Below are 56800 nucleotides of genomic sequence, written 5' to 3' on the forward strand. Positions count from 1 at the left end.
CCCCTCACTAACAAACCCAACACCCGCGGCGTTATTTACCTGTTCGTTCTGTTTCACCCCCTTTGTTTTTGGGGGGGGGGGGGGGGGGGGGCCGCCCGCCCGCCCCCCCCGCGCGCGGTCATGGGCATGGACCTGAAGGTCCAGCCCGGGGAGGATCAGTTCGTGCCCTTGCCGCCGCACTTGCCGGTGGCAACATTGAAGTTGCCGCAGGACAGAGGCGCGCGCCAATCGGAGATCAGGTCCTTGGAATCAGGCAGATAGTCGGACCACTCGTCACCCATCACCAGGCCCGGCGTGCGCGACACGGTTTCGAACTGGCCGTCGGCCTGGATTTCGCCGATCAGCACCGGCTTGGTGATGTGGTGGTTCGGCATCATCGTCGAATAGCCGCCGGTCAGGTTCGGCACCGACACGCCGATCATGGCGTCGATGACCTTGTCCGGATCGGTGGTGCCGGCCTTCTCGACCGCCTTCACCCACATGTTGAAGCCGATATAATGGGCTTCCATCGGATCGTTGGTGGTGCGCTTGTCGTTCTTGATGAACTTGTGCCAGTCGGCGATGAACTTCTTGTTCTCGGGCGTGTCGACGCTCTCGAAATAATTCCAGGCGGCGAGATGGCCGACCAGCGGCGCGGTGTCGAGACCGGCTAGCTCTTCCTCGCCGACCGAGAAGGCCATGACCGGGATGTCCTCGGCCTTGATGCCCTGGTTGCCGAGTTCCTTGTAGAACGGCACGTTGGCGTCGCCGTTGACGGTCGAGACGACGGCGGTCTTCTTGCCGGCCGAACCGAACTTCTTGATCGCCGAAACTTCGGTCTGCCAGTCGGAGAAGCCGAACGGCGTGTAATTGACCATGATGTCTTCAGCCGCCACGCCCTTGGCCTTCAGATAGGCCTCGAGGATCTTGTTGGTGGTGCGCGGATAGACGTAGTCGGTGCCTTCCAGCACCCAGCGCTTCACCGAACCACCGTCCTCGCTCATCAGATAGTCGACAGCCGGGATGGCCTGCTGGTTCGGCGCCGCACCGGTGTAGAACACGTTGCGCTCGCTTTCCTCGCCCTCATACTGGACGGGGTAGAACAGGATATTGTCGAGTTCCGAGAACACCGGCAGCACCGATTTGCGCGACACCGAGGTCCAGCAGCCGAACACCGCCGCGACCTTGTCCTTGGAGATCAGTTCGCGCGCTTTTTCGGCAAACAGCGGCCAGTTGGAAGCCGGATCGACGACGACCGCCTCGAGCTTCTTGCCGAGCAGACCACCCTTGGCGTTCTGCTCGTCGATGAGCATCAGCATGGCGTCCTTCAGCGTCGTCTCCGAAATCGCCATGGTCCCCGACAGCGAATGGAGAATGCCGACCTTGATCGTGTCGTCGGCGGCCTTGACCGGAGCGGACGTCAACAGGCCGGCGGCGACCACACCAGCCGAAAACATTTTTGTTATTGTCGAGAAATTACCCCTCATATTACAGACTCCCAAGCTAGTTGATTGCACCGCAACACTACAAAGCAACCCCCATGCCAACCGCTCTGGCAATCCCGAAAGGGCACAAATAAATTATAGATATCAGCACCTTGGAATATAGGGCTTACAAAACAAAGAGAGGTGGCCAGAAATCGATTGAGGGAATTTTGCGCAGCTTGCGCAGCCTCTGCCTATTTTTCGATCATTTACCAAATCTGCCTAGATTTTGAACTCACCCGTGCCTCAGGCGACCGATGTTGCGGCGCGGTGCAAAAATAGGGCAAGCTCGCTCTTAAGCGAGCGACGTCATGGTTTCAGGTATTTCACGTATTTTGATCGGCATACTGCTTCTGGCTGCAGCAACCGTGGCCGCGCGAGCCGATTTCAGCGACGGCAAGATGCCTGACGGCGCCTATCATTGCGAAGTGTACCTGCTTGGCATGTTCCTCAGCCTCGGCGACATCACCATCAAGGGGAACGTCTACAGCGGCCCCGTCTACGCCAGCCTCGGCGTCTTCGGCACCGCGCGGCAGGGCTACAACTACCAAATGGACGCAAACGGCGTGATCTCGTGGCTGGGGCCGCTGGGCGGATATACCGCCGGCGGCAATTCACTGTCGCTGACCCAGGCGACGCTGGACGGCGAAACCGTGCCCTCCTTCGACATCATCATGAAGCAGCCCGACGGCGCCTTCACCGCCTCGACCTGCACCAAGCAGTGAGGCGGCAAGAAAAAGGCGCGGAACCTTGCGGGTCCGCGCCAGCAGTCCGTCGGGAGGATGTGACTAGATCGTCTTGGCCGACATCTGCGCCGCGATGTAGTCGGCCTGGCGGATCGCGAGCGACACGATCGTCAGGGTCGGGTTTTCGGCGGCACCGGTGGTGAACTGGCTGCCATCGGACACGAACAGGTTCTTGATGTCGTGCGCCTGGCCGTGCTTGTTGACGACGCCGTCTTCCGCTTTCTTGCTCATCCGGTTGGTGCCGAGATTGTGGGTCGACGGATAGGGTGGCGTCGGGAAGATGCGGGTGGCGCCGACCGCATCGTAGAGTGCCGTAGCCTGCTTGTAGGCGTGGTTGCGCATCGCGGTGTCGTTCGGATGGTCGTCGAAATGCACGTCGGCGATCGGCATGCCGTGCGCGTCCTTCTCGTCGGCATGCAGCGTGATGCGGTTCTCCGCGCGCGGCATGTCCTCACCGACGATCCAAAGGCCGGCCATGTGGTCGTAGTGATCGAGTGCTGTGGTGAACGAGCGCCCCCATGCGCCCGGATCAAGAAACGCTGCCATGAACGGCAGGCCGAGCGACAGCGTCTCGAACTCGTAGCCACCAACGAAACCGCGCGATGGATCATGCCGCGCCTCGTCGCGGATGATGCCGGCCATGGTCGTGCCGCGATGCATGTGCACCGGTCTGTCGAAGATGGCATAGACCGAGCCGGTGGTGTGACGCATGTAGTTCTTGCCGACCTGGCCCGACGAGTTGGCAAGCCCATCGGGGAATTTCCCCGACGCCGAATTGAGCAGCAGCCGCGGGCTCTCGATCGAATTGCCGGCAACCGCGACGATGCGCGCCTTCTGCTCCTGCAGCTTGCCGTCTTTGTCGGCGTAGACAACGCCGGTCACCTTTCCGCTGGCGTCATGGTTGATCTTGATCGCCATGGCATTCGGCCTGACTTCGAGATGGCCTGTCGCCTCTCCCTTGGGTATCTCGGTGTAGAGCGTCGACCATTTGGCGCCCCATTTACAGCCCTGGAAGCAGAAGCCGGTCTGCTGGCAGGACATGCGGTCGTCGCGATCGACCGAGTTGATCGCCATGTTGCCGGTGTGGCATTCCTTGTAGCCGAGCTTGTCGGCGCCGGCCTTCAACACCTTGAAATTGTTGTTGCCCGGCAGCCGCGGCCAGTCATTGGTGCCGGTGACGCCCATCTTGGCTTCAGCCTTGGCATAGTAGGGCTCCATCTCGGCTAGCGTGATCGGCCAATCGAGCAGGTTGGCGCCTTCCAGTTTGCCGTAGGTCGACAGCCCCTTGAACTCATGCTCCTGGAAGCGCAGCGAAGCTCCGGCCCAATGCGTGGTCGAACCGCCGACCGACTTGACGATCCAGGCCGGCAGGTTGGGAAAGTCCTTGGCCACACGCCAGTCGCCCGACGTGGTGCGCTTGTCCGTCCAGGCGAGCTGGCTGAACGAACCCCACTCGTCATTGATGAAGTCTTCGTATTCGTGGCGCGCGCCGGCTTCCAGGATGACGACGTCGACACCCTTCTGGGCGAGTTCGTTGCCGAGCGTGCCGCCGCCGGCGCCCGAGCCGATGATGACGACCACGCCATCGTTGTTCAGATCAAATGAAGCTGCCATGGTTTCCTCCCATGATTTCTGTTTGCGGGTTCAAGAACGACGGGGCTCAGAGCCACTCGATGTCGTCGAAACCGCGCGCGATGTAGCCGCCCTTGGAATAGGACTCGCCCTCGTAACCGAAGATCGGCCACACCTCTTTCTGGTTGTAGAGGCTGACCACGAGGCCACCCCGGATGGCCTGGAAGAACGGCGTCGCCTCGATTTGCTTCAGCACGGCGACGCGCTGGTCCTCCCAGCCAAGGCCGCGGTAGCCGCCGTCACCGGACTTCTTGTCGAGGTCGGCGATGCCATCTTCGAGCATAGTCTTGTAGGCGGCGTCCTTGCCGGCCTGTTCGTCGTGGCCTTTCACGGCAATGGCGTAATATTTGTCCGGAACCTGATCGTGCGGATAGATGTCACGCGCCATCTGGATCAGCGTCGCCATGGTTTCGGGCTTGAGTGCCGATGTCTCCAGTCCCCAGGCATGCTCGGGGCTGATGACGGCGCTGCCTGAAATGACGAGCAGCGCGCCAATGCCGCCGCGTTTAAGAAGCTCTCGACGGGACAGCCCAGGCTTCGCGTCATAGATCGTGACCATTTTATTCCTCCCTGCTTGCTATGTGCGCTCTCTTCAGAACGCCGTTGCTGGCGCGCTGCCCCCGTCAGGGGACGGCTGCGATGTCTCCTATTGGAAGCGACCTCCGCGTTGCAGAACCTCGATCTTGTAGCCGTCGGGATCCTCGATGAAGAAAAAGCGGGCGATCAGCGATCCGTCGCGGTTGAACTCGACGATTTTCTTCGGGTTGAGCCCTAGCGCGCCGAGACGATCATGTTCGCCGTCGAGATCGACGACCGAGACCGCCAGATGGCCGTAGCCGTCGCCGAGCCCGTAAGGCTCCTGCCGATCCTTGTTCACGGTCAGTTCGAGCTCGAACCCTGCCTCGGCATTGCTGAGGTAAATGAGCGTGAATGTCTCGAAATCCAGCCTGTCGGCGACATCGAGCCCGAAGGCGTTTCTGTAGAAATCGACCGATCGGGCTTCGTCGAGAACCCGGATCATACTGTGGATCGCCTTGGCCAAATCAGTCTCCGTTCTGGTGTGGAGGCGATTATGCGCGGCACGGACAAAAGGTGGTGGCAGCCGGTTACCACGCCCGCAGCCGCGAACGGGACGAAAGTCCGATTGCCGGACCGGCAATTTTGCCCGAGAATGCATGTGGGGACAGGTCAAGCAGTATCAAACTGCACGCCCGTCCACCCAAGACCAACAATCATGGGAGGTTTGTCGGATGTGCAGGGTGTTTGCGGGCCAGGATCCCGAAGGCTATCGCCAGATCAACCGGTCGATTCGCATCGACGGCCACTCGACCAGCATCCAGCTCGAAGCGACATTCTGGGCTTTGCTGGACGAAATCGCCGAAAACCAGGATTTGACGACGCCGAAATTCATCTCCAAGCTCTATGACGAAGCCATCGAGATCAACGGCGCCATCCCGAACTTTGCGTCGATGCTGCGCACCACCTGCGCGCTCTATCTGCGGGGCCATCGGCCGGGAATGGATGAGCAGATGGTGCCGAAGCGGGAGGCTGCTTAGCGCATTGCGCTCAGCTGAGTTCTTGCGCGAGCCCGATGAGAAGCCCTCCAGGCCCTCGAATGTAACATAGCCGATACACGTCTTTATACTGGACGACTTCGCCTTCGAGCCGAGCACCGCGATTGCGGAGCCTTTCAAGCGTCCCGTCAATGTCGTCCACGGTGAACATGACGCGGAGGTAGCCCAGGGCGTTAACCGGGGCGTTGCGGTGATCGGCGACGACAGGCGGCGTGAGGAAACGGGACAGTTCGAGCCGGCTGTGGCCGTCCGGCGTCCGCATCATGGCAATCTCGACGCGCTGATCGCCCAGTCCAGTGACACGTCCGGCCCATTCCCCTTCGATCATGGCCCGCCCTTCGAGCTCAAGGCCGAGCTCGCCAAAAAAACCAATCGTCTCTTCGAGGTCATCGACGACGATTCCTATGTTGTCCATCCGTTTGAGCGCCATGTGTTCAGTCTATAAGGCGTCGTCCAGGCCGTAAACTCCTTAGGCTGCTTGCCAGCTGAGCAAGGGCGATAAGGTCCTGATTCATGGCTGATGGCACGATGCTGTTTCTATCGGTCCAGCATCCGGGCAGGTAGGCCGGATGCTTGGCGGGATCGTGGCCCGGCAATTCTATCGTTGCGCAGGGCAGTTCCGAAACAATGGCCCGGCTCGTCCTTGCCGGCAGTCAGGCCGTGCATACGGCTGATGCGCCGACAACGCCCGCCATGCCGTCCCTGGCCTGGCGCCTGAAGGACCAGGAGGTCGCCGACGTCCTGACCTATGTGCGCGCCAGTTGGGGCAACACCGCCCCAGCGGTCGCCTCCGACGATGTGGCAGCCGTGCGCAAGCAATTGCTCCCGTAACTCGGCTAGCTCTCGGCTGCGACAGCGAGCGCCAGACGGCTCATGTCGGTGAAAAGCGCCTGGCGCTCGGAATAGTCGGTCTGTTCGCCGGTCTCGATGTTGTCGACCACGACACACATCGACAGCGCGCGCGCTCCGAAATGCTCCGATATGCGATATAGCGCGCTGGTTTCCATATCCACGGCCAGGGCTCCTTGCGCCCGCGCAACGGCAAAACGGGCGCGCCCCTCCGGGTGATAGAAGATGTCGCTGCACACCGTCAGGCCGGCATGATGGTCGATGCCGAATTCTACCGCCTTGGCCAGTGACGATGCGAGGAGCGCCGGGTCGGGGCCAGCGGGTCCATAAAGGCCGAAAACCTGGCCGCTCTGGGCGCTTTCCGCCTGTGCCGATTGCGAGATGACAAGGCTGCGCAGTTTTGCCTTTGCGGTCAGGCTGCCGCAGGTGCCGGTGCGGATCAACGTCCGGGCGCCATAATGGTCCAGCAATTCATGCGCATAGATCAGAAACGATGAAACGCCGATGCCCGTCGCCTGGATGCTGACGGGTTTGCCGCCAAACAGCCCGGTGAAGCCAAGCGCGCCGCGGCGGCGATTGATGCAGCGCGGCGCTTCCAGGAACGTTTGCGCCATCCACTCGGCGCGCTGCGGGTCACCCGGCAACAAAACCGTGTCGGCGTAGTCGTCCTTGTCCGCTTCGTTGTGCGGCGTCACCAGTTGCTCCCCCTAAGCCTTCCTGCCGTTTCACCCGCAATCATGGCGTTGTCACGGCGTTGTGCAAGGTGGAACATGGGAAGGCTCTAAGACTCCAGCACGTCCTTGACGATCGTCGCCAGTTGCTTGAGCGAAAACGGCTTGGGCAGAAAGCCGAAATGCGCATCTGCCGGGAGGTTTCTGGCGAATGCGTCCTCGGCGTAGCCGGACACGAAGACGAACTTGATGTCCGGCTGGCGCTTGCGCAATTCACCAAGCAGTGTCGGTCCGTCCATTTCCGGCATGACCACGTCGGAAACGACGATATCGACCTTGCCGCCCAGCGCCTCGAACACTTCCAGCGCCTCGACGCCCGACGATGCCTCGTGCACGGTGTAGCCACGCGAGGTCAGCGCCCGCATGCCGCCCATGCGCACGGCATCCTCGTCCTCGACGAGCAGCACCGTGGCCGAGCCCGACAGATCCTTGGCCGGATCGGCGACCTTTGCCGGCGCCGCCGGCGCATCGCCGGGCTCGCCTGCTTTTTTCGCTTCGGCGATGTGACGCGGCAGGAAAATGCGGAAGGTCGAGCCTTTGCCGACTTCGGAATCGCAAAAGATGAAGCCGCCGGTCTGCTTGATGATGCCGTAGACCATCGACAGGCCAAGGCCGGTGCCCTTGCCGACTTCCTTGGTGGTGAAGAAAGGCTCGAAAATCTTCTTCAGCACGTCGGGCGCGATGCCGCTGCCGGTGTCCTCGACTTCGACCACGACATAGTCCGCCGGGGCGAGTTCGCGGTAGGAAAAGGCCTTGCACTCCTCGGCGGTCACATTGCGGGTGCGCACGGTGAGATCGCCGCCCGCCGGCATTGCGTCGCGCGCGTTGACCGCAAGGTTGACGACCACCTGCTCGAACTGCCCGATATCGACCTTGACCGGCCACAGGTCGCGGCCATGATCAACCTTCAGCTTGATGTCGTTGCCGACAAGGCGGGCGAGCAGCATCCTGAGATCGGCGAGCACGTCGGTCAGGTTGAGCACTTCCGGCCGCAATGTCTGCTTGCGCGAGAAGGCCAGAAGCTGCCGCACCAGCGAAGCCGCCCGGTTGGCGTTCTGCTTGATGTTCATGATGTCGGGGAAGGAGGGGTCCGACGGACGGTGATTGGTCAACAAAAGGTCGGACGCCATGATGATGGCGGTCAGCACATTGTTGAAATCATGCGCGATGCCGCCGGCAAGCTGGCCGACCGCCTGCATCTTCTGGCTCTGCGCCATCTGCCCTTCGAGCGCCTTCTGCTCCGTCGTCTCGACGGCGTAGACGATGGCCGACTCCTCGGCGCCCTCGCCACCCGTGCCGTCGGCGACGGCGTTGACGTAGAAGCGGATGTGCCGTTCGTCGTTGCCCGGCAAAAGCGTGTCGATCGGCTCGATATCGGCCTGCCGCTGCTGCGCTTTCTCGAAGGCAGCCGCGAAGGCCGGTCGGTCGCGTTCGTGGATCACCGTGTCAAGCCTTACGCGACGGTCAACGGCGTCGCGATCGACGACAGACGAAAACAGCGACAGAAACGGCGCATTGGTGCGCAGGATGCGCCCATTGTGGTCGACGCCGGCGATCGCCATCGGTGTCGAGTTGAAGAAGCGGGTGAAGCGCACTTCCGAAGCCCGCAAATCGGCAGAGGCATCCTCGCCTTGCGTGCGGTTGAGCACGATCGTGCGTGTCGGCCCGTTCAATCCTTCGCGGCTGGCCGAAACACGGTGCATGAAGCGCACGGGCAGCGCTTCGCCCGTCGTGGTCGTCAGGTCGAGATCTATCACCGCGTTGCGTGTGGTGCCGGGATCGGCTTTGACCGAGCGGACCAGCGCCATGCCGTCGCCGGCCACGATCTCCGACAGAGACACGGCGCCGGGCGTGAAGCTGGTGAGGTCGATGCCCAGCCATTCGGCGAGCGTGGCGTTGATATAGGTGACGCGGCCCTCCTGGTCGGCCGAAAAGAAGCCGGCCGGCGCGTGGTCGAGGTGATCGATCGCCTTCTGCAGGTCGAGGAAGAAGCGCTCCTGCTCGGCCCGCTCCTGCGAGATGTCGGCAAGCTGCCAGGCCAGCATCGGCAGCCGCTGGCCTGGAACGCTGAAGGCGCGGGCGCGGGCCCGGTACCAGCGGGCGCCAGGCTCGGCACCGGGCCGAATGGACTGTGCGAGCCTAAACTCGCCGTCGCCCGACTGGCCGTCGCGCAGGCCGGACGCCAGGCGATAGATCGTCACCGAGGCTTCGGGGACATCCGAGAGCAATCCCTCGACGGTCTTCAGGTCGGCAGCGGACGATGCTCCGGTCATATCCGCATAGGCGCGATTGGCGTAGACGACGCGGCCCTTGGTGTCGGTGACGAGAAGCCCCTGCGACATCGAATCGACGAAGGATTTCGACAGTTCGTCGCCTGTCGAGCGTGGCGTGACCTGCACGAAGCCGATCGCCGTCGCGAACAGGAAGCCGACGCCGATCATCGCCAGCACGCCGAGCATGCCGAGCAGGAAAGGATCGCCGAGGCGCTCGCGGAAAAGCCCGAAGACGATCGCCGCCCCCGTCAGAACGACGATGAAAATGATAAGCCGGGTGACCGCGCCGGGTCGCGTATTCTGGTCGACGATCGGTACCGGATAGAAATCGCCGCGCGCTTCCTTGGCCATGTGCCCCCTGCTCGTGAATTCCGGTGTTCCGACACCCGCCCCTAGCGGGTTGAATCACATTCTCCTAGTCCGGAAAAGGCCTGGGCGGCAAATGTCGGATAAAAATGATGTCTTCCGGGCTTCGGAGTTTTTCTAGCTGTTCACCGGCGTGAAACGCAACTTGCGGTGGCCCGCTGCAACGGTCTAGTGTCTCGTCACTTCCAAGGGCGATCAGGGGAACCCAATGCAATGGCTCGATAGCGTGGCAGGTCCCGGTTATGCCGCAGCATTGCTGTGGACGTTTGCAGCGCTTGTCCTGCTGGTCATCGTTCTCGTCATCATCAAGCTGGTGCGCAACCTGACATTCGGAACCTTCGTCGCCGGTGGCCGGAACCGCAAGACGCGACTGGCCGTCATGGATGCCACCGCCGTCGACAGCCATCGCAGGTTGGTGCTGATACGCCGTGACGATATCGAGCACCTGCTTCTGATCGGCGGCCCGACTGACGTCGTCGTCGAGCGCGATATCCGACTTTCGGCGCTACGCCGGCCGGCATTGACTGGAGACGGTGGCTTGCAGCCGGTCCCGGCCACCGCGGCCCCGGCAGCAACAAGGCCACGTCCGCTGCAACCCGCTCCGCCGCCGGCGAGACAGGCACCCGCTCCACAGCCGGTGAACACGACGCCCGCCCGCCCGCGTCCAACAGCGCCGCCGGCACCTGCACCGAAGCCGGCAACGCAAAGCTATCAGCCGACCAATGTCACGCCGTTGCCGGCCTACGGCTCCGCCAATGCCAACACCGCCCGGCACGCCCCGCCACCACCGCAGCCGGTGCAAGACAGCATCGACGACACGCTGATGAGGGAGCTCGAAGTGTCGCTGGACCAGCCCCGTTCGGGCGGCCCCGTGGGCAAGCCGGCGGCGCCGCAGTCGCTCGACGACGAGATGACCAAGCTTCTCGGCGAACTCTCCAGTCAGAAGAGATGAGCGACCGCCGGGTCGCTATCCCGCGAAACATCGCCGCCGGTCCGCTGCCGAACCACCTCGTCCAAGCGCAAAATATCAAGGGTTTGCGGCCTTCGCGCGCCTCAGAGCGGTGGAGCCGCACCAATAGAAATGGCCGGAAAACCGGCCATTTTCAGGATCGAGTTCGTTCGGGACAGCCGGCCGTGCGCCGCCGGCCTTGACCTTCAGTCGTCGCGATAGACTTTTTCGCGGCGCTCATGCCGCTCCTGCGCTTCGATCGACAATGTCGCGATCGGACGCGCATCGAGCCGCTTCAGCGCGATCGGCTCGCCGGTCTCTTCGCAATAGCCGTAAGTGCCTTCGTCGATGCGCTGCAGGGCGGAGTCGATCTTTGCAATGAGCTTGCGCTGACGGTCACGGGCCCTGAGTTCGATGGCACGGTCGGTTTCCGAAGAGGCGCGATCGGCCAGATCGGGGTGGTTGGCGTTTTCTTGCTGCAGGATTTCCAGTGTTTCGCGCGCTTCGCGCAATATGTCATTCTTCCAGGTGACGAGCTTTGAGCGGAAGTAGGATTTCTGCCGCTCGTTCATGAACGGCTCGTCTTCGGAGGGTACGTAATCGGCGGTAACGATGTCGTTCATTCGACTCACCCAAACTGCCCCAAATTTGGCGCCTATATATTCGTCGTCCGACGCCTGCACAAGCGCAATCGGCCGCTGTTTCACGCAATTGTTAAAGTACCCCGCCACGGGTCTTTGCAGCCGCGTACGGTCGCTTCGGTACAAACTCCGCCGAGACACTTTGGATCCGGTGGCACATGCTTTCCGAGATCGGCCGTGATCCCGGGGCGATACGCAAGCGCCTTTGCAGCAAGCAGCATTGGGTGATTCGCTGTGTTTGAAGAGCACGGGCATTGTGCGCAACGCCGTTCTCGTGGCTAATCCCGGGAGGCTTCGGCATTCGGAGGTTGGGTGAGCAGGCTTTATCTGTTGCGACATGCAAAGGCTGGCTGGGCACTGCCCGGCATGCGGGATTTCGATCGCCCGCTCGACGCGTCCGGCCGTTCCGATGCCGAAATGATGGGCGCCGCCATGCGCTCCCGCCTCTATGTTCCGGACCGCACACTCTGCTCCAATGCCAAACGCGCCAAGGAGACGCTGGAAGGCCTGGCCGGCCAGACCGACACTGGCCGGGTCCTGTTCTTCGACGCGCTCTACAGCGCGGACGCGGCCGGTTACCTCCACCTTATCCGCGACAATGGCGGATCGGGCTCATTGCTGGTCATTGGCCACAACCCGATGATGGAAGACCTCACCATGGCAGTTTCGGGCGACGGCGACGAAACCGCGCGGGCCACGCTGAACCACGGGTTTCCGACCGCGGGCCTGGCGGTCGTCCGCTTCGACGGCGATCTTGCCAGCGCCGCCCAAGGCGCCGGCTATCTCGAAGCGTTCCTGACGCCGGCCGATCTCTGAAGCCATTTCAAAGCCTGGTTGTAGAGCCTATATCGGGCGGACCGAAGTCCGAGAGAGCATATTTTGGCATCATCGCTGACCACCTTCACCGACGAGGCGAGGATTGCCCTCGACACGCTGTCAGGCCGCGCCACCGGGCTTTTTTCCCCATCGCTGCGCCTCGGCGTGACCGGATTGTCCCGCGCCGGCAAGACGGTGTTCATATCGGCCCTTGTCCACAATTTGATCCATGGCGGGCGCCTGCCGCTGTTCGAGGCGCAGAAATCGGGGCGCATCGCCCGCGCCTTCCTCGAGCAGCAGCCCGACGACGCGGTGCCGCGTTTCCAGTACGAGGACCACATCGCCGCCCTGGTCAACGATCGTGCCTGGCCCGATTCGACGCGCGCCATTTCGGAACTGCGGCTGACCATCGAATATGAATCGGCTTCCGGCTGGAGCCGCATGTTTTCTTCAGGCAGACTGTCGGTCGATATCGTCGATTATCCCGGCGAATGGCTGCTCGATCTACCCCTGCTCGGCAAATCCTTCGCCGATTTTTCGCACGAAGCCTTTGAAATGGCCGTTCTGCCGGTGCGCGAGGACCTGTCGCAGGCCTGGCGGGCGCTGTCGGCTGGGATCGATCCGGACGCCGATGCCGACGAGATGACGGCGCGCCGCCTGGCCGAAAGCTTCGCCGCCTATCTGAAGGCCTGCAAGCTCGACGAGCGGGCGCTTTCGACCTTGCCGCCCGGCCGTTTCCTGATGCCGGGCGATCTCGAAGGCTCGCCGGCACTGACTTTCGCGCCTCTGGCCGGGATCGGCGACAGGCGTCCGCGCGCAGGGTCGCTGCACGCCATGATGGACCGGCGCTACGAGGCCTACAAGACCCATGTCGTCAAACCCTTCTTCCGCGAACACATCACCCGCCTCGATCGCCAGATCGTGCTGATCGACGCCATGCAGGCACTGAACGCCGGCCCCGGCGCCATGGCCGACCTGGAACGCGCGGTAACCGAGATCCTCAGCTGTTTCCGACCCGGCCGGGGCAGCTTCCTCACCGACCTGTTCTCGCGGCGCATCGACCGCATCCTGGTTGCCGCGACCAAAGCCGACCATCTGCATCACGAAAGCCATGACGGCCTGCAGTCGATCGTGCGGCGGCTTGCCGACCGCGCCGTGGCACGGGCGAATTTCACCGGCGCCGACGTCGATGTGGTCGCCATGGCGGCGGTGCGCGCGACGCGCGAAGGCACCGTCAAGCAAGGCCGAGAGACGTTGCCAGTCATTATCGGCACGCCGATCGCCGGCGAGAAGATCAACGGCGAAACCTTCAATGGAAAAACTGAAACAGCCATATTTCCTGGTGATTTACCGGAGAAAATTGATGCGGTTTTTGATCTTTCGGGAGCCGATCACAAGCAGGATGCCGCGGACCCTGCAATCCGCTTCGTCCGTTTCCGTCCCCCAAAGCTAGAACGCACGGCCGAAGGTATCACCCTGTCGCTGCCGCATATCAGGCTCGACCGTGCCTTGCAGTTCCTGATTGGAGATCATTTGGCATGATCGCGCCCCGCAAGCCGGCGGCATTCCGCATCGAGCCGGAAGCCACATCAAGACAAACGCACCCAGAACCGCGCCCCCAGGCCGATGCCCAGCGCAAACCGCGCGCGATGAAGACCGATGTCGCGATGGTCCTCCCGGCGGAAATCGATGTCTTCGACGATCCCGACATCATTGCCGCGGAGCCGCCACCGGCCATCGCGCCCAGGAAACGCTCGCTGCTCGGCAGCATCTTCTTCGGCGCCTTTGGCGTGCTGGTTTCGCTGGCTGTCGGCTTGTGGACCGACCAGCTCATACGCGACCTCTTTGCGCGCGCCGAATCGCTGGGCTGGCTGGCCGCCGGCATGGCTGCCATCGCCGTGCTGGCGCTTATGGTGATCCTGATTCGCGAATTCCTGGCGATCGGCCGCCTCGCCGAGGTCGAAAAGCTGCAGAAACGGGCGCTCGACGCAATCGAGCGTGACGATCCCAAGGCGGCACGATCGGTCGTCGACGAGCTGTCGGCCTTTGTCGCGGCCAAACCCGAGACCGCGGCCGGCCGGCGCGCGCTGGCCGAACTGCGCGGCGAAATCATCGACGGCGGCAATCTCGTGCGCCTGGCCGAGGCAGAAATTCTGGGCCCCCTCGATGCCAGGGCGAAGGTGATGATCCTCGAGGCCGCCAAACGCGTTTCGCTGGTGACGGCGGTCAGTCCACGCGCACTGGTCGATGTCGCCTATGTCGTATTCGAGGCCGGGCGGCTCATTCGCCGCCTGTCGGAGCTCTATGGCGGACGGCCCGGAACGCTGGGTTTCTTTCGCCTGGTGCGCAGCGTGCTGGCGCATCTGGCGGTTACCGGCTCGATCGCGGTCGGTGACAGTTTCGTCCAGCAGATCGTCGGCCACGGCCTGGCCGCGCGCCTTTCGGCCAAGCTTGGCGAGGGCGTCGTCAACGGCATGATGACGGCGCGCATCGGCATCGCCGCGATGGAGACGGCGCGACCCCTGCCCTTCAGCGCCGCCAAGCGTCCCGGATTGGGCGACTTCCTCTCGGCACTGACATCGTTCGCAACCAGGAAAGATGGTGAAACGACCCCATCCGGCAAGTGAGACGGGCTGGAGTGTCCGGACATTCGGAATCGTTACCGGACTGCTCTGCGGCGGCCCCTCGGTGACGAAGCATTAACCAATCTTGTTCATGGTCAGACGGGTTCCAAACAGCATCTTTGTTGCCGGGTGTCGTCGATGAAAAGCGTAATTCTATCCAGCGTCCTGCCCTTGGCAACGGTGATTGCGGCAGTCGTCGGCATTGCCGGAGTGACCTCTGCGGCGGAGCCGGACAAGCAGTTCTTCCAGTCCGCTGAAGGCAAGTGGATCGGTCCCGGCGAAATCGTCGCCGGCAAGTACAAAGGCACCAAGTTCAACTGCAGCTTTACCGGCTCGACGCCCGACGGCAAGGTCGGCATGTCGCTCGACGGCGGCTGCCGGGTTGGCATGTTTACCCAGCAGATGTCGGCCAAGATCGAGCGCAAGGGCCGTGAGGGCTACAAGGGCAGCTTCATGGGTGGCGCGACCGGTTCCGGCCTCGACATCATCGGCGGCAACGTGGTCGATCCCCGCAAAGTGGTCTTCACCATCAACCGCAACCAACTGCGCGGCGTCATGCAGGCTCGCATCCCTGACGACAATTCGATGACAGTGACCATTGCCGTGCGCGTCGACGACCAGTTGGTGCCGGTGATCGGCATGAGCTTGAAGCGCGTCGATGCGGTCGAAGTCGGCTCCATCGCGCCGAACTGAAATCGCGCCGAACTGAAAAATCCGAAAAAAAGGCGGCGACCCAACGGTCACCGCCCTCTCCCTTGACCCATCGAATCAGGCGCTTAGGCCTTGATCTCAAATCAGGGCGTTAGCCTTTGATTGTGGCCGTCAGTTCGTCATAGGCCTTGCAGGCGTCGGCCAATGTCGTAGCGCCCTGATACTTGGTTGTCACCGCCTGGACCTTGGCCGTCAGATCAGCCGCTTTGGACGGGTCCTTGGTAATCGCTTCCTGCAGCGCGGTAGCCATGTCCTGCGCCTTCTTGGTCGCGATTTCCGCCGTGCACTCGGGCGCCTTCGAGCAAGCCGAACCGGCAAGCACCGCCAGGCCGACGGCAACAAACAAAAACTTCTTCATGTCAGTCATCTCCTCAAAAAGGGCGCGACTTGATCGTCGATCACCCTCCAATGGCCGAAGCCGAGCGTCCTTAGCCTTCGATTGCGGCAAGATGCAACGTGTTCCCGGCCTCAACTTGTGTATCGCGCCTGCAACATCGGCGGCGGCCCGGATTCAGGCTATTTTATCAGCGGCAGCAAAGTTCAGCTGCGTGGCTGCAGCAGCGCCAAGACGGCGGTCGATGCGGCAAGGACAGCGGTCAGAGTCAAAGGCCCGGTCGCGCCATAGGTGTCCACGACATAGCCGCCGACAACCGCGCCGATGGTGATGGCAATTTGGAAAGAGGTGACCATCAGGCTGCCCGCTGCCTCCAGCGCATCAGGCGCCGCGCGCGACATATTGGTCGGCAGCACCACCGGCGCCATGCCAAAGGCGAAACCCCACAGCGTAACGAAGCCGAAGGCAACGCCCATATGCGAGCCCCAAAGCACCAAAGTAAGTGCCGCAACCGCCATCAACGCCGCGGTGACTGCGAGGGCCATGTGGATGTTGGTGTCGGCCATGCGGCCGCCGGCAACATTACCGATCACGGCAGCGATGCCAAACCCGAGCAGAGCCAGGGCAATCGGTCCGGTTGTAAGGAGTGTCACCTGTTCGAGGAAGGGACGCACATAGACCGAGCCGGCAAAATGCCCCGTCATCAGCAAAACAATGGCCAGCATGCCGAGTTGGATGCCGCGCCGCCGGGTCAGCCGAAATACATCTGCAAGGCTGTTGCTTGCCGTTGCAGGCAAGGTCGGCAGGCTGAGAAACTGCAGCAGCATGGCAAGCGCGGCCAGCCCCGCCGTCATGGCCATGGCACTGCGCCACCCTATCCAGTCACTGATCAACGCGCCCATAGACGGTGCGGCAATGGTGGCAAGCGAGACGCCGAGGGTGACGATCGCCATGCCCCGACCTGTCGCATTGGCGCCAACCAGCCTCGCCACGACGGCGACCGAAAGTGCCCAGAAAGCGCTGAGAGCGATGCCCAGCCCGGCCCGGCCCAACAGCAACAGCCAGAAATCGGTCGCCAGCGCCGCCAGGATATTGGAACCGACCGCAAGAGCGCTGAGACCAACCAGCACCGCCTTGCGGTTCAAGCGGCCGATGAGAACATTGCTCAACATGGCCGTCACGGCGCCGACGGAAGCGGTGGCGGTGACGACCTGGCCGGCCGTCCCCTCGCTGATGCCGAGATCGCGTGCCATTGGCGTCAGCAGACCTGCGGGCAGGAATTCGGCCGACACCAGGGCAAAGCTGGTGGCCGCCAATGAAATGACCGCGAACCAGGTGGCTGAACTCCACGCGGCTGGTGCATCGGCATCAAGGCCAATCGCGGCGTCTTCAAGCTGTAATGTTGTGTCAGTCACGGAAAGATCTCCAAAGTTTGGAGGTCTTAAATAGGCGAGTCCGCTCGGATGATATGTATCTTAGAATCCGAAATTCATATCCATTCGTCCGGGAATTGTGCGGCGCACAACGCCCGGCGAGACATTGGTGATGCGCTTGAACGCGCGCGCGAAGGATGCCTCGGAATCATAGCCCAAACGGGTAGCGACTTCGGCAACCGACAAGCCGTTTTGGCCCAGCAATTCGCGGGCAAGCTGCATACGCAGGCGGGCGAGATAGTGTGCGGCACCCTCCCCCAATACCGCACTGAAACGCTCGGCGAAAATCGAACGCGATTGGCCTGCCACGCCGGCCAGGCTTCCCAGCGTCCAGTTGTGGCCGGGGCTGCGGTGCATGGCCGCCAAAGCGCGGCCTATATGGGGGTCGCGGATGGCTGCGAGCCAACCGGTGGTCGAGGCTCCGTTGCAATTGACCCAGCAGCGTATGAGCCGGGCCGTCAGCAAGTCGGCCATACGCGACAGAATCGTGGCGCTGCCCATCTGCGGTTGCGAGGCCTCCACCGTCATGGCCGCCAGCAAAGGACCGACGACCGGGTCATTGCCGGCCACGTCGCAACCCTTGATGACAGGCGGCATCAACGTGATCAATGGGTTGAGCGCATAGGAGTCCAAGGCCATGGAGCCGCAGAAAAGGGTGCTCGTCGCGCCCGTTCCTTGCCGTACCACTTCGCAGACGTTGCCCCCCAACTTGATCACCTGGCAACCTTCGAGCGAGTCCCCTGCAACGTCCGGTGCGCTCGCCAGCCGATGGGCGATGCCTTGCGGCAGCAGCACCAGATCGCCATCGCGCAACTCCTGCCAGCCTTGCGATTCAGTATGAATCCAGCACGGGCCCTGGCCGACAAAGTGAAACCGAAGCAGCTGTTGTTGCGGAAAGTCTATGCTCCATGGGTGCCGGAGCTCGCAGCGGCCATAGTTGACACCACTCAAGCGAAAGTCTTGTAAAACTTCGCTGAGCGCATCCATCGGGATATGTGGCGTCGAAGACGGCCGGGACGAATAGTCAGGCATATACGTGATATAGATGCCGAACGTCCGGCAGGCAAGCGGGGACCGTTGTTCCACCAGGGGAATCGCTGCAACTGCACCCTACCCTTCCCGGCAGATTTCTCGCCTTGCCTCCCACTCCAACTGCATGCAAGGAGTTTCTGCTAGACACAGGGACAAGAGGCATGGCGGCGGAAGCATCGGGCAGCGATCTGATTCAGGTGGTGGCACTGCTTGCTGCCGGCGTCGTTGCCGTTCCGATCTTCAAGCGCATGGGCCTTGGCTCGATCCTCGGCTATCTGGCCGCCGGCGTGGTGATCGGTCCGTTCGGCCTCGGCGTCTTTTCCGAATCGGAAGCCATTCTTCATGTCGCCGAGCTCGGTGTGGTGATGTTCCTGTTCATCATCGGGCTGGAAATGCAGCCGTCGCGGCTGTGGGGCCTGCGCCGTGAGATCTTCGGCCTCGGTGCGCTGCAGGTCGGCGTCTGCGCGCTTCTGCTGACCGGTGTCGGCATGGCTGGAGGGTTTCCGATCGCGCAATCCTTCGTCGCCGGCGCCGGCTTCGTGCTGACCTCGACGGCGATCGTCATGCAACTCCTGGAGGAACGCGGTGAAATCGCCGCACCGAAAGGCCAGCGCATCGTATCGGTGCTGCTGCTTGAGGATCTGGCCATCGTGCCGTTGCTGGCGCTGATCGCGTTCCTGGCGCCCGGTGGAGCCGACACCAGCCTGTCGGAGCGGCTGACCGAGGTCGGCATCGGCCTCGCCGCGATCGTCGGCCTGGTGGTGGCCGGCCGCTATCTGCTCAACCCGTTCTTCCGCATCCTGGCGGATGCCCGTGCCCGCGAGGTGATGACGGCCGCGGCACTTCTGGTCGTCCTTGGGTCAGCCCTCGCCATGCAACTCAGCGGCCTGTCGATGGCGATGGGTGCCTTCCTGGCCGGCGTGCTTTTGTCCGAATCGACCTTCCGCCACCAACTCGAAGCCGACATCGAACCCTTCCGCGGCATCCTGCTCGGTCTGTTCTTTCTCGCGGTGGGCATGTCGCTCGACCTGCATGTGGTCGCGGCGAACTGGCGGCTGATCGCCGTCTATGTCGTCGCTTACATGGTGATGAAGGCGTTCGGCATCTACATCGTCGCCCGTATCCTGAAGTCAGGCCACCGCGAAGCCCTGGAGCGCGCGGTCTTCATGGCACAAGGCGGCGAATTCGCCTTTGTCCTTTACTCGGCGGCCGCGGCGGTCGGCATCATCGATGGCCAGGCCAACGCGACGCTGACGGCGATCGTCATCATCTCCATGGTGCTGACGCCGCTGGCCATCATCGCCTTGCGCTATCTGACGCCGCGTGACGAGCAGTCGCTCGACGGGGTCGATGTCGCCGATGGCCTGACCGGCAGCGTGCTGGTCATTGGTTTCGGCCGCTTCGGCCAGATCGCGAGCCAGCCGCTGCTGTTGCGCGGCATCGACGTCTCGATCATCGACAATGACGTCGAAATGATCCAGGCGGCGGCCGATTTCGGCTTCAAGGTCTATTATGGCGACGGCACGCGACTGGACATCCTGCATGCCGCCGGCGCCGGCCGTGCGCGTGCCGTGCTGATCTGCGTCGACAAGGCCGATGTGGCTGTTCGCATCGCGGAGCTCATCAAGGCTGAGTTTCCTTTGCTCACCGTGCTGGCCCGCGCTTTCGATCGTGGTACCGCGCTGCAGCTCATTCGCGCCGGCGTCGACTACCAGCTGCGCGAAACCTTCGAATCCGCACTTGTTTTCGGCGGCTCGGCCCTGGAATCGCTGGGCGTCGATCCCGAAGACGTGGCTGAAACGATCGAAGACGTCAGGCGCCGCGACACCGATCGCTTCGAAACCCAGCTTGCCGAAGGCATTCGCGCCGGACAGCGCTTCCTGAGAGGCAATATCGGTACGCCGATTCCGACACCGCTCTCCACGCCGCGCCGGCCTGGTCAGGCACTCAATGAAGAAACCGCGGGTGTGCTGCACAAGTCCGAACCCGCCGATTGAGCAAGGAATTAGGCATGGAATTGGACAGCAGGGCCCTGTCGGTCACCAAATTCTGGCGCGATGCCGGCGAGGATGCCTGGTTCGAGAAGAACGAGGCATTCGATGCCGAGTTCCGCGACCGCTTTCTCGGCCTGCACTACGCCGCCGCGCGGCGTGAATGCGACGACTGGCTGGAACATGCCGAAGGCGCGCTGGCGCTGATGATCCTGCTCGACCAGTTTCCGCGGAACTGTTTTCGCGGCACCGGCCATATGTACGCGACCGATCCGCTCGCCAGATATTTCGCGGAGAGGGCGGTCGCGGCTGGCCATGACCTGGCACTCGAGGAAAGACTCCGTGTTTTCCTTTATCTGCCGTACGAGCATTCGGAACTGCTGGCCGACCAGGACATTTCGGTCGAGCTGACGCAGGCCAGGGCCGAGCCCTACCTGAAATACGCTGTCGAACACCGCGATATCATTCAGAATTTCGGCCGTTTTCCGCACCGAAACAAGATGCTTGGTCGCGAAACCACGGTGCAGGAGCAGGCGTTCCTGGATGGTGGCGGCTTCTCCGGTTAAAGACCCCGCTCCAAGGTGTGTTGAGATTCAGGTCAGGCCGAGTCGAAAACGGTGGGTTCCGAGAACCGGAGCGGAGCGTACATTTGGGTACGTGAGCACCGGAAGCGCAGGAACTCGCCGTTTGCAGGCCGGCATCACCTGAATATCAACGCACCTAGGCCAACCACCAATCCCGGCCGGAGGACAATCGCTCGATGCCTGAAGTATCGACGGCGACCAGCCGGTCGGTGATGCTGCGACCGCTGACAACCAGGCCGGGCGCGATCTCGGCCAGCGGCGCCAGCACGAAGGCACGCTCCAGCATGCGCGGATGCGGCACCTCCAGCCCGGTCTCGTGGATGACGCGGTCGCCGAACACCAGAATGTCGATGTCGATCAGCCGCGGCCCCCAGCGCTCCTCCCGCACCCGCTTCAGCTTGCGCTCCGCATCGAGGCAGAGGTCGAGCAAGGCACGCGGTGCAAGCACGGTGGAAATCTCGGCGGCCGCATTGAGAAAATCCGGCTGATCGAGCTTGCCCCATGGCGGCGTGCGATAAAGCGAGGAGACGCCGGTGACGCGCGTATCCGCGTCGGCATCCAGCATGCGCAGCGCCGCGCCCATGGATTTCGCCGGATCGCCAAGATTGCCGCCAAGGCTGAGATAAACGGTACTATTCGGGCCAGACAACGGTCACCTCGACATAATCGAGCACGCCGGGCACCGGTGCGTTCGGCTTGCGCACCGTGATCTCGGCTTTCTTAATCTGCGGAAAACGCGCCGTCAGCGCACGGGCCACTTCGAGCGCCAGCGACTCGATCAGAAAACGGCGCTGCCCGGTGATGATCTTCTCAATGACGGTGAATGCAATGCCGTAGTGGACTGTATCCTCGATCGAATCCTCGGCAAGCGCGCGGCCTGGATCGACGGTGAGAACAGCATCGACATAGAAGCGCTGGCCGAGCCTTTCCTCCTCGTCCAGCACGCCGTGCCGGGCAAAGAAAGCGCAGTTCTTCATGCGGATGACATACATCGATCAGTTTCTCGCCTGGTCCGTCCGACGCGCCAGCATAGCATCCGCGAGCGCCAAAGCGTCCACGTTGAATGCGACATCGTGGACGCGAAACAGATCGGCGCCCTGGAGCCTCAATATAACGCTGGTCGCCGCTGTTCCGACCCCTCTGTCGGCGGCATCACGGCCGGTGACCGTGCCGATGAAGCGTTTTCGCGACGTACCGGCCATCAGCGGCAGGCCGAGGGCATGCAATTCCGAAAAGCGTGCCATCAGCTCGAGATTTTCCTCCGCCGTCTCCTTGGCGAATCCGAAACCGGGATCGAGCACGATACGATCGTCGGCGATGCCGTTCTGGCGGGCGATTTCCAGCGACCTTCGCAGGAACGTCAGTTGATCGGCAATCACATCCGGCAGCTTCTGGCGATCCCGCCCGGTATGCATGATGACAAGCCCCGCGCCGGTGTCGGCGGCGACACGCGCAATATCGGGCTCGCGCTGCAAACCCCAGACATCGTTGACGATATGCGCGCCGGCGGCGACCGCCAGCCGCGCCGTGTCGGCACGATAGGTGTCGACCGAAATCAGCACCTCGCTCACGCCCGCCAGCGCTTCGATCACAGGCAGGATGCGGTCCTGTTCCTGGCTGGCCGATACCGCGGCAGCACCTGGGCGCGTCGATTCTCCGCCGACATCGACAACCAGTGCCCCTTCCCCGATCATGCGGCGCGCCTGGGCCAGCGCCTTTTCAGGGGCGTCGAACTGGCCGCCGTCGGAAAAGCTATCGGGCGTGACATTGAGGATGCCGACGACCACGGCCTTGCCGCCAAGGTCGAGATGGCGTCCATGCGCCAAGTGCCATCGCCTGGCCGTCATTGCTCATCGACCATGGAGTTCATCAATCATGTGTGATCCCTGGCGGATCAATTTCATTGCGCCGGCAACGGCCGTAAAGCAAGGTGGTCGAAGAGGCAACATGATGAAACGATCCATGCTTGGCATGAAAAGACGGTCCCTGGGCGTGAAACGATCCTTGGCTTGCGCGCTGCTGCTCGCCATGACCCCGCTTCCGGCGGCGACGGCCAATCTCGTCAAGACGTACAGCTATTTCGCCATCGGCGGCAGCACCCTCGACGACATCGAGGCACAACTCTCCAAACGCGGGCCGGAGGTGAAAAGTACCGGCAACCGGCACCCGGGCGCCACGCAAATGGCCTTCACCACCCGTGTCAGCTATGCGCAGACGCCGAGTTCCTGCCGGATCGCCGACGCGGCGGTGACCGTCAAGGTGAAGGTGATCCTTCCCGAGTGGCGCCGCCCGCGCAAGGCCGACGCCGATGTCAGGCTGTTCTGGGATACGCTGTCCGCCGACATCAAGCGCCATGAGGAGCGCCATGTCGAAATCGCCAAGAACCATGGCGGCGAACTCGAAGAGGCCTTGAAGGCCACCTACCCGCAAAAGAACTGCGACGCCGCCAAGGCCAAGGCGGCAGCCATCACCGCGGCTGTTCTGGCCAGGCACGACCGCGCCCAGCTTCAGTTCGACCGCGTCGAAAGCGTCAATTTCGAAAGCCGCATCTTGCGGCTGCTGCGCTACCGCATGGAGCGCATCGGGAATGGCCGACTGCCGCCGGCCTGAACGCACCCGAACTGAAAGCCAAAATCCCCGAAGGTAGTGCCAGATTCGAAAAACTTTCGAGCCCCTGTCGAAACCGGCCTATATGGGACGACATATGTCAGGCTCGCCAGACGCGAGCTTAAAACACCAATGCGATCCAAACGGTCAAGAAACCGGAACGGCTGAACAGGGCCGGTCAAATCGCAAGCTTATGGATGAACGATCATGGACCAGGCTGTCGATAACAAAACGATGGCGGAAACCGGCACGCCGATAACAGAGAGCGAAAAGAACGCCATTATCGGCGGCGTGCTGTTGTCGATGCTGTTGGCGGCACTCGACCAGACCATTGTTGCGCCAGCCATGCCGACCATCGGGCATGCGCTCGGAAACGCACACTATCTGCCATGGATCGTCACCGGTTATCTCCTGACCGCTACCGCCGTGGCCCCGCTCTACGGCAAGATTTCCGACGTCTACGGCCGCCGGCCGACTGTCTATGCCGCGATCCTGATCTTTTTGGCGGGATCGCTGGTCAGTGCGATGGCTCCCAACATGTTTGTGCTGGTTGTCGGGCGGGCGATCCAGGGCGCCGGCGGCGGCGGCTTGTTCGCGTTGACGCAGACCGTCGTCGGCGATCTCGTTCCGCCGCGCGAGCGGGCACGCTATGCCGCCTGGTTCTCCGGCACATGGGCTGTCGCCAGCGTTGCCGGTCCGTTGCTCGGCGGCACTTTCGCCGAGCACCTGCACTGGTCACTGATCTTCTGGATCAACATTCCGCTTGGTGTTCTTGCGATGGCGATCATCAACAAGCCGCTCAAGAAGCTGCCCGTTGCCGCAAAGCGCCATCGCATCGACGGCCTGGGCGCGTTGCTTCTGATCATTGCCACGGCGCTGCTGCTGCTCGCATTGAACTGGGGCGGCAGCGCCTATCCCTGGATTTCGCTTGAAGTCATCGGCGTTCTCTGCGGTTCGGCGATTTTCTGGGGCGCTTTTGCCTTGCGGCTTATGCGAGCCGCCGAGCCGCTCATCTCACTCGAAGTGCTTGGCAATCCAATCGTCCTGGCGGGCACGCTTTCGATGTTCCTGCTTCAGGCCGCAAGCGTCGGCATGGCTGTGTACCTGCCCGTCTATCTTCAGGCGGTGCTCGGCCTGTCGGCCGCAGAGTCGGGCATCGCGATGCTCGGGCTTCTGCTGGGGACCGTCGGCGGCGCGGCATTCAGCGGGCGTATGATACCGCATTTTACCCACTACAAGCGCATCGCGATGGTGGGCGTCGTCTTCAGCATGCTGTGCCTCTGCCTGCTGGCCGTCGTCGCAGGATATGCAACGCTGCTGGAGGTAGAGGTCTTGACGATCTGCATCGGGTTTGGAACCGGAACGACGTTTCCGGTCACCACCGTGTCGGTCCAGAACGCCGTCGATCGCGTGCATCTTGGCGTCGCGACGGGCGTGCTGACATTCCTGCGTTCGCTTGGCAGTGCGCTTGGTGTCGCGATGCTCGGCGCGGTCGCTCTGGGCTACGGCTTGCCGCTTGCCGGTGAAGGCGTGCGGATCGTGGGCCATAACGCGACGGTCGAGCCGTTCGTGATGATCTTTGCCGTCGCCGCCGTTACATTGCTGCTGGGGCTGATCACGCTGACGCTGATGCCCGAAAAGGAGCTTCGCGGTTACGCCGACAATGCGGCGCCCATCCTCGCCGAGTAAGCTTCAGCCGGAGACGCCGAGCTTCTTCTGCAGGCTGGTCGATGAGGTCGTGTACTGGAAAACGATGCGCTCGCCGGGGCTGATGATGCGCTTGGCGGCCTGCGCCATCAGCGCCACTTCGTGGAAGCCAGACAGGATCAGCTTCAGCTTGCCCGGATACCAGTTGATGTCGCCGACCGCGAAGATACCGGGCACCGATGTCTGGAACTTCTCGGTATCGACCGGAATAAGGTTCTCGTGAAGGTTGAGACCCCACTCCGCGATCGGTCCGAGCTTCATGGTCAGGCCGAAGAACGGCAGCATGCGCGTGCAAGGCACCTCGACATCGCCGTCAGGTCCCTTGATGGTGGCCGATGACAGTTGGCCGTCGGCACCGGTCAATCCGGTCACCTGCCCGACCTGGAACTCCAGCTGCCTCATCTCCTGCATGGCATACATCTTGTTGACGCTGTCGGGGGCGGCACGGAACTCGGGCCGCCGGTGCACCAGCGTCACGCTCTTTGCCACCGGCTGCAGGTTCAGCGTCCAGTCGAGTGCCGAGTCGCCGCCGCCGACGATAACGAGGTCATGGCCGCGAAAATCCTCCATCCGGCGCACCGAATAGAAGACGCTCTTGCCTTCATAAGGCTCTATGCCGGGGATCGGCGGACGCTTGGGCTGGAAGGAGCCGCCGCCGGCGGCAATCACCACCACCTTGGCCTCGAACACCTCGTTTTCGTCGGTGGTGACGCGAAAACTGCCATCCTCCAGTTTTTCCAGGCTGGAAACCATTCGGTTGTAGCTGAAATCAGGCTTGAACGGCGCGATCTGCTCGAGCAATTTGTCGACCAGCCCTTGCGCCGAGATCGAAGGCCAGCCTGGAATGTCGTAGATCGGCTTTTCCGGATAGAGCTCCGCGCACTGGCCGCCCGGCCGATCGAGAATGTCGATCAGGTGGCACTTCATGTCGAACAGGCCGAGCTCGAACACGGCAAACAGGCCAACCGGCCCTGCCCCGACAATAAGCACGTCTGTCCTGATGATGTCGGTCATGCCTGTGCCTCGCTGCGCATGACCCCGAAAATCGGATCGATTTTCGGGAAGGATCATGCGCAAATAAAAGTGCTACAGCGTCCCTTGCGCCTCCAAGAGGACGCGCGGCGCTGTAGTGAAACAGCAGGACACTGCATGACCATCGCTCCGCTGCCAAGCCGCAGCGGGAAAAATCAGTTGGCAAAGATACTGCGCTTATCCCTGACGGGCAGGCACCCGCACAATGAGACCGTCGAGCGCGTCTCGCACCTTGATCTGGCACGACAGCCGTGAGTTCGGCTGGACGTCGTAAGCGAAGTCCAGCATGTCCTCTTCCATCGCTTCCGGCTCGCCGACTTCAGCCGTCCAGGCTTCGTCGACATAGACGTGACAGGTGGCACAGGCGCAGGCGCCGCCGCATTCGGCTTCGATCCCGGGCACGGCGTTGCGGATCGCGTTCTCCATGACCGTAGAGCCGTTCTCGGCGTCCATGTCGAAATGCGTGCCGTCATGGGCAATGAAAGTCAGCTTGGTCATTTGTCACCTGAAGGGAGTTCCAGCCGAGATAATCACTCCGGCTGACAAGTCAACTGCCGCATGAAAGCGCCGCCCGATGACGTTTTTCCGCAAATCGGGTTCAGCGAGGATTCAGCGGTTGATGGCGGCGATGAAATCGCGCACTTCGTCGATCAGCATGCCAAGCCGTTTGAGCGTCTGGCCGTCTTCCGGCCGGTGCTCGATCTCGGTGGCGCAATCGGCGATGGCAAAGGCGCCGACGCCCCGTGCCGAACCCTTCAATCCATGGGCGAGCAGAAGCCGGTCCTTGATGTCGGCGTCGACTATTCTGTCGCGCACGGACAGCGCCTGCTGTACAAACAGCGCCAGCACCTCTTGCTCAAGGCTGCGGTCACCCATCGTCTGGCGGGCAAGGTGTGCCAAATCGACCGGCCGTGACCGCCTTGGTCCGGATACGTCGCCCCCGGGCATTGAGAAGGCGATGCCGCTTTCGCCACGCATGAACTCGAACTCCGTTTCTTCGATTCGCCCAAAAACCTAGGCGAATCCAATGGACAACGGGTTAATGAATGGCCGGGAAAAATGTTGCCAAAGCGGCGCCCAAATCACAGTTCCGTTAACCTTATATTTAAAGTTTTACGTATCCCGCGGAATGCATGTTTTCTTTACCCCCCTGTGTCATTACGATACGAGGGGTCCATTTTCAGCCTCCTGCGCGGGGCAAGACAAACAGAATTATAAGCCCGCGGCAGCTAGTACAGGGTAGCGAAGGCATGGCAAAGAAACCAACGACGACGAGAACTCTCGACAGCGACGTGGCCAGGGAACTGGAAAAGGCGCTCGATCTCGACCTCAGCAACGAGATCGGCAGCGGCGACCTCGACATCGCGGCTTCTATGGAGGATCTGGAAGCTCAGATATCCCAGGCGGCCGACGAGTTGGCGCGCGAGGGACGCAATCATAAGCCGGAACAAAACCCGGAGCCCGTAGTCAATCAGAACCACGCCGCGAAACCCGCGCCCAAGGCCAAGCCTGCCGAATTGCGCCCCGTGGAACCGCGCAATGGCGCCCAGCCCGCGGGTTTCGCGCCGGCCAATGACGATCGCCAGAAGGACTACAAGACGCTCCTGCACAGCCTCAACAGGCGTGCCTCGAACACCATTTACTGGGTCGTCGCCTTCGTTTCGCTCGCCTGGTTCGCCGGCGCCGGCGGTTTGGCCAATCTGCTTTTCGGACCGAGCATCTGGAGAATCCGTACGCTCGACCAGTTCCTTGCCCGTCCGGAGCTGATCGGCCTTGCGGTCGCGGCCATCGTGCCCGTCATCCTGTTCTGGGCCTTCGCCGCCATGATTCGCCGCGCCCAGGAAATGCGCATCGCCGCACAGTCGATGACCGAAGTGGCCTTCCGCCTGACCGAGCCGGAAAACCTTGCCCAAGATCGCGTCATGATGATCGGCCAGGCCGTTCGTCGCGAGGTCGCGGCCATGGGCGAAGGCATCGAACGCACGCTTGCCCGCGCCGTCGAGCTGGAAACGCTGGTCCACAGCGAAGTCAACCAGATCGAACGCTCCTATTCCGAGAATGAATCCCGCATCCGCTCGCTGGTCGACGGGCTCGGCAGCGAGCGCGAAGCCGTCGTCACCCATGCCGAGCGCGTCCGCGCCTCGATCACCGGCGCGCATGAGACGCTGAAGGACGAGATCGGCGCCGCCTCCGACATCATCCGCGACTCGATCCTCAATGCATCGACCAAATTGTCGATGACGATCACCAATTCCGGCGACACGCTGATCGATCGCATCAACGAAAGCTCGATGTCGATCTTCGATTCCGTCGAAGGCCGGCTCGATTCGATCACCGACCGTCTGTCGACCTCGGGCGAGGCCTTCGCCAGCCTTCTCGACACCCGCATTGCCAAGCTGACGGACACCACGGACGGCCTGACGCGGTCGTTGACCGACCTGCTCGACGATCGCACCACCGGCATGGTGTCGCTGCTCGGCGGTGCCGCACGCACCCTTAATTCCGAATTCGAGGCCAGCCTCAACGGCATCGAGCGGACGCTCGCCGAACGCGGCCAGGCACTGATCAGCGAGTTCCAGACGCGCGCCGAGGCGCTGGACACCGGAACGCAGAAGCTCAATGCGGCACTCGAAGCCCGCGCCCGCCAGATCAACGAAACGCTGGTCGAGCGCGCACGCGAAATCGCCCATACCTTTGCCGAGAGCAAGGACACGCTGTCGGCGATGATCGATCAGGGCAAGACCCAGATCGGCGCCGACATGGCCGACATCGTCACCTCGACCTCCTCCATGCTCGAAGCCCGCGCCAGCGACTTCGCCGGGCGCATGGAAGCCGCCCGCCATGTCGTGTCGCGTTCGTTCGACAGCGACATCCAGCGGCTCGCCGACGCCCGCGTCGGCATCGAGGAAGCCGTCGAGAACCACAGCAGGAAACTGTCCGAAAGCCGCGAGCGCATGGCCGCGGCCATGGAGGCCGACCTGGCGAAGTTCGCCGAGGGCCGCGCCGGCATCGATGCGGCGGTAACCAACCAGGTGCAGAAGCTGGCCGAAGGCCGCAGCCTGATCTCGCGCGCTCTCGAAGAGGACCTGCGCAAGGTCAATGAATCGCGGGCGGCCATCGATGCATCGCTCGGCAGCCATCTCGAAAGGCTGGAAGAAGGCCGCAACAGGCTCTCCACTGCCCTAAACGAAGACTCCGGGAAACTGGTACAAGCTCGTACGATCATTGACGAAATGGTGGCCGGGCATGTTGGAAAGCTTGCCGAGGGCCGCAACATTCTGTCACGCGCCCTGGAGGCCGACCTCGGCAAATTGTCCGACAGCCGCGCCAGCATCGACGGTCTGGTCGCCGGTCAGGTCGAGAAGATCGCCGAGGGCCGCGCCGTGCTCGCCAAGGCGTTGGAAAACGACATCGTCGGCATCAAGAGCCTCATCGAAACCCATTCCGCCAAACTGGCGGAGGACCGCACGCAGCTTTCCCATTCGCTCGACAGCGATCTGTCCGGAATACGCGGCCTGATCGAAAGCCACTCGGGACGGCTGGCCGAGGACCGCGGCCTGCTGTCCCAGACGCTTGAGGCCGACCTTGCCAAGCTGGCTGAAAGCCGTTCGAGCATCGACGGTCTGGTCGCCGGTCAGGTCGAGAAGCTGGCGGAAGGCCGCGACATTCTCAAGCGCGCGCTGGAATCCGATCTGAACACGATCAAGGGCGTTATATCGAGCCAGTCGGAAAAGCTGGCCGAGGATCGCGGTCAGCTTTCCCGGGTCCTGGAAGCCGATCTGCAGAATGTGAACAGCGTCATCGCCGATCACATGAACAAGCTCGTCCAAGACCGCTCCGCCCTGTCGAGGGCCCTTGAAGATGACCTCGCCAAGCTGGCCGACAGCCGTTCCAGCATCGACGGCCTGGTTGCGGGTCAGGTCGAGAAGTTGTCCGAGGGCCGAGATATCCTGCGGCGTGCTCTGGAATCCGACCTCAATGCGATCAAGGGCACCATTGCCGACCAGTCGCAGAAACTGGTCGATGACCGGGCTCAGTTCGCCCGGGCGCTCGAGGCTGATCTCGAAAGCGTCAACGGCTTGGTCAACAGCCATTCCGAAAGGCTCGTGCAGGACCGTTCGACGCTGTCGAAAGCGCTTGAAGCCGACCTCGAAAACGTCGGCGGCCTCGTCAACAGCCACGCGGAAAGGCTTGTCCAGGAGCGCTCGACCCTGTCGAAAGCGCTTGAGGACGATCTCGGCAAGCTGGCCGAGAGCCGCTCCAGCATCGATGGCCTGGTCGCCGGCCAGGTCGAGAAGCTCGCCGAGGGCCGCGATGTTCTCAAGCGCGCGCTGGAAGCCGACCTCGCTAAGCTGGCCGAAAGCCGCTCCAGCATCGACGGCCTGGTCGCCGGCCAGGTGGAGAAACTGGCCGAGGGTCGCGACATTCTCAAACGCGCCCTCGAAGCTGACCTGCAGAAGCTCACCGAAAGCCGCGGCGACATCGACAACATCATCGCCGGGCATGTCGGCAAGCTCGCCGAAGGCCGCAATATGCTGACCCTCGCGCTGGAAGACGATCTCGGCAAGCTGGCCGAGACCCGCAAGGATGTCGACCGCTCACTGTCGGGCCACATCGACCAGATCGCCGCCAGAAGCTCGGACATCTCTGCCGCTATCGCAGGCGATGTCGAGAAGATCGAGCAGGCATTCAGCCGCCAGACCGGCATCATCGAGGAGCGTGCCGGCACCATGGAGCGTGCGCTCTCCACAGGCGTGGACAACGTCCGCGCCGTGCTCGAGAAGAGCGCCGTGTTTGTCGCCGGCGCCCTGCGCGAAAAGGTGCTGGAAGTCACCAGCACCCTGCACGAGCAGGCCGGCGCCGCTTTCAGCGACGCCGACCGCAAGATCGCCGAGCGCGCCGAGCAGACGTCCGCCGCCCTGCTGGCGCGGGCCGAAGATATCGCCCGCACCTTCGAGGATGCAGACCGTCGCCTCCACGCCCGTGCGGAAGATACGTCCAACGCCTTGCTTGCCCGTGCCGACGATACATCCAGCTCGCTGCTGGCCCGCGCGCATGAAACCGCCGATCAGCTGGCCGCTCGCGCAAGCGAGATCGCCGGCACCTTCGACGCGGCGGATCAGAAGCTGGCCGCCCGTGCCCAGGAAGCCGCCGATCAGCTGACTGCCCGGGCCCAGGACACCGCGGATCATCTGGCCGCCCGTGCAAGCGAGATTGCCGGCACGTTCGATGCGGCCGACCAGAAGCTGGTTGCCCGCGCTATCGAGACCGCCCAGTCGCTGGCCGCGCGTGCCGGCGACATCCTGCGCAACTTCGAAGGCGCCGACCAGCGGCTCGGCATGCGCATCGGCGAATCGGCCGAAGCGCTTGCCGCACGCGCGTCGGACCTTGGCCGCATTTTCGATGCCGCCGACCAGCAACTCGTCTCGCGCATCGCCGAGGGCTCGGAAGCGCTGTCGAGCCGTGCCTCGGAAATCGGCCGTATCTTCGACGAGGCGGATCAGCGTCTGGTGTCGCGCATCGCCAGCAGCACCTCCACGATCGGCGAGCATGCCGAGACAATCGTCGGTGCCTTTGCCGATACCGAGCAACGGGTTGCCGAACGCGCAAGGCGGACCGGCCAGGAGATGGCCGTGCATGCCCGCGAAATCGAGCAGGCGCTTGCCGGTGCGGACGAGCGTTTCGCGTCGAGTGCCGCGGCCGCGGCAGCCCGTGTCGAAGAGCAGGTCTCGGGCGTCGAGAACCGCCTCGCCTTCACAGCCGAGACGATGGGCCAGAAGCTCAACGAACAGGTGTCGAATGCCGAGGCGCAACTCGTCTCGCGCGCCAATGTGATCGCCGAGACCTTCACCGCGGTTGGCCAGCATATCGGCCAAAGCACCAACGATGCCGCCAAGACGATCGGCGCCAACACCCGCGAACTCAACACCATGCTCGCCGCACGTTCGGCCGAAATGTCGAAGATCCTCGACGAAACCGCACGGCCCCTGGTCGAGCGCTTCGCCCAGGGCGGCTCGGACCTGCAAAAGAGCATGGAAGAGGTCACCGAACGCGCCACCGAGAAGCTGCGCAGCGAGAATGCTGCGCTTGTCGACGCGCTCGCCAGCCGCACCGCCGAAACCTTGTCGGCGGTCGAAGGCGCCCGCTCGTCGCTGTCCGACAGCGTCGCTGATCTCATCGGCCGCATGACCAAGTCCAGCTCGCAGCTCGGTCAGTTGATCGACCAGGCCGCGGTCAATCTCGGCCAGGTCGATGAACGCCTGAGCGGCAGCACGCAAAGCTTCGCCGCCACCACCGAGAAGGCCGCGCTGACCTTTGCCAGCTCGGCACGTCTGGTCGATTCGAACACGACAAGGCTGACGGAACTGTCGTCGTCCACCTTGCGCGAGGTCGCGTCGATCGCCACCAAGTTCGACGAGCACAGCCGCCTGCTCTCCAGTGCTTCGGACCTGTTGAGCTCGGCCCAGAGCAACCTCGAACACACGCTCGAACGGCAATCGTCGCTCGAAGACCTCGCTGTCGGCCTGGTCAAGAAGTCGGAAGATCTCGAAAGGGTCATGCGCTCGTTCGAAAATCTCGTCGGCCAGACGCTGCAGAACGCCGAAGGCAAGACGATGGAGTCGGCCGACAAGATCCGCAACGCCATCACCGACGTCGTCGATTCGGCAACCAAGCGCTTTGCCGATGCCACCGAGGAGATGCGGCGCACCGCCGGCTCGATCAAGAGCGAACTCGACCTGACCCGGGCCGAGCTCAAGAAGGGCGTCATCGAAATGCCGGAAGAGGCAAAGGAATCGACCTCGGCCATCCGCCGCGCCGTTTCCGAGCAGATCAACGCCCTGAAGGAGCTTTCGGACATCGTGGCCAAGTCCGGCCGCGGCGGTGACGGGTCCGAACCACGCAACCTGCGTCCGGCGCCGCAAGCGCCGGCCGCACGCGCTGCCGAGCCGCCGCAGCCGGACCTGCGCACGCCTCAGGCGCCCTTGGGCGGCCCTGCATTGCGCGGCACGCTCGACCTTGAGCGTCCTGCCGAGGCGGCACCGCGTCCGCGCGGCGATGCCAGCGCCCGCACGCCCCAGGGCGGATGGGTGCGGGATCTGCTGACCGCGGCATCGAACGATGAGGACCTCAGGTCGGCAGCCCCTACGGCCCCCGTGGAAGCGCAGCGCGCTACCCCCGCCCAGCGCTCGCCCCTGCATGTCGTGGAATCGCTGAACTCGCTCTCCGTCGATATCGCGCGTGCCATCGACCACGAGGCTTCGATCGAGCTGTGGAACCGCTACCGGCGTGGCGAGCGTGACGTGTTCACGCGGCGGCTCTACACGCTGAAGGGACAGCAGACGTTCGACGAGATTCGTCGCAAGTATCAGGCCGAGGCCGAGTTCCGCGCCGCCGTCGACCGCTACTGCGACGATTTCGAGAAGCTGCTCAAGGATGTCTCGCGCAACGACCGCGACAACATCATGGCGCAGACCTACCTGACGTCGGACACCGGCAAGGTCTACACCATGCTGGCCCATGCGAGCGGCCGCCTGCATTAAGACAGGAATTGAACAGGCGGGGCTATGGTCCCGCCTGTGCTTATTCTAACCTCCGGCACGCGCTGAACCTGCCCGCAACAGGCTTGCCAGACTATCAGTGCCTTCGGAATCCGCCCTAAGTCGATTTGGCACTATAGTTCACCCGCAGTACCGCTGCCCTGACGCTCAAGGGTGTGATCGTGAAGACGGCAATCATATTCGACTGCGAGTTTCTTTGCCTTGAGGGCTCGCAACGCAGATTCTGGTGCGCCGCCCACGATCCTGACCCGGTGATCGCACAGATCGGCGCGGTCAGGCTTGGACTCGAGGGCGATTTTCCAATGCTCGGCACACACAAGGTCTACATCAGACCGGTCGACCGGTTTGGTCAGAGATACGCCCTCGATCCGTTCTTCACCAAACTGACCGGCATTACCGAGGAAGATCTGGAGACCGAGGGGGTGGCGCTAGGAGATGCCCTCGACGACGTCGATCGTTTTTCCGGCGGGGCGCGTTTCTGGTCCTGGGGCAAGGACGAATTGAACATGATCGCCATCAGTTGCTATGTCGCGGGCATTCAGCCTCCGATCCCGGCCAGCCGGTTTGACAATGCCGTCAAGCTGCTGATCGCGGCCGGAATGCCGATCGAGGATCTGGCGAGAACGCCGAGCAACAAGCTCGCCGATTACTACGGCGTCGAACACCCGCCATTGCAGGGGCACGACGCGCTCGATGACGCGCTGTCCGTCACCTATACCCTGCAGCACCTGATGAAGACCGGAAAGCTCCGCCCGGAAATCTTTGACCGCTTGTAGGCAGAGAAGCACGGAGGGATGAAGCTTTGTGGGATTCCGGCGCGCCCCGCGCTCAGATCACCGAATCCGTCCAGCGCACGATTTGCCCGGCGGCGTCGCCGAACGCCTTGTCGAGCGCGCTGACATAGCCAGGATTGCCGCTGCCACCCGAGACGGGTGCGGCTGCGGTGAAGCTCTTGGAGGCACGGACCTCGCCGTTGCGATCGTTCAGGATCCGCACGAACAGATCGACCTCGGCATGTTCGCCGCCGTCGACACGCACCTCGAAGGAGCGGATTTCGACGATCACCTGATAGTCGATCGCCAGGCCCTCGCCCGGCTTGCCGACGCCGGCAAAGCTGCCTGAACGCTGGAAGGTCTCGGCCAGCCGCGCCTGCACGATCAGCGGCAGCCGGTCGGCCCATTGCGCGCCCTTGAGATACTGGATCGAGCGATCCGACGGCTTGATGACGATGTTCTGGCTGTCCAGCGCCTTGAGCGCCGAGGGCTGCGCGATCAGGATCTGCTTGCGGCTATGGCCATGCGCGTCGACCGAAGGCGCTGACAGTTCGAACGTATCGAGCGGCGCGGGCTTGCCGCCCAACGCCGCGCAGCCGGCCAGCGTCAGGGCAAGCAGTGCCGCAGCCGAAGTCAACCCGCCCGTTTTCACCCATACAGACTTCACGCGCGATCCCCGTTGTCCCCGGATCGTAAGATCGACCCGCTTTCGCGGCTCATGTTTCTGGGGCGCGCCGTCGCCGAAGTCAACGCCGCGCCCTGCCATCGAATTGCCGAACCTCGCCGTCGCCACCCGAAAGGATGCGCTGCGGATTGCGGCTGAGATCGGTCACCGCCTCTTCGATGCGGCTGATCGAACGGCGGCTGTCCTGCACCAAAGCCTCGACATTCGAAAGCCCCTGTCCCGAGAAGCGCGCCAGATTGTCGGTGATGACGCCAAGGCGGGCATTCAGCGTGTCGGCAACCTGCTTGAACGACTTCAGCGTCGCCCTGGCATCCGCCATCACGCCATCGGCCTGCCCCGACCCGAGCAAGGTATCGACCTTGGCAAGAATGCCATCGACCCGCACCGAGGCATCGTTGAGCCTTTGCGCGAGCTGCTTTGCGTCCTTGATCGTCTGGTCGATGTCGTCGGCCCGGTTGGCGAACTTGTGGGTCACCTCCGCGATGTCGGCGGCGGCCTTGTCGGCGCTCTCGCTGGCCTTTTGGATGTTGGCGAGCGCCGAGCGCACTTGTGCGGGATCGATACCGTCGAGCACGTTGTCAACCTTGGCCAGCGTGCCTTGCGTCCGTTTGGTAAACTCGTTGACCGACCCCACGGCCGTATCGACGTTCTTGATCACGCCGTCGAGCTGTTTCGACGTCTCCTTGAGGTTACCGGTGACCGCGTCGACATTGGCGACGATGCTCTTGATCTTGTCCTTGTCGACGGCGTTGAGAAGGCCTTCGGCCGCCTTCAGCGTGCCATCGAGTTTGCCGGAAACGCCTTTAAGCTCATCCGCCAGCGTGCTGGCGGCGGACAGGAATTTGTCGATGCCATCCGAATTCTTGGCCAGCGCATCGGAGAAGGTCTGAACATTCTGGACGGTCTGCGTCAGCGGCCCGCGAACGTCCCTGGTGAAGCCTTCGAGCTCGGTCAGCACCTTGTCGGCGCGGGTGAAGATATTCTGCGCCGTCTGCAAGAGGTTGGTCACCGCCGACGGGTTGGCGACGATCTCGGCGACCTTGCCTTCCTTTTCCGCCTGGTCGAGGAGTTTCACTTCCTTGGGGTCGGCGCCCTTGAGCTCGATGTTGGCCTGCCCGGTCAGGCCGGCAAGCCCGATATCGGCTTGCGTCGATTTGGTGATCGGCGTCATGCGGTCGATCTCGGTATCGGCGATGGCAACCGTCGGATTGTCGACGTCGATATAGACGCGCTTGACGTCGCCGACCTTGACGCCGTTGAACAGCACGAAACTGCCGCGGCCAAGCCCGGACGCAGAGCCCGGAATGCGCACGCGCAGCAACGTCGTCTCGCCCTTGTCGCCGATGGCCGCCGTCCAATAGACGAAGGCAAACGCCGCCAGGATCGCAGCCAGCGTGAAGATGCCGACAATGACGTAGTTGGCTCTGGTTTCCATTGTCCCACTTATGGCTATGCGCGCGCCGCAAGATCAAGTTGCCGGGCGCGTTTTCCGCGGAAATAGGACTTTACCCACGGTTCCTCGCTCTTCAGCATGTCGTCGATGGTGCCTTCGACCAGCACTTTCTTCTTGCCGAGCACGGCCACCCGGTCGCAAGCGGTGAACAGCGTGTCGAGATCGTGCGTCACCATGTAGACGGTCAGATCCATCGTATCGCGCAGCTTGACCACCAGCTCGTCGAACTCCGCCGCGCTGATCGGATCGAGGCCCGATGTCGGCTCGTCGAGGAAGACGATGTCGGGATCGAGCGCGAGCGCCCGGGCCAGCGCGGCGCGCTTGATCATGCCGCCGGACAGTTCGGACGGGAATTTCTGCGCTGCATCGGGCGGCAGCCCGACCAGCTCGATCTTGAGCATCGCCAGTTCGTCCATCAGCTTTCGCGGCAGGTCGAGATATTCGCGCATCGGCACCTGGACGTTTTCCAGCACTGTCAGCGCCGAGAACAGCGCGCCGTGCTGGAACAGCACGCCAAGCCGCATGTCGATGCGCAGACGCTCGGCATCATCAGCTTTCTCGATATCGACGCCGAACAGCTTGATCCTACCCGACTGCTTGCGCGTCAGGCCGAGAATGGTGCGCAGCAGAACGGATTTACCCGCACCCGAGGCGCCGACAAATCCAAGGATTTCGCCGCGCCTTATGTCGAGCGACAGTTTGTCGAGGATAAGCTTGTCGGCAAAGGAAACACTGATGTCGTGCGCGGAAAGCACGATGTCGCCCTCGCCCGCGTCATCAGCCAATGCGCCTGCCCTTTTCCTGTTTCGCAGCTTCATCTCAGAACTCGATCGCTGCGTAGAACATGGCGAAAAGTCCGTCGAGGATGATGACGACGAAGATCGACTTCACAACTGAAGCGGTAACATGCTGGCCGAGCGATTCGGCGCTGCCGCCGACCTTCATGCCTTCGACCGAGGCAATCGTGCCGATGATCATGGCCATGAACGGCGCCTTGATCAGGCCGGCAAAGATGGTGCTGAGATCGATGGCGACGCGTAACCGGTCGATGAAGGCGGCGGGCGGGATGTCGGAATAGAGCCAGGCAGCCAGTATGCCGCCGCCGAGTGCGGCGAAATTGGCGATGATGGTCAGGCATGGCAAGGCGATGACCAGCGCCACGAGCCGCGGAAAGACCAGGACGCCGATCGGGTTGAGCCCGATGACCTTCAGCGCGTCGACCTCCTCGCGCATCTTCATCGAGCCGATCTCGGCGGTGATCGCGCTGCCGGAGCGGCCGGCGATCATGATCGCCGTCATCAGCACGCCGAGTTCGCGCAGGATCAGCACGCCGACCAGGTCGACGACGAAGATATCGGCGCCGAAATAGCTGAGCTGATAGGCGCCTTGCTGGGCAACGATGGCGCCGACGATCGCCGACATCAGCACCACCACCGGAATGGCGCCGACGCCCATGCGGTCGATCTGGTTGAAAATCGCCGCCGGGTTGACGGCATGGCCACGGCCGAGCTTCATCTGCGCGCCACGGATGGTGGCGCCGAGGATGTTCATCGAAGCGAGAAAATCGTCGCGCATCTCGTAGACGCGGCGCCCGACCGCCTCGAGAGCGCGAATGACGATGTTGGGCGGCCGCGCCGGGCCGGATTCGGGTTCGCGCCGCACGGCCTCGCCGACAGCTTCGAGCAGGATCGAAGCGATCTCGCTCTGGCCTTGCATCTGGATCTCGACGCCCTTCTTCTCGAAGGCGCTGACCAGCCGGTCGATCAGCCAGGCGCCGGCGGTGTCCATCTTCTCGATCTTGGAAACATCGAGCGCCAAGGTTTTGAAGCCGCTTCGCTTTTCGATCTTGCGCATGTCGGCGTCGATGAGCGCGACGGTCCTTGTGGTCCAGATTCCGGAGAAAGCGCAGCCAAGAACGCCATCCTCCTCGCCGATCGCCACGCGCGGTTCGTGGTCAGCCTCCCCTGCGGTCGTGCCGCTTGCGTCGCGCTTGCCGATGGTCAACATGGCGTCCTGTTTAGCCTGACGGGTCTGACCTGTCGATTTGCCGACAACGCTTGTCGCACAGCAGGAGCAGAAAAATATGGCGCGTGTCATTTCGGTCGAGGCCGAGCGTTTTCCCATCGCCGGAACCTTCACCATTTCGCGAGGTTCCAAGACCGAAGCCGAGGTGATCTCCTGCACGATCGGCGAGGGCGGCCACCTCGGCCGCGGCGAATGCGTCCCCTACAAGCGCTATGGCGAGACCATGGAGGGCGTGCGCGACGCGATCGAGGCCATGCGCGGCCGGATCGCCGGTGGCATCAGCCGGACCGCCTTGCTCGATGCTATGCCGGCCGGAGCCGCCCGCAACGCCATAGACTGCGCCCTGTGGGACCTGGAGGCAAAGCTCAGCGGAACCTCGGTAGCAGTCGCGATAGGTGCTCTTCCCTTGCAGGCGCTCGAAACCGCCTACACGCTGTCGCTGGGCGAGCCGGAGGCGATGGCGGCGCAGGCGCGCGCCAATGCGGCGCGGCCGCTGCTCAAGGTCAAGATCGGCGGCGACAACGACATCGCCCGCATCCGCGCGGTCAGGCAGGCAGCGCCAGACAGCCGCATCATCCTCGACGCCAATGAGGGCTGGAGCGACGACAACATCGTTGCGAACCTCGCCTTTGCCGCCGAACAAGGCATCGCGCTGATCGAGCAGCCGCTGCAGGCCGGTCATGACGAAATCCTGCGCCATATCGCCCATCCCGTGCCGATCTGCGCCGATGAAAGCGTGCACGAGGCTGAGAATCTCGAAGCGCTTGTCGGTCTCTACGATGCCGTCAACATCAAGCTCGACAAGTCGGGGGGCCTGACTGCGGCACTGGTGCTGCGCGATCGCGCCCGCGAACTCGGTTTCGGCGTGATGGTCGGCTGCATGGTCGGCACGTCATTGGCGATGGCGCCAGCGGTGCTGCTTGCCCAGCATGCCGATTTCGTCGACCTCGACGGTCCGCTGCTGCTTGCCCGCGACCGGGTACCGGGCCTTGTCTACCAGGGATCGATGGTGTCACCGCCCGATGTGGCGCTGTGGGGCTGAGCGCGCTGCAAGGCCGATCAGCACGAGGCCGATCAAGGCGATCGGGATCATGGCAAAGAAGCCGTCCACGCCGAGATGGTCGTAGAGCGGGCCGGACGCCAGCGTCACCACCGCCATGAAGAAGCCGTTGGAGAAATAGGCAATGCCTTGCGCGGCACCTGTCCGCTCCTCGGAGACGGTTTCGCCGATCATCTTCTGCAGGCCGATCAGCCCAAGCGCCACCGAGACCGAGTGCAGCGACTGGACACCGAAGAAACCGGGAATGCCGAGGCCGAGCGGCCAGACCAGCGGAAAGGCGATCCAGCGCACGATGGAGCCGATCGCCGCCATCACCATGATCGACACGACGGAGAACCGGTCAAAAAAGCGGGTGAACATCATGAACATGCAGACTTCCGACACCACGCCCCAAGCCCATAAGAGACCGACAACCGAATCGCTGAGGCCGATCGATTTCCAGTAGATGGAGACGAAACCGTAGAGGAATGCGTGGCTGGCGGTTATGACGCCGACGCCGACGGAAAAATACAGGAAATACGGGTTGAGAAGCTTCGGCGCCGAATGCTGGATGTCGGTGGCCGACAGCGGTGAGGCGCGCCGCGGACGGCCTAGACGCGGCGCCAGCAGGCCGGCGGCAAGGGCCGCGGCAAACGCCGCCAGAATGATAACCGGAACGGCCTGCGAGCCGGCTGCCGACAGAATGAAGCCGCCGGCGACATTGGCGCAGAGATAGGAGATCGAGCCCCATTTGCGCATGCTTGTGTAGTTCGAACCGAAGCGGCGGACACCCGAAAGCGCCAGCGAATCGGCGATCGGCGAATGCGGCGTCCAAACAATGGTCAGCGCCAATGAGACCGCCAGCACCATCGCATAGGTCGGCGGCAGGAAATAGCCTGCCGACAACAGCAGTGATGCAGCCATCAGAGCGACATAGACATCGGCGCGGTCCCTGGCACGGTCGGCCAGCGCGGTCAGCAACGGCGTCGTCACCACGCGCAGGAACATCGGCGCCGCCAGAATGACGGCGATCTGCTCGGCGTGAAAACCCTTGGCCTGCAGCCACAGTGGAAAATAAGGCAAATGCGTTCCGAGCGGCACGTACAGCGTCGCGAAGATCAGGCTCATGCGCAGTTCGAAATGGCGCGGCTTGACGAGTTGTTCGGGCGAGAGCTGCGGCAGGGCCATGAATCGATCCAATCGCGCTGTATTCGACCGGACGGCAACGCGTATCGATCCCTTAACATGGACGAAAACCGGACGAAACCGGTTGGACTAATTGATCGATTCCGAAGCCTGAAAAGACTTCGGACTATGCCGCCTGCCCTACCTGGTCCTCGATGAGCAACGGGACAAAGGGCTCGTCCGGCGCTTCTGGCAGCACCTGCGCCCAGGTCAGGATTTCCATGCGGCCGTCAAAATGCTCGACCACGGCCGTGCAGCTTTCCACCCAGTCGCCGGTGTTGATGTACTGGACATCGCCAAAATTCTCGATGACGGCATGATGGATGTGGCCGCAAATGACGCCGTCGACGTGTGAACGACGCGCCTCATCCGCAAGCATGGTCTGGAACGAGCCGATGAAGTTCACCGCTTTCTTGACGTTGTGCTTGGCCCAGGACGAAAACGACCAATACGGCAGGCCGAGAAGTTGCCGCAGCCGCGTCACCACCCGATTGACCAGCATGGCCGCGTCATAGGCATGGTCGCCGAGATAGGCGAGCCAGCGCGCATTGTGGACCACGGTGTCGAACTGGTCGCCATGGATGACGAGCAGGCGCTTGCCGTCGGCGGTCTCGTGGATGGCACGGTCGGCGACGACGATGCCGCCGAAATGCACGCCCTGGAACTGGCGGGCGAACTCGTCATGGTTGCCGGCGATGTAGGTGATGTTGGCGCCCTTGCGCGCCTTGCGCAGCAGTTTCTGCACGACGTCATTGTGGCTTTGCGGCCAGTGCCAGCTCCGCCGCAGCCGCCAGCCGTCGACGATGTCGCCCACCAGATAGATGATATCGGCATCGTGATATCGAAGGAAATCGATCAGGAACTCGGCCTTGGCCGCCTTCGAGCCCAGATGGACATCGGAAATGAACATGCTGCGGAAAGTGCGGGGCTCTTGGCCGGACATCGCGATTTCACCGTTGCTTTCGCGAGCCTATGCCCCGATTCATGCAACAACCGTATGACGGTTGCGATTGGTCCAGCCGAAGGACTAGCTTGCCGGCCAAATCACAGGAGAAATCGTCATGGATCTCGGTATCCGCGGAAAGAAGGCCATCGTCTGCGCTTCGAGCAAGGGACTTGGGCGCGGTTGCGCCATGGCGCTGGCGGAAGCCGGCTGCGATGTCGTCGTCAACGGGCGCAATGCCGAGCTGGTGGCGAAAACCGCCGCGGAATTGCGCGAGCGATATGGCGTCACAGTGACAGAAGTCGTCGGCGACGTTTCGAAGCCGGAGGTGCAGAAGGCGCTGCTCGCGGCTTGTCCCGAGCCGGATATCCTGGTCAACAACAATGGCGGCCCGCCGCTTCGCGACTTCCGTACGCTTGACCGCGAAAAGATCCTCGAAGGCGTCACCCAGAACATGGTGACGCCGATCGAGCTGGTGCAGGTCGTGCTGGACGGCATGGCGGCACGCGGCTTCGGCCGCATCGTCAACATCACCTCGCTGTCGGTCTATGTGCCCATTCCCGGCCTCGACCTGTCGTCCGGCGCGCGTGCCGGCCTGACCTCGTTCCTTGCCGGCGTGGCCAGAACGGTGATCGACCGCAACGTGACCATCAACAGTCTTTTGCCGGGCAAACTCGACACCGACCGGCTGCGCGGCCCGCACGAGGCCGGCACCATCGAGGATCCTGCCGCAGCCGCCGCACGCAAGACCCGCATCAGCGCTGATGTTCCGGCCAAGCGGCTCGGCACGCCGGAGGAATTCGGCCAGATCTGCGCCTTCCTGTGCTCGGTCCATGCGGGCTATCTGACCGGGCAGAACATACCGGTCGATGGTGGTCTCTACGTCAGCGCCTTTTGATCAACTTGTCCGTGAAACTGCAGGAACTATCCATCAGAAAATCGGCATAAGCATTTGATCGTTCAAGGCTTTCTACGCACTGGTCGGTAAAGCTGCCTGCGCGTCAATTAGCGTCGCGAAAAACCACGGCTGCATGCTAAAAGGGAATCTCCAGCCAGATTTCGAGGGAGCGGCCGCATGGAAGGCGAGAGCAAAAAGACGGCACGTTCGGACCTCGACGAAGCCGCCCTCTACTTCCACAAGCACCCAAGGCCGGGCAAACTCGAGATCCAGGCGACCAAGCCGCTCGGCAATCAGCGCGACCTCGCGCTCGCCTATTCGCCTGGCGTCGCCGCCCCTTGCCTGGAAATCCGCGACGACCCGGCGACCGCCGCCGACTACACCGCACGCGCCAATCTGGTCGGTGTCGTCACAAACGGATCGGCGGTGCTCGGCCTCGGCAATATCGGCCCGCTGGCCTCCAAACCGGTCATGGAAGGCAAAGCCGTCCTGTTCAAGAAGTTCGCCGGCATCGATGTCTTCGACATAGAGATCGACGCGCCGGGGATCGAGCGCATGGTCGAGACGATCTCGGCGCTGGAGCCGACTTTCGGCGGCATCAACCTCGAAGACATCAAGGCACCGGAATGCTTCGAGGTCGAGGAACAGTTGAAGGCGCGCATGAAGATACCGGTGTTCCACGACGACCAGCATGGCACCGCCATCATCGTCGCTGCCGCGGTGCTCAACGGGCTGGAATTCGCCGGCAAGACCATATCGGAAATCAAGATCGTCACCTCCGGCGCCGGGGCTGCCGCCCTTGCCTGCCTCAACCTGCTGGTCTCGCTCGGCGCCAAGGTCGAAAACATCTGGGTCACCGACCGTTTCGGCGTTGCCTACAAGGGGCGCACCGACGAGATGGACCGCTGGAAAGACCCTTATGTGAAGGACACCGAGGCGCGCACGCTGGCCGACGTCATATCGGGTGCCGACGTCTTCCTCGGCTTGTCGGCGGCAGGCGTGCTGAAGCCGGAACTGCTTGAGCACATGGCGCCAAAACCGCTGATCCTGGCGCTGGCCAACCCCAATCCGGAGATCATGCCGGAAACAGCGCGTGCGGCGCGTCCGGATGCGATGATCTGCACCGGCCGTTCCGATTTTCCCAATCAGGTCAACAACGTACTGTGCTTTCCTTACATCTTTCGCGGCGCGCTGGACTGCGGCGCCAGCGCCATCAATGAGGAGATGAAGATGGCGGCGGTGCGGGCAATCGCAGCGCTGGCACGCGAGGAACCTTCAGATGTCGCGGCCCGCGCCTATTCCGGCGAGACGCCGATCTTCGGCCCTGAATTCCTGATCCCTTCGCCCTTCGATCCGCGGCTGATCCTGCGCATAGCGCCCGCGGTCGCCAAGGCCGCCTGCGACACCGGTGTCGCGACAAGGCCGATCACCGACTTCGCCGCCTATATCGACAAGCTGAACCGCTTCGTCTTCCGCTCCGGCCTGGTGATGAAGCCGGTGTTCTCGTCCGCCAAGGCATCGAGCGCCAAGCGCGTCATCTATGCCGACGGCGAGGATGAGCGCGTGCTGCGCGCCGCCCAGGTGGTGCTCGAAGAAGGCATCGCCGAGCCGATCCTGATCGGCCGGCCGCACGTCATCGAAGTGCGCCTGAAACGCTACGGCTTGCGCATCAAGCCCGGTGTCGATTTCGGCCTGATCAACCCGGAAGACGATCCGCGCTACCGCCACTATGTCGACCTTTTGATCGAACTCGCCGGCCGGCGTGGCGTCACGACGGAAGCCGCGCGCACCATGGTCCGCACCGACAACACGGTGATCGCAGCACTTGCGCTGAAACGCGGCGATGCCGACGCCATGGTCTGCGGCCTTGAAGGGCGCTTCGAGCGGCATCTGCGCAACGTCACCTTGATCATCGGCCCGCGCACCGGCGTCAAGGATCGCGACCTGTCGACGCTCTCGATGCTGATCTCGCAGCGCGGCATCATCTTCCTGACCGACACGCATGTCTCCGTCGATCCGACGGCGGAAGAAATCGCTGAGATGACGGTGCTGGCGGCGGAAGAAATCCAGCGCTTCGGCATCGAGCCGAAGGCAGCGCTGCTATCGCATTCGGATTTCGGCTCGCGCGATTCGCCCAGCGCCCTGAAGATGCGGCAAGCGGCGGCGATCCTGGCGCGCATTGCCCCAGAGCTGGAATGCGATGGCGAGATGCACGCCGATTCCGCTCTGTCGGAGCATCTGCGCCAGCGCGTATATCCGCATTCACGGCTGAAGGGCGAAGCCAATTTGCTGGTGTTCCCCAATCTCGATTCGGCCAACATCACGCTGACGGCGCTCAGGACCATGATGGATGCGCTACACGTCGGGCCGATCCTGCTCGGCACGGACATGCCGGCGCATATATTGACGCCGTCGGTCACCTCGCGCGGCGTCGTCAACATGACGGCGCTTGCCGTCGTGGAAGCCGCCCACAAGGCACAGGCGGTCGTCAATCTGGGCTGAACACGGATTTCGCGGTAAACTGCAGTTAACCGCGAACACGGTAGCATTGCGGGCTAACAGTCGGATTTGGCAGGCGGAGTTTGGGCGGATGGCAAGCGGAGGGTGGAAGCAGGCGCATGCTGCCATGCTGCTTGGCCTCCTGTTGTCCGCAACCTGGGGGGTAGCCGAGCCACAGGCTGCTTCGCGGGTCTGCCGCCAGCTGGAAGCCGATCTTGCCGCGTCCTCGCGCGGCGGCGGTGGCGGTCCGGCGCTGATCCGGAAATACGATTCCGCAATTGCGAGGCAGCATGAGCAGATTTCGAAAGCGCGCGGCCAGGCGAGCCGGGCCGGATGCGGCTTTTCGCTGTTTGGCCGCAACCTCAATCAATGCGCCGGGCTAAACGCCACCATCGATCGCATGAATGCCAATCTCGACGCCTTGCAGAACAAGCGCGAGCGGCTGGGCGGCGGCGGCTCGCGCCGCGACCGCGGACGCATCCTGGCGGCGCTTGACGCCACTGGCTGCCGCGACGACGCCGTTGCGCCTCGGCGGGCGCCTTTGCAGGAAGCCAACCGCGAGGGCGGCAGCGCAAACCTGTTCGATCAGCTTTTTGGCGGCAACAGCCAGCAGCTCGATATGCTTGATGAGCCCAACCAGCCCGACGATCCCGGCGAGGAGCGCAATGTCCGCCGTGTGCTCAACCAGCCCGGCATACCCGATTTTCCGAGCGTCGGCGGTGAGTTCCACACTTCCTGTGTGCGCACCTGCGACGGCTACTTCTTCCCGATGTCGAACTCAGCCTCGGCAGGCGATTTCGAACGTGACCAGAAGAATTGCGAATCGAGCTGCCCCGGCACCGAGATGCAGGTTTTCTATTCGCGCGGCATGGACGACGATTCGGCCTCGATGACGTCATCCGTCACCGGCCGGCCCTACAGCGAATTGCCGACCGCCTATCTCTACAAGCAGCCCGATATGTCGCGGCCGCCGGCTTGCGGCTGCAACGCCGCCGCGCAGGGTTTTCAGATCATCGCCGGCAACCCGCCGAATCCGGAACAGTTGCAACCCGAGACGGACTCCGCACCGTTCATTCCGGTGCCGATCTCCAAACCGGATCCAGGTGCCGATCCCGAAACGCTGGCCAATCAGGAAGGCGGGCTCGACCGCGAGACGATCAAGCGGGTTTCCGCCAAGCCGGTGACGTCGCCGGTGTCCGCGCTGCCGCCGGAACAGCGCAAGGTCAGGGTCGTCGGGCCAACGTTCCTACCCGACCCATCAGCGGCAATAGATCTGCAAGCTCCGGCCCCGAAGGCAGTCCGGTAAGGGCTGTCCTGAGCGGCATGAACAACGCCTTGCCCTTGCGACCGGTCGCTTCCCTGATCTTGCCCGTCCAGTCCTTCCAGATCGTCGCGGTCCAGGGTTCCTCCGGCAACAGGTCGAACGCCTGTCGAAGAAAGTCGCGGTCCTCATCGGAAAATTCCGGCTTCTCTTGCGGTCCTTCGCGCAGGATGCGCCACCAGTTGACCGCATCGGCCAGCCTGTCGAGATTGCCGCGCACCGCCATCCAGAACGGTTCGGCCTGCTCGCCGGAGACGCCGAGCACGATCAGACGATCTTGTGCCTCGGTGAACGGCATGTGGTGCAGCAGCGACCGGTTGAGCACGAACAGCTCGTCGGGATCGAACTTGGCGGCGGATTTCGATGTCGCCGCCGGATCGAAGCGTTCGGCGAGTTCGCCCATCGTCGGTACCGCCGCGACATTCTCCGAAGTGCCTACCAGGACGGCCAATGATGCGACGGCCATCGGCTCGATGCCGTCCTCGCGCAGGCTTTCGATCGAGAGCGCGCCGGTGCGCTTCGACAAGCCCTCGCCCGATGCGGTGGTCAGGAGATTATGGTGGCCGAACACTGGCGGCTCGGCAGCCAGCGCCTGGAACAGGGCGATCTGCACGCCGGTGTTGGTGACGTGGTCGTCGCCCCGGATGACATGGCTGACGCCCATCTCGATGTCGTCGACGACGGAAGGCAGCGTATAGAGATAGGTGCCGTCCTCGCGCACCAGGACCGGATCGGAAAGCGAAGCCAGATCGACGGTTTCCTCGCCGCGCACCAGGTCGTTCCAGTGGATTTCGGTGCGTTCCGGCTGTTGTGGATCGCCTGAGAAATTGGGGAGGAGAAAACGCCAGTGCGGCTGGCGGCCATCGGCCTGGTACTCGGCGATCTGCTCGTGCGTCAGCGTCAGCGCCTCCCGGCCATAGACCGGCGGCAGGCCGCGCGTGCGGCGCACCTTGCGCCTGAGATCGAGTTCCTCCGGCGTTTCATAGCAGGCATAGAGAACGCCTGCCGCCTTCAACCTCTCGACCGCCGCGTCATAGATATCGAAGCGTCGCGACTGGTACTCGGTGGCGTCGGGAAAAATGCCCAACCAATGCAGGTCGTAGAGGATGGCGTCGGAAAACTCCTGCTTCGAGCGCGCAATGTCGGTGTCGTCGAAGCGCTGGATGAATCGGCCCTTGTTGTTCATGGCGAACAGCCAGTTGAACAGCGCCGTGCGCGCATTGCCGATATGAATGCGGCCGGTCGGCGACGGGGCGAAACGAACGGTAACTGTCATGAACGGGGCGTACCGGATGCTTTTGTGGTTGACAAGACGCGCCCCCGCGCTGGCCGGCAGACATAGAACATGGCGGCTGGAATGAAAAGACCGGCGGTGGACGCTCCGACGGCGCCCAGGCCGGCGGTGCCCATTTTGTGCCGGAAGCTTTTCATGATAGGAATTTTTTCTTGACTCGGTGCCCTCAGCTATGGTACATATTTGGCTATGGTGCTGATTTGCGCCAGCGACCCGCCGCACAGGCGGGTTTTTCGTTTGATGCTCCGTCAGCCAACGCGTCGGCGAAGGCTCAGAAGGAACCCATTAATCCAAGTTTGTAGCGCTTGAAGGCGATCAGCGGCCGAAATCATCGGAACTGAGGCGGGTCCAGCGGTCGCCCACCAATCCACCGATAAAGATATCGCCGGAGCGGACCGCTTCCGTGACCTCGGCGATCCGCGAGCGGACCATTGTTCCCCCGGCATAGCGGAAGAAGACATTCTTGTAGCCAAAGAGTTGAGGTATGAATTTGGTCTGCGTCTGTCCGGTGATGCCCACGCAGCCCATCTCCCATGCGGCGGCGACAAGCGCATCCAGCGTCGCGCCCCAGTGCAATCCGGATGCCTGGATCTGCAACAGGTTCGCCACGCCGCCGGCTTGACCATAGAAGGCATAACAACCGAGCATTTTGCCCGTTTCGTCGTAGGTCCCACCGAAATGAAGGGGGCCGTCGGCCCGCTTCTCGGCCGCCAGCGCAAGCAGCCGTGCAAGTTCCCCATCCTTCCAACTCGGCCGAAGAGCGTAACCAGACAGGAGGGTCGGCAGCTTCTCGGCAAATTGAACGGCATCGATCGGCTCACGATGGGTGCGATGCGACGATGAATGGAGGACCGGTGGCTCGAACCTTTTCTTGGCGAGAGCATCGAATGCTCTCGCGCATGGATCGAGTACAAGGCGAGGCAGGCCAGGCCATTTACGGTGCAGTGCGGCGGCGGCCATCGCCGCCGGCCGGAAAACATATGTCCATCCCAGACAATGCACCGGGAGGAGTTGGTACTTCATCGGGCGCGCGAAGGCCAAGGATGTCCGGTTGGCCGAATCGGTCAGCTGCAGATCGAATTCGCCTTGATGCAAGGCACGCAGCAATTGGGGTCCGGCCGAGCCGTCATCGGTGCCGGGGTCGGCCATGAGCGGCCCGATGATCGCCGCATTCAATGGCGCTCCATTGAGCTCGTAGCGGGCTTTCAGAACGCCGAGGAATCCACCCAGACGACCGTGCCGGTTGATCTGGACAAGAGCGTTGCTTTCCCCGGACTGGCCGGCAGGGTCGAGGTAAATCTCTCTCATATACGCGGCCGTTTCCGCGATCGCGCGATCGAGGAGGTGACGCCGGCGCCGGCGAAACTTCGTCAGGAAGAGTGCGGCGACGCGCTCAAGATCTTCGGCAGCCAGCGGCCGAACCGAGCCATGCTGAGATTCCAGCACTGACGGCGCAGCCAACTTCTCCTCGGCATTTGCAGAAAGATGCATCGTGAAGAACATCCGTGGGTTGCCCTCCATCGGATATATATCAACCAATGGTAGAAACAACGTATCTCGGTCAGTATGATGAACAGAGGTCTCAAGACTTACTATCCGGACAGGGCTTCACAGGCAAATCAAGTCGGCCAGCATCGATGCGCTGATCGGCGGGTTGGCCGCGGCCTTGCGATCGCATGCCCTGCTCCAGCCCGCTGGGCTGACAGTGCCGGACAGAGGCGGCCTCCGGCCGAAGCTGAAGGCCGCCTCAATTCAGCTCACAAGTCCCTTGGTCAGTTCCAATGCCTGGCGCTCGAACAGGCGGCGGTAGATGCCGCCTTTCAGCCGGATCAGTTCATCATGCGAGCCTTCCTCGACGATGTTGCCGCGATCGAAGACCAGCAGCCGGTCCAGCGCCCTCACCGTCGAAAGCCGGTGCGCGATGACCAGCGTCGTGCGGCCGACCATCAGCCGCTCCATCGCCTGCTGGATCAGCACCTCCGACTCCGAATCGAGGCTCGATGTCGCCTCGTCGAGGATCAGGATGCGCGCATCGGCAAGGAAGGCGCGCGCGATCGCCACGCGCTGACGTTCGCCGCCCGACAGTTTCACGCCGCGTTCGCCGACCAGCGTGCCATAGCCCTTCGGCAGGCTGGTGATGAAGTCATGCGCACTCGCCAACTTGGCGGCATGCTCGATCTCATCTTGCGTCGCACTCGGCCTGGCATAGGCGATGTTTTCGGCCAGCGACCGGTGGAACAGGATCGGCTCCTGCTGGACGATGGCGATCTGCCCGCGCAGCGAGGCTTGCGCCACCTGCGAGATGTCCTGGCCGTCGACCAGGATTTTCCCCGCATTCACATCATAGAGCCGCTGGATAAGCTTGACGAAGGTCGTCTTGCCCGACCCCGAATGGCCGACCAGCCCGACGCGCTCACCCGGCGCGATATCGACCGAAAAGTCGCGGTAAAGCGCCGATCGGTGATGGCCATAGTGAAAGGTGACGTTGTCAAAGCTGATCCGTCCTTCGGTGATCCGGATCGGCTTGGCACCGGGCCGGTCCTCGATGCCGAGCGGTTCGGACTGGAAATCGACCAGCTCTTCCATATCGTTGATGGAGCGCTGCAGATTGCGGATATGCGTGCCGATATCCCTGAGATAGCCCTGCAGCACGAAGAGCGAGGTCAGCACGAAGGCAACGTCGCCGGCGCTCGCCTGCCCCCACGACCACAGCATCAGCGCCAGGCCGATCACCGCAGCGCGCATGACCAGCAGCAGCACCCCTTGCGTGGTGCCGTTGATGGTGCCGCGCACCCAGGTGCGCCGTGTGCGCGCACGCCATTTGGCGACGACCTTGGCCAGTCGGCGTTCTTCGCGCTCCTCGGCGCCAAAGCCCTTGACCACGGCGTTGCAGCTGACCGCGTCGGCCAGCGAGCCGCCGAGGCGGGTATCCCACGTGTTGGCGAGCCTTGCCGCCGGCGCGACATAGCCAAGCGACAGCAGCGCCGTCACCGTGATGAACAGCACCGAACCCGCAGCAACGACCGCCCCCATCAACGGCCAGAACCAGCCGAGCAGCATCGTCGAGCCGACCAGCATGACGATTGACGGCAGCAGCGCGATGAGGATGGTGTCGTTGAGCAGGTCGAGCGCCCACATGCCGCGCGTCACCTTGCGCACGGTCGAGCCGGCAAAGCTGTTGGCATGCCAGTCGGTGGAAAAGCGCTGGACGCGATGGAAAGCATCGGCGGCGATGTCGGCCATCATCTTCAACGTCAGCTCGACGATCCCCATGAACGCCAGGTTGCGCAACACGACGCCGGCCAGCGCGAGCGCCATCAGCATCGAGAACGCCGTCATCGCGGCATTCCAGGCAATCGCGTCGGCGCCGGCGCTGCTGGCGACGGCGTCGACCAGCCGGCCGGAGTAGAGCGGCGTCAGCACATCGGCCAGCGTCGACAGCAGGAAGCTGCCCATGATGAGCGAGAGCCGCCAGGGCTGACGCCGCCAATGAGTGAGCGTGAAGCCAAGAACGCTGCGAAAGGCGCTCGCGCGCAAATCGATCTTGAAACGAGCCATGATGTCATTCGGGCACAAACGAGCCCGATCCCAGTAGGTCGAAAATTGAAGAAGCCGCGCAAGGAGCCAATGAGTGCCCGGAAGCGGAGTGGCATATTTGGCGTATCGCCCAAATCGGGCGGCGATCGGCATCGGCATAAGCCTGTGCTCGGTCCGGCATCGGCACGAAGGGGAAACCTTCGCGGAGCGCCGGATGAGACCTAGGCTTCGCGGCCTCGCATTACCATGTGAAATACTGCCATTCGGACCTCCCGCAAGACAATTGCGGAGGTGTCCTTATAGAGACGCTCCGATGCATCGCCAAGACGAGTTCACGCCAAAAGTGTATCTGGTCCAACCACTGCGATTATTTTGCAACAACGGAGCAAGCCGCGCGCCTCATTCAGGAATGCGATCCAAGCGCATGTAGCGGCCATCGGTCGATGGCTTGAACCCGAGTTTTTCATACATGCCATGGGCATCGCTGGTCGACAGGCTCCAATGGAAAACGGTCCTGACCTCCGGATGGTCGATCAGGGCCTGGACGAGCCGGCTGCCTATGCCCTGCCCGCGGTTCTCCGGCCAGATGATGATATCGGCGAGATAGGCGAACACCGTGCGGTCGGTGATCGCGCGACCGAAGCCGACTTGCTTGCCATCGACATAAGCGCCGACGCAAAGCGAATTGGCAAAGGCGCGGCGATGGACTTCGTCAGTGCGTCCGGCGCCCCAATAGCTTGCCATCAACAGGTCCGATGTCGCGCGGAAATCGATCCGTGACATGTCGAAGCTGATCTCACAATCGGGCATGGCTGTCTCCGACCGCACCGCCGCGCGCGCTTTCGGTACCTAGCTGCGATCCCTGAACCGGTTGGTGATGGGATAGCGGCGGTCGCGGCCAAAATTCTTTTTGGTGATCTTTACGCCCGGCGCGGCCTGCCTTCGCTTGTATTCTGCGATGTAGAGCAGGTGCTCGATGCGCGTCACCGTCGCCCGGTCATGGCCGCGCGCGACGATGTCGTCGACACCCATCTCATTTTCCACCAGGCATTCGAGGATGTCGTCCAGCACCGGATAGGGCGGCAGCGAATCCTGGTCGGTCTGGTTCTCGCGCAATTCCGCCGATGGCGCCTTGTCGATGATGTTCTTCGGGATCACCTCGCCCGAGGGCCCGAGCGCGCCCGGCGGCACGTGGCTGTTGCGCCAGCGCGACAGCGCGTAGACCTGCATCTTGTAAAGGTCCTTGATCGGATTGAAGCCGCCATTCATGTCGCCATAGAGCGTGGCGTAGCCAACCGACATCTCGCTCTTGTTGCCCGTGGTGACGACCATCGAGCCGAACTTGTTGGAGATCGCCATCAGGATGGTGCCGCGCGCGCGGCTCTGCAAATTCTCTTCGGTGATGCCTTCCTTAGTGCCTTCGAACATCTGCGTCAGCGCGTGCAGGAACCCTTCGACCGGCTCGAAGATCGGCACGATGTCATAGCGGCAGCCGAGCGCACGGGCGCAATCCTCGGCATCCTTCAGCGAGTCCTTGGAGGTGTAGCGATAGGGCATCATCACCGCGCGCAGGCGTTCCTCGCCGAGCGCATCGACGGCCAGCGCCGCGCAGATCGCCGAATCGATGCCGCCGGACAGACCAAGCACCACATTCTTGAAGCCGTTCTTGTTGACGTAGTCCCGCAGGCCCAGCATGCAGGCGCGATAGTCGGCCTCCTCCCGGTCCGGGATTTTCGACATCGGCCCTTCCGAGCAGACCCAGTGATCCCCTTGTCTCTTCCAGGTGGTGATGTCGACCGCTTCCTCGAACTGGCTCATCTGGAAGGCAAGCGTCTTGTCGGCGCCAATGGCAAACGACGCGCCGTCGAAGATCAGCTCGTCCTGGCCGCCAAGCTGGTTGGCATAGATCATCGGCAGCCCGCATTCGATGACCTGGCGGATGACGACCTGGTGGCGGACATCGATCTTGGCGCGATAATAGGGCGAGCCGTTCGGCACCAGCAGGATTTCCGCCCCGCTTTCGGCCAGCGACTCGCAGATATCGACGTCGCCCCAGATGTCCTCGCAGATCGGAACTCCGATGCGCACGCCGCGGAAATTGACCGGCCCCTGGATCTCGGGTCCGGCCTGGAAGACGCGCTTCTCGTCGAACTCGCCGTAGTTCGGCAGATCGAGCTTGTAGCGTTCGGCGATGATCTTGCCGCCATCGGCGAAGACGATCGAATTGTGCGTGCCGCTCTTGCGCTTCAACGGCGTGCCGATGATGACGCCGGGACCGCCATCCGCGGTGTCGGCGGCAAAGTCCTGTGCCGCCTTTTCGCAGGCTTTCAAAAAGGCCGGCTTCAGCACCAGATCCTCCGGCGGGTAGCCGGCGAGGAAAAGCTCGGTATAGAGCACGAGATCGGCGCCCTGACGTGCGGCATCCGCCCTCGCCTCGCGGGCCTTGGCGAGATTGCCTGATATGTCGCCGACAGTCGGATTGAGCTGGGCGACGGCGATGCGCAGGATGTCGAGCTTCTTGGTCATGCCTGCTGACTTAGCGCGGCAAAATTGCCCGGGCAATGGCGTTCGTTTGGACCAATTCGGACCGATTGACATACGTCAATCGTGTGCGGACCGATCGACGTGCTTCAATCGTGGCGAGACGACCAGGTATCAATCGTCGCCCATATATTCGCGCAACGCTTGCGGCGAATGATTCTCGCCGATCGACATCGCCAGGATGCGTGAAATATGCCGGCGCGGCAGGCCTGTCTGCACCACCCACTGGTTGATCTGTGCCTGGATCTTGTCGAGGTCCCTCTTCGAGGTCGGGCTTTCGGCGATGTCGAGGCCGGCGTCGCGCAACGCCGCGGCCATATCGCCCGAGATGACGAACGCATCCCAACCCAGCCAGCGCAGGAAATACTGGCCCGTATTGCCGCCCAACCGGCTGCCATGCTTGCCGAGCCAGGCCATCAGCCCGACCTGGCCGTCTGCCGGCCAGTTTGCAAGGAATTGGCCGAAGCCGCCATATTCCTTCGACACGCGCTCGACGAAGGCGGCGTTGTCGCGCACGGATCTGATCTTCTGCGGGTTGCGCACGATGCGCTGGTCGGCTGTCAGATCGTGCCAGAAATCATCGGGCTGGAACAACAGCCGCTTCGGCTCGAAGCGCAGAAACGCCTCCTCGAAGCCCGGCCATTTCTGCTCGATGACGCGCCAGACGAAACCGGCGGCGAAGACGCGTTCGGCCATAACAGAGAGAATGCGGTCATCGGCGATGTCAGCCACGGCGGCATTGTCAGGCGCCGGACCCAGCAGCGACGTCAGTTCCTCTTCGCCGCCCTTGCGTTTTGCGGCGCGTGCGCGAATTTTCTTGAAATCGGCCATTGGTCCCTCGGCAACTGGAATCAATCTAACACTTCCCGTGTGAGCCGGCAGCCTCTACCTCTTACGGCAAGCCAAAGACCCTGGAGATGGCCATGAACAAGACGATCGACGACCTGGCGAACCGCTGGCTCAAGCGGCGGCCGGACGGCCTCAGCCAGCTCGAAAGCCGGGTGCTGCAATCGACGCTCGAACGCACCACCATCTCGCGCGACACCAACAAGGCCGTCGCCTTCCACCAGACCTTCGGCGACCGGCTCGCCGACACGATCGCCCGCATCGGTGGGTCATGGTCCTTCATCCTGACCTTCATCGCCTTTCTGATCCTGTGGACATCAGGCAATGTCTGGCTGCTGTCGCGTGACGCCTTCGATCCCTACCCGTTCATCTTCCTCAATCTCGTTCTGTCGATGGTCGCCGCCTTGCAGGCGCCGGTGATCATGATGGCGCAGAACCGCCAGACCGAACGCGACCGCATCGACGCCGCCCACGATTACGAGGTCAACCTGAAAGCCGAGATCGAGATCATGGCGCTGCATGAAAAGCTGGATGAACTGCGCCACGGCCAGATTCTCGGTATGCGCGACGAGATCGTGCAACTGACCGAAATGATCAAGCGGATCGACGAAAGGCTGTCTTCGCAGCAGTCGGCTTCATGACCGACGCGATCCATCATTTCATCGAACAATACGGGCTGCTCGCGGTCTTTATCGGTTGCGTCGCCGAGGGCGAAAGTGCCGCCATTCTTGGCGGTTTCTTCGCCCACCAGCAGGTCTTCGTCCTGTGGCACGCGGTTCTTGCGGCGGCGCTCGGCGCCTTCGTCGGCGATACTTTCTTCTTCATCCTCGGACGAAGCTTCGCCGACCATCCCTATGTCGTCAGGTTGCGCAAACGGCCCGGCTTCCGCCGCGCCTTTCGTCTGCTCAATACCCATCCCGACATTTTCGTGCTGTCCAACCGCTATATCTACGGCATGCGCCTCGTCGGCGGCATTGCAGCCGGGCTTTCCAACATCGCCGCGCCGCGCTTCGTCATCCTCAACGCGCTTTCATCGGCGGTCTGGGCGGTACTGTTCGGCACGATCGGTTATGTCTTTGGACTGGGAGCCGAGCACGTCATCGGCCAGGCGTTGATGCATCACGAACGGTTGCTGATCGGGCTTGGTATCGGCCTGACCGTGGCCGTTCTGGCATGGCTCGTCGCACGTCACATCGCCAGGAAGGAACGCGCCAGGGAGGGCTGATCGTCAATCCACGCCGAGCGCCCGGTCCCCCCGATCGAGGATAAGCGGGATGATCAGGTCTTCCTCGTCGGCAAGGTGCCTTGTCAGCATGGCGATCAGCCGGCTGTTTTCGTCGGCATAGGCGTCGGCGGCGAAGCGCTGTCTGTCTTCGCTCTCCTGAAGCGTCTTGATGAACGCATTGGCCGCCTCGGCATTACGCTCCAGCCCTTCATGGATGGTGTGATGGTCGGCATCGAGTATCTCGAAGCCGTGCTTCAAACGGGGCTCGGCCTTGGCGAAGACCGGGAAATATTGATAATCCTCGACGTTGTGGTGACCGTCGAGGTTGCCTAGAAAATGATTGAGGCGGGGCGCGAACCAGCGCGCGAAATCAGGCGCCGTCAGCCGTCCCTCACGGTAGTCGCCGATGCCGTTGGCCAGCATGCCGCCAAGTTCGCGGAACATGTCGTGCCGCTGCAGCCACATATTGGCGATGCCGTGGATGTTGGCATGGTCCTGCCAGTTTTCACGCGGATATTTCTCGGCCAGCCAGCGCAGGTCATCCGGCAGGCCCACGCGTTCGAGAAGCAGAAAATTGGCGGCCCCGGCCATGACAGTCTCCTTTGGTGACTGGCATATAGGCATCGAAAGGCTAGATCGGTAGCCCGGTGATCCGCTCGATAATGGCAATGCCCCAGACGCCGGCGACGATGAGCACCGAAATCAGCACCGCCAGCGAACCGCAATCCTTGGCCAACTGGATATCGACATTGAACTCGCGGCTGAAAGCGTCGCATGCCGCCTCGATGCCGGTGTTAAGCACTTCGACCATGATCAAGAGCAACACGGCGCCGATCAGCAAGGCATAACCGCGCCACGAGATCGAAACGAACCAGCCGAGCG

General features: G+C 62.7%; 51 protein-coding genes (1 of these 51 running past the window's edge). 20 read left to right on the forward strand and 31 right to left on the reverse strand.

Features of this window, described 5'->3' with window-relative positions; all coding sequences use genetic code 11:
- Positions 1-155: 155 nt before the first annotated feature.
- The gene (gene urtA, locus AC0L3E_RS29545; RefSeq protein ID WP_027036733.1) at positions 156-1466 is read right to left on the reverse strand and encodes an urea ABC transporter substrate-binding protein; all 1311 of its coding nucleotides are present in this window, start codon (positions 1464-1466) and stop codon (positions 156-158) included.
- Positions 1467-1774: 308 nt separating this feature from the next.
- Here urtA and AC0L3E_RS29550 point away from each other — a divergent pair, with 308 nt between their 5' ends.
- Complete coding sequence (locus AC0L3E_RS29550; protein ID WP_128308210.1) at positions 1775-2188, forward strand: hypothetical protein; 414 nt, start codon at positions 1775-1777, stop codon at positions 2186-2188.
- A 63-nt stretch (positions 2189-2251) separates the two neighbouring features.
- Here AC0L3E_RS29550 and AC0L3E_RS29555 read toward each other — a convergent pair whose 3' ends face one another.
- The 3 genes from AC0L3E_RS29555 to AC0L3E_RS29565 form a co-directional block, all read right to left on the reverse strand.
- A complete protein-coding gene (locus AC0L3E_RS29555) occupies positions 2252-3823 on the reverse strand; it encodes a GMC family oxidoreductase (RefSeq protein WP_128308211.1) in 1572 nt (523 codons plus the stop codon).
- Between the two features lie 46 nt (positions 3824-3869).
- On the reverse strand, positions 3870-4400 hold the full coding sequence (locus tag AC0L3E_RS29560) for a gluconate 2-dehydrogenase subunit 3 family protein (protein ID WP_127268967.1): 531 nt from the start codon (positions 4398-4400) through the stop codon (positions 3870-3872).
- A gap of 87 nt (positions 4401-4487) precedes the next feature.
- On the reverse strand, positions 4488-4883 hold the full coding sequence (locus AC0L3E_RS29565) for a VOC family protein (protein ID WP_127321936.1): 396 nt from the start codon (positions 4881-4883) through the stop codon (positions 4488-4490).
- A gap of 208 nt (positions 4884-5091) precedes the next feature.
- Between AC0L3E_RS29565 and AC0L3E_RS29570 the strand changes: the two genes are divergently transcribed.
- On the forward strand, positions 5092-5397 hold the full coding sequence (locus AC0L3E_RS29570; protein WP_127268969.1) for a ribbon-helix-helix domain-containing protein: 306 nt from the start codon (positions 5092-5094) through the stop codon (positions 5395-5397).
- Positions 5398-5407: 10 nt separating this feature from the next.
- On the opposite strand, the gene AC0L3E_RS29575 is transcribed toward AC0L3E_RS29570, so the two are convergent.
- Positions 5408-5845 (reverse strand): VOC family protein, encoded by a 438-nt coding sequence (locus AC0L3E_RS29575; RefSeq protein WP_128303576.1) that lies wholly within the window; start codon positions 5843-5845, stop codon positions 5408-5410.
- A 197-nt stretch (positions 5846-6042) separates the two neighbouring features.
- On the opposite strand from AC0L3E_RS29575, the gene AC0L3E_RS29580 reads away from it, so the two are divergent.
- Entirely contained in the window at positions 6043-6246 is a 204-nt protein-coding gene (locus AC0L3E_RS29580; RefSeq protein ID WP_245469647.1) for a c-type cytochrome, read from the forward strand.
- A 5-nt stretch (positions 6247-6251) separates the two neighbouring features.
- Here AC0L3E_RS29580 and AC0L3E_RS29585 read toward each other — a convergent pair whose 3' ends face one another.
- Both AC0L3E_RS29585 and cckA read right to left on the reverse strand, forming a co-directional pair.
- The gene (locus AC0L3E_RS29585) at positions 6252-6959 is read right to left on the reverse strand and encodes a purine-nucleoside phosphorylase (protein WP_127271305.1); all 708 of its coding nucleotides are present in this window, start codon (positions 6957-6959) and stop codon (positions 6252-6254) included.
- A gap of 86 nt (positions 6960-7045) precedes the next feature.
- Positions 7046-9619, reverse strand: coding sequence for a cell cycle histidine kinase CckA (gene cckA / locus AC0L3E_RS29590; RefSeq protein ID WP_128308212.1), 2574 nt, complete (start codon positions 9617-9619; stop codon positions 7046-7048).
- A gap of 223 nt (positions 9620-9842) precedes the next feature.
- On the opposite strand from cckA, the gene AC0L3E_RS29595 reads away from it, so the two are divergent.
- Positions 9843-10586: a hypothetical protein gene (locus AC0L3E_RS29595; protein ID WP_473606312.1), complete on the forward strand. Its 744-nt coding sequence runs from the start codon at positions 9843-9845 to the stop codon at positions 10584-10586.
- A 203-nt stretch (positions 10587-10789) separates the two neighbouring features.
- On the opposite strand, the gene dksA is transcribed toward AC0L3E_RS29595, so the two are convergent.
- Entirely contained in the window at positions 10790-11206 is a 417-nt protein-coding gene (gene dksA, locus AC0L3E_RS29600) for an RNA polymerase-binding protein DksA (RefSeq protein WP_013531862.1), read from the reverse strand.
- A 330-nt stretch (positions 11207-11536) separates the two neighbouring features.
- Here dksA and AC0L3E_RS29605 point away from each other — a divergent pair, with 330 nt between their 5' ends.
- The 4 genes from AC0L3E_RS29605 (at position 11537) to AC0L3E_RS29620 (ending at position 15357) form a co-directional block, all read left to right on the forward strand.
- Positions 11537-12040, forward strand: coding sequence for a SixA phosphatase family protein (locus AC0L3E_RS29605; protein WP_127270625.1), 504 nt, complete (start codon positions 11537-11539; stop codon positions 12038-12040).
- A 63-nt stretch (positions 12041-12103) separates the two neighbouring features.
- Positions 12104-13582, forward strand: coding sequence for a YcjX family GTP-binding protein (locus tag AC0L3E_RS29610; protein ID WP_473606313.1), 1479 nt, complete (start codon positions 12104-12106; stop codon positions 13580-13582).
- Positions 13579-14667 carry a YcjF family protein gene (locus AC0L3E_RS29615; protein ID WP_473606315.1) on the forward strand — a complete coding sequence of 363 codons (1089 nt, stop codon included), beginning with the start codon at positions 13579-13581 and terminating at the stop codon, positions 14665-14667. The genes AC0L3E_RS29610 and AC0L3E_RS29615 overlap by 4 nt, the downstream gene beginning before the upstream one ends.
- A gap of 135 nt (positions 14668-14802) precedes the next feature.
- Positions 14803-15357: a hypothetical protein gene (locus AC0L3E_RS29620; RefSeq protein ID WP_473606316.1), complete on the forward strand. Its 555-nt coding sequence runs from the start codon at positions 14803-14805 to the stop codon at positions 15355-15357.
- A gap of 109 nt (positions 15358-15466) precedes the next feature.
- Here AC0L3E_RS29620 and AC0L3E_RS29625 read toward each other — a convergent pair whose 3' ends face one another.
- From AC0L3E_RS29625 to AC0L3E_RS29635, 3 genes are all read right to left on the reverse strand, one after another.
- Positions 15467-15733: a hypothetical protein gene (locus tag AC0L3E_RS29625; RefSeq protein WP_127271315.1), complete on the reverse strand. Its 267-nt coding sequence runs from the start codon at positions 15731-15733 to the stop codon at positions 15467-15469.
- Positions 15734-15915: 182 nt separating this feature from the next.
- Positions 15916-17124, reverse strand: a complete 1209-nt coding sequence (locus AC0L3E_RS29630) for an MFS transporter (RefSeq protein WP_473606318.1) — start codon at positions 17122-17124, stop codon at positions 15916-15918.
- Between the two features lie 60 nt (positions 17125-17184).
- Positions 17185-18174, reverse strand: coding sequence for an AraC family transcriptional regulator (locus tag AC0L3E_RS29635; RefSeq protein WP_185929064.1), 990 nt, complete (start codon positions 18172-18174; stop codon positions 17185-17187).
- Between the two features lie 161 nt (positions 18175-18335).
- Here AC0L3E_RS29635 and AC0L3E_RS29640 point away from each other — a divergent pair, with 161 nt between their 5' ends.
- Both AC0L3E_RS29640 and AC0L3E_RS29645 read left to right on the forward strand, forming a co-directional pair.
- Complete coding sequence (locus tag AC0L3E_RS29640; RefSeq protein WP_473606319.1) at positions 18336-20171, forward strand: monovalent cation:proton antiporter-2 (CPA2) family protein; 1836 nt, start codon at positions 18336-18338, stop codon at positions 20169-20171.
- A gap of 14 nt (positions 20172-20185) precedes the next feature.
- Positions 20186-20731, forward strand: coding sequence for a DUF924 family protein (locus AC0L3E_RS29645; protein WP_473606321.1), 546 nt, complete (start codon positions 20186-20188; stop codon positions 20729-20731).
- Between the two features lie 154 nt (positions 20732-20885).
- Here AC0L3E_RS29645 and folK read toward each other — a convergent pair whose 3' ends face one another.
- Genes folK through folP form a run of 3 tightly spaced genes read right to left on the reverse strand, consistent with a single transcriptional unit; the run spans position 20886 to position 22596 of the window.
- Complete coding sequence (gene folK, locus AC0L3E_RS29650; protein WP_127272685.1) at positions 20886-21398, reverse strand: 2-amino-4-hydroxy-6-hydroxymethyldihydropteridine diphosphokinase; 513 nt, start codon at positions 21396-21398, stop codon at positions 20886-20888.
- Positions 21382-21741 carry a dihydroneopterin aldolase gene (gene folB / locus AC0L3E_RS29655; protein WP_023813034.1) on the reverse strand — a complete coding sequence of 120 codons (360 nt, stop codon included), beginning with the start codon at positions 21739-21741 and terminating at the stop codon, positions 21382-21384. The genes folK and folB overlap by 17 nt, the downstream gene beginning before the upstream one ends.
- A gap of 3 nt (positions 21742-21744) precedes the next feature.
- Complete coding sequence (folP, locus tag AC0L3E_RS29660; protein WP_473606322.1) at positions 21745-22596, reverse strand: dihydropteroate synthase; 852 nt, start codon at positions 22594-22596, stop codon at positions 21745-21747.
- A 124-nt stretch (positions 22597-22720) separates the two neighbouring features.
- Here folP and AC0L3E_RS29665 point away from each other — a divergent pair, with 124 nt between their 5' ends.
- The gene (locus tag AC0L3E_RS29665) at positions 22721-23359 is read left to right on the forward strand and encodes a DUF922 domain-containing Zn-dependent protease (protein WP_245470134.1); all 639 of its coding nucleotides are present in this window, start codon (positions 22721-22723) and stop codon (positions 23357-23359) included.
- A gap of 204 nt (positions 23360-23563) precedes the next feature.
- Complete coding sequence (locus AC0L3E_RS29670; RefSeq protein WP_473606324.1) at positions 23564-25045, forward strand: MDR family MFS transporter; 1482 nt, start codon at positions 23564-23566, stop codon at positions 25043-25045.
- 3 nt (positions 25046-25048) lie between these two features.
- On the opposite strand, the gene AC0L3E_RS29675 is transcribed toward AC0L3E_RS29670, so the two are convergent.
- From AC0L3E_RS29675 to AC0L3E_RS29685, 3 genes are all read right to left on the reverse strand, one after another.
- The gene (locus tag AC0L3E_RS29675; protein WP_127269545.1) at positions 25049-26077 is read right to left on the reverse strand and encodes an NAD(P)/FAD-dependent oxidoreductase; all 1029 of its coding nucleotides are present in this window, start codon (positions 26075-26077) and stop codon (positions 25049-25051) included.
- Between the two features lie 195 nt (positions 26078-26272).
- Positions 26273-26593, reverse strand: coding sequence for a 2Fe-2S iron-sulfur cluster-binding protein (locus tag AC0L3E_RS29680; protein WP_056582251.1), 321 nt, complete (start codon positions 26591-26593; stop codon positions 26273-26275).
- 111 nt (positions 26594-26704) lie between these two features.
- Positions 26705-27073: an Hpt domain-containing protein gene (locus AC0L3E_RS29685; protein ID WP_127269546.1), complete on the reverse strand. Its 369-nt coding sequence runs from the start codon at positions 27071-27073 to the stop codon at positions 26705-26707.
- Positions 27074-27345: 272 nt separating this feature from the next.
- Here AC0L3E_RS29685 and AC0L3E_RS29690 point away from each other — a divergent pair, with 272 nt between their 5' ends.
- Together AC0L3E_RS29690 and AC0L3E_RS29695 are read left to right on the forward strand one after the other, a co-directional pair.
- Positions 27346-33636: a coiled-coil domain-containing protein gene (locus AC0L3E_RS29690; protein WP_473606325.1), complete on the forward strand. Its 6291-nt coding sequence runs from the start codon at positions 27346-27348 to the stop codon at positions 33634-33636.
- A 179-nt stretch (positions 33637-33815) separates the two neighbouring features.
- The gene (locus AC0L3E_RS29695; RefSeq protein WP_473606326.1) at positions 33816-34430 is read left to right on the forward strand and encodes a 3'-5' exonuclease; all 615 of its coding nucleotides are present in this window, start codon (positions 33816-33818) and stop codon (positions 34428-34430) included.
- Between the two features lie 52 nt (positions 34431-34482).
- Here AC0L3E_RS29695 and AC0L3E_RS29700 read toward each other — a convergent pair whose 3' ends face one another.
- The 4 genes from AC0L3E_RS29700 to AC0L3E_RS29715 form a co-directional block, all read right to left on the reverse strand.
- Positions 34483-35094, reverse strand: a complete 612-nt coding sequence (locus tag AC0L3E_RS29700; protein ID WP_473606327.1) for an ABC-type transport auxiliary lipoprotein family protein — start codon at positions 35092-35094, stop codon at positions 34483-34485.
- A 79-nt stretch (positions 35095-35173) separates the two neighbouring features.
- Positions 35174-36547, reverse strand: coding sequence for an MlaD family protein (locus AC0L3E_RS29705; protein ID WP_128309986.1), 1374 nt, complete (start codon positions 36545-36547; stop codon positions 35174-35176).
- Between the two features lie 14 nt (positions 36548-36561).
- A complete protein-coding gene (locus tag AC0L3E_RS29710) occupies positions 36562-37383 on the reverse strand; it encodes an ABC transporter ATP-binding protein (RefSeq protein WP_127322577.1) in 822 nt (273 codons plus the stop codon).
- A gap of 1 nt (position 37384) precedes the next feature.
- Positions 37385-38572, reverse strand: a complete 1188-nt coding sequence (locus AC0L3E_RS29715) for an MlaE family ABC transporter permease (RefSeq protein WP_023810578.1) — start codon at positions 38570-38572, stop codon at positions 37385-37387.
- A 76-nt stretch (positions 38573-38648) separates the two neighbouring features.
- On the opposite strand from AC0L3E_RS29715, the gene dgcA reads away from it, so the two are divergent.
- The gene (gene dgcA, locus AC0L3E_RS29720; RefSeq protein ID WP_473606329.1) at positions 38649-39632 is read left to right on the forward strand and encodes an N-acetyl-D-Glu racemase DgcA; all 984 of its coding nucleotides are present in this window, start codon (positions 38649-38651) and stop codon (positions 39630-39632) included.
- On the opposite strand, the gene AC0L3E_RS29725 is transcribed toward dgcA, so the two are convergent.
- Both AC0L3E_RS29725 and AC0L3E_RS29730 read right to left on the reverse strand, forming a co-directional pair.
- Positions 39603-40817, reverse strand: coding sequence for an MFS transporter (locus AC0L3E_RS29725; protein ID WP_473606330.1), 1215 nt, complete (start codon positions 40815-40817; stop codon positions 39603-39605). The two genes, dgcA and AC0L3E_RS29725, sit on opposite strands and share 30 nt — an antisense overlap.
- Before the next feature lie 124 nt (positions 40818-40941).
- Positions 40942-41757: a UDP-2,3-diacylglucosamine diphosphatase gene (locus tag AC0L3E_RS29730; RefSeq protein ID WP_473606331.1), complete on the reverse strand. Its 816-nt coding sequence runs from the start codon at positions 41755-41757 to the stop codon at positions 40942-40944.
- Positions 41758-41875: 118 nt separating this feature from the next.
- On the opposite strand from AC0L3E_RS29730, the gene AC0L3E_RS29735 reads away from it, so the two are divergent.
- The 3 genes from AC0L3E_RS29735 to AC0L3E_RS29745 all read left to right on the forward strand — a co-directional run bounded on the left by AC0L3E_RS29735 (position 41876) and on the right by AC0L3E_RS29745 (position 46460).
- The gene (locus AC0L3E_RS29735; protein WP_473606332.1) at positions 41876-42655 is read left to right on the forward strand and encodes an SDR family oxidoreductase; all 780 of its coding nucleotides are present in this window, start codon (positions 41876-41878) and stop codon (positions 42653-42655) included.
- A 177-nt stretch (positions 42656-42832) separates the two neighbouring features.
- Positions 42833-45157 (forward strand): NADP-dependent malic enzyme, encoded by a 2325-nt coding sequence (locus AC0L3E_RS29740; RefSeq protein ID WP_127409076.1) that lies wholly within the window; start codon positions 42833-42835, stop codon positions 45155-45157.
- Positions 45158-45245: 88 nt separating this feature from the next.
- Positions 45246-46460 (forward strand): DUF2865 domain-containing protein, encoded by a 1215-nt coding sequence (locus AC0L3E_RS29745; protein ID WP_473606333.1) that lies wholly within the window; start codon positions 45246-45248, stop codon positions 46458-46460.
- Here the strand turns inward: AC0L3E_RS29745 and gltX are convergent.
- The 6 genes from gltX to AC0L3E_RS29775 all read right to left on the reverse strand — a co-directional run bounded on the left by gltX (position 46378) and on the right by AC0L3E_RS29775 (position 54678).
- Entirely contained in the window at positions 46378-47751 is a 1374-nt protein-coding gene (gene gltX / locus AC0L3E_RS29750) for a glutamate--tRNA ligase (protein ID WP_128309137.1), read from the reverse strand. The two genes, AC0L3E_RS29745 and gltX, sit on opposite strands and share 83 nt — an antisense overlap.
- 333 nt (positions 47752-48084) lie before the next feature.
- Positions 48085-49272 carry a hypothetical protein gene (locus tag AC0L3E_RS29755; protein ID WP_236382810.1) on the reverse strand — a complete coding sequence of 396 codons (1188 nt, stop codon included), beginning with the start codon at positions 49270-49272 and terminating at the stop codon, positions 48085-48087.
- 249 nt (positions 49273-49521) lie between these two features.
- The gene (locus AC0L3E_RS29760) at positions 49522-51327 is read right to left on the reverse strand and encodes an ABC transporter ATP-binding protein (protein WP_473606334.1); all 1806 of its coding nucleotides are present in this window, start codon (positions 51325-51327) and stop codon (positions 49522-49524) included.
- Between the two features lie 378 nt (positions 51328-51705).
- Complete coding sequence (locus AC0L3E_RS29765; RefSeq protein WP_473606335.1) at positions 51706-52116, reverse strand: GNAT family N-acetyltransferase; 411 nt, start codon at positions 52114-52116, stop codon at positions 51706-51708.
- Between the two features lie 39 nt (positions 52117-52155).
- Positions 52156-53832, reverse strand: coding sequence for an NAD+ synthase (locus AC0L3E_RS29770; RefSeq protein ID WP_127327284.1), 1677 nt, complete (start codon positions 53830-53832; stop codon positions 52156-52158).
- Between the two features lie 129 nt (positions 53833-53961).
- Entirely contained in the window at positions 53962-54678 is a 717-nt protein-coding gene (locus AC0L3E_RS29775; protein WP_473606336.1) for a DNA-3-methyladenine glycosylase I, read from the reverse strand.
- Positions 54679-54770: 92 nt separating this feature from the next.
- On the opposite strand from AC0L3E_RS29775, the gene AC0L3E_RS29780 reads away from it, so the two are divergent.
- Positions 54771-55334 carry a DUF1003 domain-containing protein gene (locus AC0L3E_RS29780; protein WP_352581299.1) on the forward strand — a complete coding sequence of 188 codons (564 nt, stop codon included), beginning with the start codon at positions 54771-54773 and terminating at the stop codon, positions 55332-55334.
- Complete coding sequence (locus tag AC0L3E_RS29785; protein WP_023810563.1) at positions 55331-55918, forward strand: DedA family protein; 588 nt, start codon at positions 55331-55333, stop codon at positions 55916-55918. Before AC0L3E_RS29780 ends, AC0L3E_RS29785 begins: the two co-directional genes overlap by 4 nt.
- 3 nt (positions 55919-55921) lie before the next feature.
- Here the strand turns inward: AC0L3E_RS29785 and AC0L3E_RS29790 are convergent, their stop codons facing one another.
- Together AC0L3E_RS29790 and AC0L3E_RS29795 are read right to left on the reverse strand one after the other, a co-directional pair.
- A complete protein-coding gene (locus tag AC0L3E_RS29790) occupies positions 55922-56509 on the reverse strand; it encodes a hemerythrin domain-containing protein (protein ID WP_127327280.1) in 588 nt (195 codons plus the stop codon).
- 40 nt (positions 56510-56549) lie between these two features.
- A protein-coding gene (locus AC0L3E_RS29795; protein WP_023810560.1) for a diacylglycerol kinase crosses the window boundary here: on the reverse strand, positions 56550-56800 show its 3' portion. Its footprint extends 109 nt past the window's final position; only the last 251 of its 360 coding nucleotides appear in the window; the start codon falls outside the window, past its right edge; the stop codon is at positions 56550-56552.

The organism is Mesorhizobium sp. WSM4822 (assembly GCF_055811155.1).

Bases quoted from the DNA above. Each gene is read 5' to 3' on its own strand.
- urtA (WP_027036733.1), bottom strand. From the start codon at position 1,466: ATGAGGGGTAATTTCTCGACAATAACAAAAATGTTTTCGGCTGGTGTG.
- AC0L3E_RS29550 (WP_128308210.1), top strand. From the start codon at position 1,775: ATGGTTTCAGGTATTTCACGTATTTTGATCGGCATACTGCTTCTGGCT.
- AC0L3E_RS29555 (WP_128308211.1), bottom strand. From the start codon at position 3,823: ATGGCAGCTTCATTTGATCTGAACAACGATGGCGTGGTCGTCATCATC.
- AC0L3E_RS29560 (WP_127268967.1), bottom strand. From the start codon at position 4,400: ATGGTCACGATCTATGACGCGAAGCCTGGGCTGTCCCGTCGAGAGCTT.
- AC0L3E_RS29570 (WP_127268969.1), top strand. From the start codon at position 5,092: ATGTGCAGGGTGTTTGCGGGCCAGGATCCCGAAGGCTATCGCCAGATC.
- AC0L3E_RS29575 (WP_128303576.1), bottom strand. From the start codon at position 5,845: ATGGCGCTCAAACGGATGGACAACATAGGAATCGTCGTCGATGACCTC.
- AC0L3E_RS29580 (WP_245469647.1), top strand. From the start codon at position 6,043: ATGGCCCGGCTCGTCCTTGCCGGCAGTCAGGCCGTGCATACGGCTGAT.
- cckA (WP_128308212.1), bottom strand. From the start codon at position 9,619: ATGGCCAAGGAAGCGCGCGGCGATTTCTATCCGGTACCGATCGTCGAC.
- AC0L3E_RS29595 (WP_473606312.1), top strand. From the start codon at position 9,843: ATGCAATGGCTCGATAGCGTGGCAGGTCCCGGTTATGCCGCAGCATTG.
- dksA (WP_013531862.1), bottom strand. From the start codon at position 11,206: ATGAACGACATCGTTACCGCCGATTACGTACCCTCCGAAGACGAGCCG.
- AC0L3E_RS29615 (WP_473606315.1), top strand. From the start codon at position 13,579: ATGATCGCGCCCCGCAAGCCGGCGGCATTCCGCATCGAGCCGGAAGCC.
- AC0L3E_RS29620 (WP_473606316.1), top strand. From the start codon at position 14,803: ATGAAAAGCGTAATTCTATCCAGCGTCCTGCCCTTGGCAACGGTGATT.
- AC0L3E_RS29625 (WP_127271315.1), bottom strand. From the start codon at position 15,733: ATGAAGAAGTTTTTGTTTGTTGCCGTCGGCCTGGCGGTGCTTGCCGGT.
- AC0L3E_RS29635 (WP_185929064.1), bottom strand. From the start codon at position 18,174: ATGCCTGACTATTCGTCCCGGCCGTCTTCGACGCCACATATCCCGATG.
- AC0L3E_RS29640 (WP_473606319.1), top strand. From the start codon at position 18,336: ATGGCGGCGGAAGCATCGGGCAGCGATCTGATTCAGGTGGTGGCACTG.
- AC0L3E_RS29645 (WP_473606321.1), top strand. From the start codon at position 20,186: ATGGAATTGGACAGCAGGGCCCTGTCGGTCACCAAATTCTGGCGCGAT.
- folB (WP_023813034.1), bottom strand. From the start codon at position 21,741: ATGTATGTCATCCGCATGAAGAACTGCGCTTTCTTTGCCCGGCACGGC.
- folP (WP_473606322.1), bottom strand. From the start codon at position 22,596: ATGACGGCCAGGCGATGGCACTTGGCGCATGGACGCCATCTCGACCTT.
- AC0L3E_RS29665 (WP_245470134.1), top strand. From the start codon at position 22,721: ATGAAAAGACGGTCCCTGGGCGTGAAACGATCCTTGGCTTGCGCGCTG.
- AC0L3E_RS29670 (WP_473606324.1), top strand. From the start codon at position 23,564: ATGGACCAGGCTGTCGATAACAAAACGATGGCGGAAACCGGCACGCCG.
- AC0L3E_RS29675 (WP_127269545.1), bottom strand. From the start codon at position 26,077: ATGACCGACATCATCAGGACAGACGTGCTTATTGTCGGGGCAGGGCCG.
- AC0L3E_RS29680 (WP_056582251.1), bottom strand. From the start codon at position 26,593: ATGACCAAGCTGACTTTCATTGCCCATGACGGCACGCATTTCGACATG.
- AC0L3E_RS29685 (WP_127269546.1), bottom strand. From the start codon at position 27,073: ATGCGTGGCGAAAGCGGCATCGCCTTCTCAATGCCCGGGGGCGACGTA.
- AC0L3E_RS29690 (WP_473606325.1), top strand. From the start codon at position 27,346: ATGGCAAAGAAACCAACGACGACGAGAACTCTCGACAGCGACGTGGCC.
- AC0L3E_RS29705 (WP_128309986.1), bottom strand. From the start codon at position 36,547: ATGGAAACCAGAGCCAACTACGTCATTGTCGGCATCTTCACGCTGGCT.
- AC0L3E_RS29710 (WP_127322577.1), bottom strand. From the start codon at position 37,383: ATGAAGCTGCGAAACAGGAAAAGGGCAGGCGCATTGGCTGATGACGCG.
- AC0L3E_RS29715 (WP_023810578.1), bottom strand. From the start codon at position 38,572: ATGTTGACCATCGGCAAGCGCGACGCAAGCGGCACGACCGCAGGGGAG.
- dgcA (WP_473606329.1), top strand. From the start codon at position 38,649: ATGGCGCGTGTCATTTCGGTCGAGGCCGAGCGTTTTCCCATCGCCGGA.
- AC0L3E_RS29725 (WP_473606330.1), bottom strand. From the start codon at position 40,817: ATGGCCCTGCCGCAGCTCTCGCCCGAACAACTCGTCAAGCCGCGCCAT.
- AC0L3E_RS29730 (WP_473606331.1), bottom strand. From the start codon at position 41,757: ATGTCCGGCCAAGAGCCCCGCACTTTCCGCAGCATGTTCATTTCCGAT.
- AC0L3E_RS29735 (WP_473606332.1), top strand. From the start codon at position 41,876: ATGGATCTCGGTATCCGCGGAAAGAAGGCCATCGTCTGCGCTTCGAGC.
- AC0L3E_RS29740 (WP_127409076.1), top strand. From the start codon at position 42,833: ATGGAAGGCGAGAGCAAAAAGACGGCACGTTCGGACCTCGACGAAGCC.
- AC0L3E_RS29745 (WP_473606333.1), top strand. From the start codon at position 45,246: ATGGCAAGCGGAGGGTGGAAGCAGGCGCATGCTGCCATGCTGCTTGGC.
- gltX (WP_128309137.1), bottom strand. From the start codon at position 47,751: ATGACAGTTACCGTTCGTTTCGCCCCGTCGCCGACCGGCCGCATTCAT.
- AC0L3E_RS29755 (WP_236382810.1), bottom strand. From the start codon at position 49,272: ATGTTCTTCACGATGCATCTTTCTGCAAATGCCGAGGAGAAGTTGGCT.
- AC0L3E_RS29760 (WP_473606334.1), bottom strand. From the start codon at position 51,327: ATGGCTCGTTTCAAGATCGATTTGCGCGCGAGCGCCTTTCGCAGCGTT.
- AC0L3E_RS29765 (WP_473606335.1), bottom strand. From the start codon at position 52,116: ATGCCCGATTGTGAGATCAGCTTCGACATGTCACGGATCGATTTCCGC.
- AC0L3E_RS29770 (WP_127327284.1), bottom strand. From the start codon at position 53,832: ATGACCAAGAAGCTCGACATCCTGCGCATCGCCGTCGCCCAGCTCAAT.
- AC0L3E_RS29775 (WP_473606336.1), bottom strand. From the start codon at position 54,678: ATGGCCGATTTCAAGAAAATTCGCGCACGCGCCGCAAAACGCAAGGGC.
- AC0L3E_RS29780 (WP_352581299.1), top strand. From the start codon at position 54,771: ATGAACAAGACGATCGACGACCTGGCGAACCGCTGGCTCAAGCGGCGG.
- AC0L3E_RS29785 (WP_023810563.1), top strand. From the start codon at position 55,331: ATGACCGACGCGATCCATCATTTCATCGAACAATACGGGCTGCTCGCG.
- AC0L3E_RS29790 (WP_127327280.1), bottom strand. From the start codon at position 56,509: ATGGCCGGGGCCGCCAATTTTCTGCTTCTCGAACGCGTGGGCCTGCCG.